Genomic DNA, 56,544 nt, shown 5'->3' on the forward strand with positions numbered 1-56,544 from the left:
TAAAAAATCATACAGGACAGTATTCAACAAATACACAGCATTCCACAACATGAGTCTTTGCGACCTGTTGGCTGAAGCAATAACCGAACAGGAAAACCATACTCCGGAAAACAGATTAAGCATATACGACAGGATAATCTCATTCAGGGATTATCTAACCAAAAATCATATAGGAAACACAATTACAGACTCAATATCTAAAATCAAGACATTTTACCATTACAACAGGGTTACAATACCCTTCATACCACCGCTGAACAATAAGTATGTTAACAAGAACGATTTGATAAGCTTTGAAGACCTGCCGACAAAGGATGAACTGAGACTTGCAATGCAGTTTGCAGACGATGAGCTGAAGATGTGGATTTTGGTCATCATATCATCGGGAGCAAGCAGGTGCGAGGCCAAATCCATGACAAACAGAACACTATTTGAAGGAACAAATGCCTATCACAAAAAGGACAATTTCCATGACGCTTTAAAGTATTTGGCCAGAAAAAACAATGTTGTCTGCACCTGTAAGCTAATCAGGCAAAAGACAGACAAACCCTACTACACTTTCCTCAATCCCGAATGCGTACAAAGGATTGCAAGGATAAAACTAAGACAAGAAGATTTTGATCTGGACGCTCCGCTTTTGAAATATAACATAAACCATGTAAACCATAAGTTTAAAAAGCTGAATGATTATCTGGGTTTCGGTGAGGTTGGAGGATATGCACGGCTGCGCCCCCATATGTTGAGGAAATTCAACTCAACCCATTTGACTCAGGGGTCATTTGAAGGTGATTTGTTGGGCATGGACAGCGTTGATCTGCTTCACGGCCGTGGCAAAAACAAGACAAGACAGGCCTATTATAAGGACAATCCAGACTTTTTAAAATTCGAGTACATCAAGGCAATGAGCAACATTTCACTTTATCGAAAGTATGACTATAAGATTATAAAAGGTAGGGTGAAGGTTATCTCAAAGCCTTTGTAATGAATAGCTGATTATTCATTTGAGAGTTTAGAATTGTAATTAATAGTGCCTGAAAATTTATAATTGTAGAGGGTGCCGTCATTAACTCTATAATTTTTATTTTTTTTAAGATTTTTTATTTAATATTATTTAAATAATTATTTTAAAAATATAAAATTAATATTAATTAATATATTACAATATTATTGCTTTTATATTATTATTAAACTATTTTAATTTGTTTTAGATTTTTTTACATTTTAATATTCTATTTTCAAATTAAAATTATATTTTGATTGCAATATTGTCATATTTTTGATAGAAATATTTATATATTTTTTAGTACAAAACAGAAAAATACCAAGGGGTTGTTATGATGAATAGAATGGTAGGTAAAATTCTAAATGAATTAAGGAGGGAAAATGGATATACTCAAGAACAAGTTTCTAGTTATTTGGGAATTACCCAAAGCAACCTTTCTAAAATAGAAAATGGTGAAAGAAACTTTAACATGACTTTACTTGATAAATTATGTTTATTATACAATTGTTCTCCTGAATATTTATTGGGGGAAGATGATTCACATGAAAAATCAAGTATAGCATTTCGCAGTGATGAAAAGGTGGATTTAAACGTAGTTGCAAAAATGAATGAAATTACAGGATATTTAAAATTACTAAGAAAACTGGATGGTGACAAGTAAACATGAATAGTGTTGCATTAGCAGAAATGTTAAGACATGACTGGGGTGTTGAAAGCTTTGCTTCAATAAATATACGCTCTATAGTCTATAATAACATAAGAAATCTAACAGTACTTTGGTTTCCAATGAAAACCAACATTAGCGGGTGTTGCTCAAAAACAAAAGATGACAAAGTGATATTCATCAATACCAATCATACCATTGGGAGGCAAAACTTCACACTGGCCCATGAATTATACCACTTGCTTTATGAAGATATTGATGACTTTATCGTTTGCGGGCTCAACAACAATAGTCAAAGTGAAATAAATGCAGATAACTTTGCATCAACCTTATTGATGCCTGATAGTGCACTATACTGGTTTAAAAATAAAAATCAGATTGAAAACTGGGCACTAGAAGATGTAATTAAATGCGAACAACATTATCAGGTCAGCCGTTCTACTATGCTAGTTCGCCTTAAAAAAATGAATTGGATTAGTCAAAACCAATTTGATGAATATGGAGTTGATATAATACGTGGAGCTGACAGATTGGGTTACGATACTAGTCTTTACAAGCCATCTCCAGAAAATCAGAAATACTCTTCAATAGGTGAGTTAATACGCCTAACAGAAAAGGCATATGAAGATGAAAAGATAACCGGTGGAAAAAGAAGGGAAATATTATTAAGGAGTTTTAGAAATGACATCATTCATAACTCAAATGAGGTGAATGACCTTGAATAAACCGGTTTTTTATGATACTGACTGTTTAGAATGTTTTTTATTTGTGGGTGCGGGACATATTCTAGAAAAGTTATTCACTAAAATTGTCATTCCAGAACAAGCCTACAATGAACTAATGGATAATAACACTCCACCAATCGTAAAAACAAATTTTAAAAAATTAAAAGACGGATTTGTAGAAATAAGAGAAATATCTTTCATGTCTCAGGAATACACTACTTTTAACTTAATTAAAAAAGGATTTTGGAGTAAAACCGGTAAATGTTGTGGTGATGGTGAATCAGCAGCAATGGCATTGGCCCACCTAAATAATGGAATAGTAGCAAGCAACAATCTAAGTGATGTGGAAGAATATATCGATAGTTTGGATAAAGAACTCATTACCAGTTCAATGATTCTATCCAAAGCATTTGAAAAGGATATTGTCAGTGAAAATACTGCAAATGGATTATGGAAAGGTATGATTAAAGAAGGTATTGATTTACCTAAAAATTCTTTCACTGAATATTATGATGAACTTTACGAAAGTGATTGTGAAAGATTTTTAAAAAGTGAACGATGAAGAACTGTTGAAATATAATACGGCTATAATTGATTTAAATGGAAGTAATCATTTAATTTGATTCTGAAGAGGAAAATTGATAATGTTTTACGTGAGTTTTCGATACTGAATTGGATAATGGGATATTAGAAAAATTTTACAATGAGGAGTATTTAGAAGTTCATCAAGAATTACCAATTAATTGGACTATTAAGTTAGGTGATATATTAATGAATTAGAATCAATATGGACAGTTAATTAAAATTTAGGGTCAACATATTCCCAAATTTCTTTAAAACTGGTTTCAACACCAAGTTTAGTATATTCCCTAACTAGAGTGTTGATGTCCCTTTCTAGAAGTTCCTTTGAAATCGGATTATCCAGCACAACAGACTGTGAAACATCAATAATGACGGGTTCCTCATTTAAATTCAAAATGTTGTAGTTGGATAAATCCCCATGAACCAGTTTCGCTTCTTTTACAAAGATCTTAAGCTGAACCAGCAGTTTATTGAAAAATTCATCCGGATTTTCAGGTGGCTGGTTTCTGACAGGTTGGGCAGGGTTTCCATTTTCATCTCCAATAAATTCAATAATCAAAACATTGTTGGAGCTTGTATGCGGTTTCGGAACATTAACTCCCGCATCATACAGTCTTGTCAGGTTTTTGAACTCCTTTGTAACCCATGAATAGATTATTTTTCTTTTATTTTTGGTTTTCACATTAAATCTCGGATCGCCTTTAAGATAATAATCCATTTTTTTAAAATCAGATGTTGCTATTCGGTAAATCTTAACTGCAACATAATCCTCTTCATCGGTAATGCCGGTTAGCACATTCGCTTCCTTGCCGGTACTTATGGCACCGTTTAAAACATCAATGTATCCCTGATTAGCTAATTTATATAATGTTTCCAGAGTCAGCTTATCGAAAATTTCATTCCCGACTTTTCTGTCGGAACTGTCCTTTTTTCTTTTTCTGGAATGCAGTTTTTCGTGAGCCTTATCCGCTTTAGCTATTTTGGAATCCATTAAAATCAAAAAAATAAGTAGTGAGACTACATTTTTAAGTAGCCTTTTCTTTCAAGCCAATTTGATTCGGTTTTTGTGTATCTCCAAATTACATCAGCTTTTTCATCGGATTGGAAATCCCATGGTTTTACAAGAATAACGTCTCCTTCACGAATCCATATACGTTTTTTCATTTTTCCTGGGATTCTGGTCATTCTTATATTTCCATCTGCACAACGGACTTTTAATTTTCCGTGTCCCATAATTTGTTCAACTACTCCAGGTATTTCGCCCTTTTTAGGGGTTCTTACTCTTCTGTACTCTTGTTGTTGATTGTTATTAGGTCTTGACAAATACTCTCCTCCAAAAATATAATACAGTTATCTCCATAAGATTAAATTATTTATATATTTATCAATATACTATATATTAATTTATTGGATTTTATACAAAGTGGTGATTATGGGAACTGAATTTTTAAAAATCAAAGAATGTGATGAAGCTATTGATATTATTCAAAACTTATTTAATGAAAATCTAAAACCACAACGTGAAGAAATTGATGTTACTGAGTCTTATGGAAGAATTTTATTTGATGACGTTTATTCCAGAATGGATTTCCCGCCTTTTGACAAGGCATTAAAAGACGGCTTTGCAATACTTGCGGAAGACAGTTTCGGTGCTTCTGAAGAGTCTCCAAATACTCTGGAGGTCATTGACTTTTTGGAAGCGGGTTCAACAACTGATAAAAAAGTCGAAAAGGGCAAATGTATTGAAATCAGTACTGGTGCGGCAATGCCAGAAGGTGCTGAAGCGGTTGTGATGGTTGAATATGCTGAAAAAGAGGATGGAAAAGTCAATCTGCTTACCACTGCCACACCTTCACAGGATGTTGCCAAAAAAGGATCAGATATTGAAGAGGGAAAGCTGATTTTAAAGAAAGGGGACTTTTTGAATCCTGGAAAAATTGGTGTTTTGCTTTCTCAGGGTTTTGAAACCATCGAAGTTTATAAAAAACCGACAGTTGGTATACTTTCATCAGGAAATGAAATCACTCTTCAAGGTGAAGACTTGCCATTTGGAAAAATCTATGATGTAAATGGTGGAATGATTAAAAACGATGCAATTTCCTGTGGTGCGGATGCAAAATTCTTAGGGGTTATGAGAGACAACTATGACGAAGTGAAGGAAAAAATTACAGACTCTCTAAAAGAAGTTGATGTCCTTCTTTGCTCAGGAGGAACATCTGCAGGTCTTGGGGATGTTCTTAAACATGTTTTGGATGAATTGGGTGAAGTTTATATTCATGGAATCTCAGTCCAGCCGGGCAAACCTACGATTGTTGGGGTCATTGACGGCAAGATTGTCATAGGACTTCCGGGAAACCCAGTGTCTGCATTGATGATATTCAACGCGTTTGTGGCAGAACCTTTAACAAAATTGGCAGGAATCGATAAGGACTTTGAACTTGAAACTGTTAAAGGTAAAATAACAAAAAGAATCCACTCTCAGGTTGGAAGGATGCAATATCAGCTTGTTAAAGTCGATGGTGAAAATGTCCAACCGATATTTAAGGATTCAGGAGCGATTTTCTCACTTTCAACTGCAGACGGTTATGTTAAAATTCCAAAATTGATCGAGTTGGTCGATGAAGGTGAAGAAGTAGAAGTTTATTTATTTAATTAAGGAAATAATTTTAAGTAAGGTGTAATTATGGATTATGAAGTTAAAGTAATTCCGGAACAAAAATTAGGAGTTATTAACTGTAAAACCCCTATTGAGGATTTGGAAATATTTCTGTCTATCCTGATGGGTTGGGTTGATGCTGAAGAGATTGAAACTGAAGGCGAACCGTTCATTGTTTATTTCTCACCAAGGCATGAGGTTAATGATGGTGATGTTGTATATGACGTAAGTATTGCCATTAAAGATGATGCTGAAGAAACCGACAGGATTCGTGTTGTTGACATGATAGAAAACAAGGTTTTGGCCGGAAAGCATTTTGGGTCAACCGACAACATTTTGGACACTTATGCAGAGTTGGTTGATGTCGCTCAAAAGAATAATTACCATATCATAGGATCTCCTAAGGAAGTTTTAATTAAAGGCATTCACAACTGTGATGATGAAAATGAATTCATAACTGAAATTCAATTGCCTATCATTGAAATGTAGGTGTTAACATGTCTAAAAAGGAAAAAATTGATTTTGATAAAGAACTTGAAAAAATTGCCCGTAAATCTAATCTGAACATTAGAAAATCAGAATATGCTTTTGAAAATCAATTGAAAAAATTGGATAAGGATATTGATAATCTCACAAATAAAAAAATAAAAGAGTTTGATAAAAATAAGGAATTGACTCTTGAGTACTTGTCCACTGAATATAAACAGGATTCAATTGACAGATATAGGGAAAAATTAAATAAGATTTAATTTTCCTTTTCTTTTTTTTTAAATCATTGGCCGACAACTCTTAAATCGTGCACTAACAATTTAGGAATGATGAATGAGCCATATTGTTTAATCTCTGAGTTTAAACCTTCTACCTTTTTCATGATTTCAAAGATATTTCCGGAAATCATGGCTTTTTCAACAGGGTCGGTTAACTCACCATTTTCTATTTTAAATGCGTTGCTTGCTTCAACTGAGAAATCTCCTGAAATAGGATTTGCAGTATGGGCACCTAAAACGCTGGTTGTCAGAACACCTTTGTCAATCTCGGATAAGTCTTTCATTTCACTGAATTTAAACTCCAGATTGCTTGGACTGATCATAGGGGTTGAAAAGTATGACCCTCTAAATCCGTTGGATGTTGTCTCAACGTTTTCCTTATTTGCAGTGTAGATGTCGTAAATGAATGAGTTTAAAACACCTTCTTTAATCAAATCGGTTTTTTGAGAAACGCTTCCTTCTCCGTCACATTTTGTAGAATACATTCCCTTTTCCAAAAGAGGATTGTCAATGATTGAAAGGGTTGGGTTGGCAATTTCCATGCCTATTTTATCCTTTAAAATGGATCTTCCACGTCTTACATTTTCACCGTCAAACGCTCCGATGAATGTTTGTAGAAGTCCTGTTGCAGCATAATAATCTAAAACTACATCATAATCATTTGTTTCAATCGGTTTGGTTTCCAATGAGTTTTTAGCCAAATCACAAACTTCATTCGCCAACTTTTCACCGTCAATGTCAAAGAATCTTGATGACTGTGAATTATATGCTGTTGCAATTTTGCCGTCTTTTTGAATGGTGACTGACAATCCTATTCCAAATCCTGTTCCTTTGTTTTCAATTGAAACGTCATTGGAATTGATGATTAATGACCTGCCTTCACTTGCACTGAAGCCGGAACCGGTCACGTCACATCCGCTATCTGTTGCAGTTGAAATTACTGTTTTTAAAACTTCAACAGATTCATCAAGGTTCAGGTCGTTGAATTTATTGTCATAGACTTTTTTGACATCCATGACTTTTCCAGTTTCTGAAAAAGCATAATTTTCATCGGTTTTATTCAGTTTTGTATTTTCAACTGCCTGATTTGCAGTTTCGACTATCTTTTCTAGGTTTGATGTAAATGCAAACCCAATCTTATTGTCTTTAATGACTCTAATTCCAAGACCCAAATCTATTTCTTCCTTTGCGAAATTCAATTCGTCCTGTTTTGAGTCCAGTTCTATGAGTTTTGTTTCATCAATGTATATTTCGTAAGCATCACAATTGTTTTCAATAGCCTTTTGGGCTTTTTCGGCTAGTTCGTATATCATATTATCACTATAGTGCAAATTTTTCAATGGCTTCTGCCACTCCATCACCATACATTTTTTCACAGGTGTATGTGCTTATCTGCTTTAATTTGTCTTCCGCATTTCCGACAGCTATTTTGTAACCGGCCTCTTTGAGGAAATCCTCATCGTTTTCGCTGTCTCCAATAGCCATTATATTTTCCATATTTATTCCGTTTCTCTCACATAAATATCTGAGTGAAGTTCCCTTATTCACTCTTTTATCGGTTACATGGAGTGCAAAACCGCTGTCATAAATTTCAAGTTCGTCAAGGTATTTAAAATCTTTCAGGGCTTCTTCCAATTCATCCCTTGAAAGAGTTTTATAAAACACAGTTTCAGTCAGCCTGTACATATTGTCATGGGAAGCATGAACGTCAAATTTCTTGCCTAATTTTTCCTTTAGGTGGGCTTCAGCAGATGTCACAAAGTCCCGTTCAACCAATGTTTCAACGGCATTGTTGTTTTCTCCTTCCTTAAAGACAACGCCTCCATTTTCACAAACGATTCCTCCGCTGCATCCGATAAGAACTTCTGCAGCATATGCGTAATTTACGACATTTCCGGTAACGATTATTGTAGGTATTCCTGCATCTTCTGCTTTTCTCAACGCTTCAATTGCAGATATGCAAATTTTTCGAGTATCATCTGTAATTGTTCCGTCTATATCTACTGCTATTGCTTCTATTGTCATGTTATCCTCTTGAATATCTGTGTGCAATGTTGCATGTTCCTTCTTTACTTACCATACATGCTCCTATTGGGTGTAGCGGATTGCATGCTTTTCTGAATAGCTTACAGTCTTCAGGTCTTGCAAGGCCTCTTAAAATTGGTCCGCAGATACATCCTTTAGGTGCTTCATTAACGTCCTTGACTTCAATGTCATATTTTTCACGAGCGTTAAAGTCTGCAAATTCGTCCTTTATTTCTAAAATTGAATTTGGTATTTTAGGAAATCCTCTCCATTCCCTTGAAGTCACATCAAACACCTGTTCTATCATATCTTGTGCAATGACGTTTCCCTCTTCCTTAACCGCTCTTTTGTATTCATTTTCAATTTTCGGTGTTTCATTGTGAATCTGTCTTAAAATCATATAAACTGACATCAATATGTCAAGCGGGTTAAATCCGGCTACTGCCTGAGGTATTCCAAAGTCTGTTGAGAAATATTCGAAAGGTTTGGTTCCGATAATTGTACAGACATGTCCTGGTTGAATCAATGCATTCAAACTGGTTTCTCCAGAGTTAATTAAAAAATCAATTGCTGGAGGAATTAATCTGTGACATGAAAGGACTGAAAAGTTTTCAGGAGGGGTGGAAAGAAGTTCTGCAGCTGTTGTAGGGGCTGTGGTTTCAAAACCTGCTGATATGAATGCAACATCGTTGTCCTCTTTTTCAGCTATTTCAATTGCTCTGTTGATACCATAAACTACTCTAACATCTCCTCCTTCTGCTTTAGCATCTGCAAGGGATCTTTCAGAACCAGGAACTCTCAACATGTCTCCGAAGGTTGTGATTGTAACTCCTCTGTCAATGAGTTCCAATGCTTCATCGATTTCACGTGATGGCACAACACAAACAGGACAACCTGGGCCTGCAATGATTTCTACTTCGTCAGGAAGCAAACTTCGTATTCCATTTTCCATTATTGTATGTTCGTGAGAACCGCATACGTGCATTATCTTAACGGGTGTAGATAATTCATTTATTTTCTCTAATAACTTTTCTGACATATTTCTCATATTCATATAAACACCGAAGATTTAATATTGTATTATAAATATATTTAGTATTGGATTAATTATATTTTATTATATTTTTAAGGGATAAATATGTTTAATAATAATATGATTTTGGTTGTTATTCCGGCGAGAGGGGGTTCAAAAGGGATTCCCCGCAAAAATTTAAGGCTTATGGATAACAAACCTTTGATTTCTTATTCGATTGGGGTGGCCAAGGTGTCCCAGTATGTTGATGATGTTGTTGTAACAACTGATGATTCTCAGATTGCATTGATTGCTGAAAAATTTGGAGCCAGTGTTGTTAGACGTTCAGAAGAATTGTCCAGTGATGATACTTTATTGGACCCGGTTATCCATGATGCTATGATTCAGAAAGAAAAATTGGCTTTGGATGAATACGATATTGTTATTACTCTGCAGCCTACGTCTCCATTAATTAAAACCGCAACTTTGGATAAGGCTATTGAGAAATTTGAAGATTTTGGTATTGACAGTGTCATTTCCGTCGTTGATGACAGGCATTTAAGCTGGGGATATGATGAAAACAATCAAAGATATTTCCCTAATTATATAGAAAGGCTTAATCGTGATGATTTACCCAAATCCTATAGGGAAACAGGTGCTATTTTAGCAACAAGAAGGTCTTTTGTTAAGGAAAATTCACGTTTGGGTTCCAATATAGATATTATTGAAATATCCCGTGAAGAAAGTGTGAATATTGAAACTTACGAAGATTGGTGGCTTGCTGAAAATTATTTAAAAAAGAAAAGAATAGCTATTGTAGTGAATGCAAATGAGGAAATTGGAACCAGTTATATTGACAGGTGTCTGGCAATCGCATCCAAGCTGGTGTTCCATGAAGTACTGTTTTTAATTGATGAACATCATCAGATGGGTGTCGATATTGTGAGCGGATGCAATTATTCTTATAGAGTTTATGAGGATTTAGGAGATTTATTCACTATTTTAAAGGAATTTGGCACTCATATAGTTATAAATGATATTCAGGACACTTCTGAGGAATACATTTCCAGTTTAAAACAGGAAGGTTATTTTGTTGTCAACTTTGAAGATTTGGGAGTGGGCGGTGATTTAGCCGATGTGGTCTTCGATGACTTGTATGAACATGATTTGGCTGAAAGAAATGTTTTCACAAGCCATAAATATTTTATTTTAAAAGATGAATTTTATTATCAGCCTGCAAAAATCATCACGAATGATGTAAAACGGGTTTTAATTACATTTGGTGAACAAGATCCTCATAATTTCACTGAAATGGTAATCCAAGCAATTTTGGCTACAAATTACGAGGGCAGGATAGATGTTGTTGTAGGTAGGGGTTATGGCAATTTGGAAGAGCTTATTTCCAGATATGAGTCCAATCCATTAATTCAGATTTATCAGAATGTTTCTAACATAAGCGAATTCATGTTCAAGTCAGATATTATCTTCACTTCTGCAAGCAAATCAATTTACGAAATTTGTTCAATAGGCATTCCGACAGTATGCCTGTGCAAGGATAGTCGTGAGGAATCTCATGCCTTTGTAACCCGCAACAACGGATTTATCAATATGGGTCTTGGAGAGTTTATAGAAAAACAGGAACTGATAGACATATTCATTAAACTTGTAAACGACTTTGAATTAAGAATGGATATGCATGAAAAGATGAGGTCCATTGATTTGAGATACGGTTTTGAGAATATGGTGTCTGTTGTAGAAGAGGAATACAGAAAATTCGAATTCAATAAAAATAATGATAATCATGTTGGTCTTCAATAAAAAACCTTTTTTAATAGCGGACATTAGTATTAATGTGTTTGAATTTGCAGACAGGGAAAAAATTTCATATATCGATTCTGCGAAATTTCTCATTGATGAAGCGAAGGCATGCGGTATAGATGCAGTGATGTTTCAGTCATATACTGCAGAAAATATTGTTTCACGAGACGCTTCAGCTTTTGAAAATTTGCCTGTTGATTCTCCCAATTTTTATTTTGATTCCATAAAAAAATACGATAAATTTGGTGTTGGAGATTATAAAACTCTTGCTGAGTACTGCAATGATATAGGCATGGTTTTTTTATCAACTCCTCATGATATGGATGCTGTTGATTATTTGGATGAATTTATGGATATCTTTCAGATTTCATCTTCTGATTTGACAAATATTCCGTTTATCAAACATGTGGCAAGTAAAAATAAACCGATATTGCTCTCAACTGGCGGAGCAACATTGCTTGAAATCAAAAATGCCATTAAACTTATAGAGGATGTTTCCACATGTGATATTGTGATAATGCATTCTATTCTATCATTTCCAACTGAATATGATGATGCAAATCTGTTGATGATTAAGGATCTGGTGCAGAATTTCCCTGATTATGAAATCGGATATTCTGACCATACAAGACCTGATGAAAACATGATGGTTTTAACAACTGCCTTCAATTATGGTGCAACTGTTCTTGAAAAACATTTCACTTTTGATAAGGAATTGGGGGGTCTGGATTCAAGTTATGCAATGGATGCTGATGATGTCATTGCTTTTAAGAGAAATGTTCTGTTTTTATCTAAAATCAGTGGTCGCAAAAACAAACAGCCATTGATTTGTGAATCATTAACATTAAGGGAAACCAGAAAATCAGTTGTTGCCAATAAAGACATTGAAAAAGGAAGCATTATCGATGAATCCGACATCACATTTAAAAGACCGGGCACCGGAATTTCCCCATCACAAGTCGGTGATGTAGTTGGAAAAGTGGCGGCAAGGGATATTTCTAAGGATTCATTAATTAGTTTTGAAATGTTAAAAAATTAAAAAAAAGAAATTAAATTTCTGAAGAACAATCTGCAGAGTAGTTGTTAATTAAAACAGCACATTTGTCAATTGTTTCAGAATCTAATTTTATTGTACTTGTCTGGATTTGATTCAATAATTCTTCAATGAATAAGTCCTCATCTGTTAAAGGCATATTTATTACAACAACCTCATTGTTTATGAATCCCACTAAAGGTTCAACAAAGCAATTCTTAATGTTGTTGTCATTGAGGAAGTTAATCAAATCTTCTCCTAAACTTAAAGCTTTTTGTTTGACTTTATTGTCTTGAGAGAATTTAGCCTGTTTGGTAGTATATCTGAATCTGCTCATGTTTCCAGTTGATGTTGGAACTTCTTCAATTTTATCTTCATCCAATTCTGTGGATCCGATTAAATTTAAATTTTCATTTTCAGATTCTAATCTAAGTTTAGGATTGTATTTCTGTGAGATGAGTGCATAAATTCCAGTTGGACCTACTACCAAGTGATTGATACTGGACTTTGAAGTAGGAGTTTTCACATTGTAAAACACATAAAATTCTTCAGGCAAACTTAACAAGTGTTCTCTGATAATTCTTGTTCTTTTTTCAGTTTCTTTTACGTCTCTGGATTTATACAGTCCATAACATATGATAATTACTCCAATAAATAAAGCAACGATTCCAACACCACTATTTATTAGCAATATTTCAATGATACTTAGAATGAAAATAACGGCTCCGACAAGAAGTATGGTGGTATTTGTATCCATATTGGTTATGTCGAAGTCATCTTTACCTAAATATCCCACTCCTGTTTCAGGTTCGGGAACACTAAGTTTTTCAATGAAACTTCCAAATGATCTTTCAGTAGGCTTGTTTTGGACATTATTTGGATAATATTCGTTCATTCCTTTGAAAAATTCATTTTTAAGATAATCTTTCAAAATATTATAATCATTTGTTTTTGGCACGGCGAATTCTCTTCCAAATTTTGATAAAACAGCTTGAGGAATTGTTGTTCTAGCAGTTCTAGAATTTTTTTCTTCTTCTTCCTTAAGTTCTTGCTCTTTTTTTTCATCTTCCGCAATTTCGAGCATGTGTTCTTCGGAGAAGAAGTTTTCTAGTCTGTTAGTAAATGACTTGAAGGAGCGGGAATTATCCTCTGTTAGTTCTTCTACAGATGTTGGTTCTTCGGATTTTGTTTCTCTTTTGAAGTTTTTAACTTCTTCACGTCTTTCTTCAAGATAATTATCCAATTCTTTATTTAAATCATCGTCTAAATATCTTAAAGAACCTCCACAACTATCACATTCATAATCAAGTATACTATCGCTGCTTTTGATTTTAAATTTCAATCCACAGTCTTCACATTGAACAATGTGGGAGTTATCATACTTGAATGAACTGATAAATGAGGAACGGGAGCTATTTTCTTCATCAGAATATTCTTCCAAGTATTCCAAGTCACCTGCACATGAAGAACACTCGAATGTAGTGATGTCATCATCATCATCGAGCTGGTATTTTGCACCACAGTTCTTACAGCATACAACTTTCATATTATCCTCTTTAATTTTAACTTATATTATTACTTTTTTATTTTTTTAATTATATATGTTTCTAATTAATCATAATTTGACTTTGCAAATTAATTTATTTTACTTGTGATTTTCAATAAGAATAGTCATTTTTCATTATTGCCTTTTAATTAATCTCCTTTATCATAATAATATAAGTGCACTTCTCCATTTTTATATAATTCAGTGTATGGGGCTCCAATTGTTTTATTGTCTTTTGAAATGAAGTATGTGACCTTATTCTTCACCATTTCGTCCGTAAAATTAGAGGCTTCCGATGCCTTTTCACAGGATGGGATCTGTTTTTTCAAATTGAATGACATGTCTCCTCCCCTGTCTGCCCAGATTGTCTTGTTCATGTAATCTGGATCGTGTTCGGCCAGCCATGCTCCGACCGCTTTCTCTTCGCTTGCTGCAGTATAGAAATTCGGATGCATTTGATTGTCGAAAGTGTGCGGCGCATTTGAAAGTGAAAAAACGCCCAAACATAATAGGATTATACAAATCAATCCAATCGGCGCAATTATTTTGATTTTTTCAAAGTGCACATTTTCCTTGAATTTTTCGAGAATCAATTCGATTGATAAAATTATGAAATATGCAATGACCGGCAGAATAGGCATGAAGTATCTGTCTACTTTAACATGGTAATATGTAATGAACAGGAAATTAACGACCATCCAGTAAAACATTATGGAATCCAAATTAAAGTCGTCCATATCTGCTTTAATCAGCAGTTTGTAAAGTGCTAACAGTGATATTGAGATGATAATTATTGAGGTAACGATTGACACGTTCAGATATGTTGCCAAAAATGCTATCAGTCCAATGACGAATATTGCCAGTTTCAGTTTTTTATCTTCTTTTTTCAATATTTCCCTGTTTTCCCTGCTGAATAATTTTTTGAGGTATAATACAATTCCTATAATCAAAATCGCAGTTAAGATATATGATACTATTGAAGGATATCCTCCAATCCAACGCATTTCACCGATTATAAATGCTCCAGGTTTCAGGGAGTATGGAACGAAGTTTTGCGCTCCAATATAGATTAGAATGTTTTTGATGTAGTAAACTACGTTATTTGGTGTGACTAGGGCATTATATGTTGAATTTGTAATGTCGCTTCCCTGAGATACGAAAAACAGTCCGATATTCAAATAGGTGTAGATTCCAACAAATGCCGCAAATACCAATGCGCCTGCACCGATTCCTCCGATTATGTCTTTTATATTTGTTTTAATGTAATCTATAGGATTGTCAACCATTAGGAATTGGATTAACATTACAGGAACCATTAATAAAACGGTATATCTTGAGAAAAATCCGAATATGATTAGCGGGAAGGCAACATAAAGGAACTTGGTGTTTTTTCTAAATGACAGTATTGTGAAATATACTGCCCAGATTGACAGGCACATTCCCGGAATATCCAGCATTCCTTTAGTAACCCATACGATAACTAATGGAAAAGTCGCCAGAACCATTGAACCTGTAAAACTCAAAACTTCATCAAATCTTAATCTCATAAGGAAATACATTCCAAGCGCTGCAAATATGTAAAATGAACTGCTCACGGCTATTATTGTAAAATCTGATATGAATCCCATTCTGAAAAATATCGAAGTTATCATAGGAATCAGCGGTGAGAGGCCTCTGGTATTTGCAAGGCCTGTATCGTAGCCTGCATAAAAGAGAGCATTATTCAAATAGAAAAACACGTCTCTTACATAATAAACTCCAGCTTTTCCATCAATATTGAGCAATAACAGTGTAATTGCAATAACGATAATCATCAATGAAGATATTGCAATCAAATCTTTTTTATGTTCTTTAAAGTTCATGTCTATCCCTCTAAAATGATCCAAATATGAATGAAACAAATGCTACCAGCATTCCTATTTTCAGATACTTTGAAGCTTTTCCGGCTGTTTGCCTGTCATGATTTCTAATGATTAATATTGCAGAGTATAAGAATAGGATTACTGCAATTGCAATAACGATTAAATAATAAAATCCGAATATGTGATTATAATATAATAATGGGCATAATGCACAGTCGATTATTATTAGAATGACTGCCAGAATGGCGGTTATTTTTTCACCATATAAAATAGGCAATGTTTTTGCACCTTCGGATTTGTCTCCTTCCATATCCTCAATGTCTTTTACAAGCTCTCGCGCGGTTGTCATTACAAATGCAAAAAATCCCAAATAGATTGATGTTAATATTATTGTGGGATTGTTTAGTGTAAATCCTCCAAACACAAAGCCGAATCCTGTCATAAATCCAACAGTCAGGTTTCCAATCAGGGGTGTTGCTTTTAATTTGCTTGCATACAAATAAAGAACAACATCTGCAATTAAAACTATGGCAAATGGGATCCAATTGTTGGTTAAAAAGCTTATAAGGAATCCACATATGGTTCCAAGTAAAAACAGCAGATATCCGTAGTTTCGCCCTGCCTTAAGGGAAATCCTTCCTGAGGGAATTGGTCTTTCGGGCTTATTGATCAAATCAATATTATAATCAAAATAGTCATTAATTACATTTCCTGCAGCAGTTTCAAAAAATACCGCAAGCATTGCAAGTATTATGGGTATCGTAAAGCTTCTGTCAATTATCGCTACTAAAACTATAGCTATTGCACCCATTAATGCATTTCCGGGTCTCAATATCTCAATATATGGATTCATTTTTTTCTCCTAACAACTAATATTTTTTCTTATATATAATTATTAGTAATTTTATTAATTATAGTTTAGTGATGTCGGGCAAAATTAAGATAATTTTATTAAGTATTATAAGCATAAATTAAATCATTAATGAATTTTATTTATTTAATTAATTAGCTGGTGTTAAATTTGAATAAGATTAAAATAGCTATTGTGGGAATAGGGAACTGTGCAAGTTCACTTATTCAAGGAATACATTATTATGATGGTAAAAACCCTGAAGATGCGATAGGACTTATGCATTGGGAAATTGGAGGATATAAACCTAGTGACATAGATGTTGTTGCAGCTTTTGATGTTGATGAAAGAAAAGTTGGAAAGACAATTGATGAGGCAATTTTTGCAAAGCCTAACTGTACAACTGTCTTCCAGGAAGACATTCCAAAATATGATGTTAAAGTAAGTATGGGTCACGTTTTGGACGGTGTTGCTGAGCACATGTCAAATTATGATGATGAATATACTTTTGTAGTTAGTGACGAAGAGCCTGTGGATGTCGTTTCTGTTTTAAAGGAAAGCGGTGCTGAAATATTGGTAAACTACTTGCCGGTAGGTTCTGAAGAGGCTGCAAGATATTACGCTCAGTGCGCTCTTGATGCTGGAATTGCATATGTAAATTGTATGCCTGTATTTATCGTAAGTGATGACGAATGGGATGCAAAATTCAGAGAAAAAGGAATTCCAATTGTTGGTGATGATATTAAAGCTCAAATCGGAGCTACTATTACTCATAGGACACTAGCTAGTTTATTTATGGATAGAGGAGTAAAATTAGATAGAACTTATCAGATCAATACTGGTGGAAATACAGACTTTTTAAATATGCTTAATCGTGAAAGGCTTGATTCTAAAAAAGAATCCAAAACAGAAGCTGTTCAGTCAGTTTTGGATGAAAGAATGGATGACAGAGACATTCACATTGGGCCAAGTGACTATGTTCCATGGCAAAACGATAACAAGTTATGCTTCCTCAGGATGGAAGGCCGCACATTCGGTGATGTTCCTATGAACATTGAACTCAGATTAAGTGTGGAGGACTCTCCAAATTCCGCAGGTTGTGTTATTGATGCAGTGAGATGCTGTAAAATTGGTTTGGAAAGAGGCATTGGCGGTCAGTTAACCTCCATATCTTCCTACACAATGAAACACCCTCCTGTTCAGTATACTGATGATGAAGCTTATGAAAATGTTGAAAAATTCATTTCCGGTGAACTGGAAAGATAACCTTTCAATTTTTTCATTTTAACTTTTTTTTAAATATTTTTTTTTCAACCTCTTTTTTTCTCGTTAAAGTTTTTTATATTAATAATTTATATAATACAAAAAACATATATTATAGTTGGATATTTTAAGATTATTTATAATTAAAAATTAAAAGAGGTGTAATAGAATGGCAAAAGTGAGATTTACAGAAACAGCACTTCGTGATGCTCACCAATCTTTGCTTGCAACTAGAATGAGAACCAGAGACATGATTCCTATTGCAGAGGAGATGGATAATGTAGGATATTTCTCTGTTGAAGCTTGGGGTGGAGCTACTTTTGATACTTGTATTAGATATTTAAACGAAGACCCATGGGAAAGATTAAGACAGTTAAAATCTGAATTCAACAAAACCCCAATCCAAATGCTTTTGAGGGGACAGAATTTAGTGGGTTACAAACACTATCCCGATGATGTGGTAACTAAATTTGTTGAAAAATCTTATGAAAATGGAGTAGACATTTTCAGAATTTTCGACGCGTTAAATGATGTAAGAAACATGGAAAAAGCAATTAAAGTAGCTAAAGATCAAGGAGCGCATGTACAGGGAACTATTAGTTACACTATAAGTCCAGTGCATACATTGGATGATTTCGTAAATCTTGCAAAAGACCTCGAAGCACTTGATTGTGATTCTGTAGCCATTAAGGATATGGCAGGATTGATAACTCCTACTGCCGCTTATGATTTGGTTTCTGCATTAAAAGAAGAAACTGATTTGCTTGTTGATTTGCACTGTCACTGTACCAGTGGTATGACTCCAATAAGCTATTATGCCGCCTGTCAGGCAGGTGTTGATATTTTGGATACTGCAATTTCACCTCTCGCTTGGGGAACAAGTCAGCCTCCTACTGAAAGTATTGTTGCTGCTCTTCAAGGAACCGAGTTTGACACAGGTCTTGACTTAAACTTATTGACTCACATTAAAAAATACTTTGAAAATATTAAAGATAAATATCATTGTATTTTGGACCCTATTTCTGAAAGTGTTGATACTGATGTATTGTTATACCAAATTCCTGGTGGAATGCTTTCAAACCTTATTTCACAGCTAAAAGAACAAGGTGCCATTGACAGATATAATGATGTTTTAGATGAAATGCCAAGGGTCAGAAAAGACATGGGATATCCTCCTCTTGTAACTCCAACAAGTCAGATTGTAGGTATTCAATCTGTAATGAATGTATTGGGTGGGGAAAGATATAAAACCGTATCAAATGAAGTAAAAGAATACATGAAAGGAATGTACGGTAAATCACCTGCTCCAGTGGATCCTGAAATATCCAAAGAAATCATTGGGGATGAAGAGGTAATCACATGCAGGCCTGCAGATTTGATTGAACCTGAATTTGACAAATTCAAGAGTGAAGGAGAAGAAAAAGGTTTCGTCAAATCTGATGAAGATGCTTTAACTTATGCATTATATCCTCAAATTGCTCCAAGATTCCTTAAAGGAGAAACTGAAGAGGAAAAAATGTGCACCCATGGTGATGATGATGACATTAATGTCGAAGAGTCCATCCCAACAGAATACACAGTTGATGTTGATGGAGACATTTTCGAAGTAACAATATTGCCTACCGGAGTGGTTGAAGGCGATGACGGCGAAGAAGTCGAATATGACCCTGACACAGTATTTTCCGCAATGCAAGGTATGGTAATCAAACTATCCGTGGAAGTTGGAGATACTGTTGAGATAGGCGATCCGATTTGTGTCATGGAAGCTATGAAAATGGAAAACAACATTGAAGCTGAAAAAGCAGGTGTTGTCACAGAAATTCTCGTGGAGCCTGGTGACGCAGTTGCTGTCGGTGAAGGATTGATGGTTATCAAACCGGAATAATCCTTTTTATTTCTTTTTTTTTAAACTATTTTTTTAAGTGATATTATGAAAGATATTTTTGATGAATGCCAGTTCGCCAATTTTAAACTCAAAAGCAGAATTGTCAGAACAGGTACCTGGGAAACAGAAACTGAAGAAGGCGGATTTTTAACTTCCGACATTTTTGACAGATATGAGAAAATTGCATCAAGCGGCACAGGTTTGATAGTCTCTGAAATATTTGCGCTTGACCACAAAGACAGATTTTTCCCATATTCAACAAACATGAACTATAAGGGGTTCATGAAAGATTATCAGACAGTTACAGGCATTGTTCATGAATATGAAGTTCCAATTTTGGGTCAGCTGGCGTTTTTCTATTATGATGATGGTGAAAACCAGAAGGTAGAGGCTAATGACATCTCCCCTGAAGGTATCAGAAAACTCCAGGCTGAGGTTATCATGGCCGCTAAAAAATTCTCATTCGCAGGTTTTGACGGAATCCAGATTAACATGGGGAATAATTTTTACCTTGCCCGTTTTATGAACCCTTATTTCAATCAGAGGGATGATAAATATGGTGGAAATACAGAAAACCGTGTAAGGATTTCATCAGAAATCATTAAAGTCATAAAAAAGACAATGGATATGCATGTAAGCTGTAGAATCAATCCGTGGGATGTAAGAAAAGGTGGTATGACTGCAGATGAAAGTATTGCCATTGCCCGTGAGCTTGAAAAGGCAGGTGCGGACAGCATTCAACTCACAGCACGTACAATATCTCAAATCTATGACAAGGGTGTAAAGCATCCATTTTTAATATATGTAGATGATTTGATTGATGCGGTTGACATTCCTGTGGTTTTAGGAGGATCATTGCGTGAAATGGCTAAAATCAATGATGTGTTGAACAATTCCAATGTTGAGTTTGTTTCAATGTCCAAACCGTTTGTGGCTCAGGCTGACTTTTTGGCCGACTGGAAAGCCAATGGTGAAGGTGTGGCAATATGTCAAAGCTGCAACAACTGTTATTCCAAAAAGACCAGTACTTGCTTTAAGTATTGATCCATTAATTTTATTTTTTCATATTTTTCGCAACTCTTATAATGCTAGTTGAATATAATATCTATCTGTTGAATTAAAGTCTGGTGAGAATATATGAATTTCAAGAAAACTTTCCTGGCCATATGCTTGATTATCTGTCTGTTTGTTGTGGCAGGCATATGTGTAAGTGCTGTAAATCAAACGGATTTTGATTCAAATTTTAATAAATCTGATTCTAAATGTGCTTCTTTCGTTATTCAGGAAGAAAATGGGACTGTTTTTGCTTTTAGACAGGATGCTCCAGCTGATGAAGATGGGGTGGTTATTCATAATGATACATTGGGCGATTTGGAAGTTATTGTGCAGGAGACTACTGACCCGGACTCTCATTTCATTCATTCGATTATCACTGAGGATGGATGGATTTTTAGCCATGGAGGGGATTCATCAAATGTTAGTGATGTTCTGACTCTAGAACGTATTGCCGGTGAAATGATTGTCTCCAAGAATATTTCATCAAATTCCCTAAGTCAGATTCAAAAAATCTTCCAAAAATATAATTATAGTCATTTTCTAATCAAGGCTCCTGATGGAATGTATGGTGTTGCGTATAGTGAAAATTACACATTGGGAACTTTAAATCAGGGAGAATTTTTAGTTGTTCCAAATGAAAATGTCGGTTTTCGTAGTGGGAATTACAGCAATTATTCAGATGATCCTGTTGATGCAATTATTGATATTTGTTCTTATGAAGATTCCGGTTGGAATAGGCGTAATATTTATACTTATGATTATAATGTGCATTATCCCTCTGATGAGCAAAAATGCGGGGTTGATGTTTATGTGACTAATGATAATGGTTACAACGTCGGTTTAAACACCTCAGAAATTGTAACCTACTGCTATTTTAACGATGAGTTCTATCCTGCATCGGAGATTCCTCAAAATCCAGACAAATTACATATCGGAAATTACACTTTTGAAAATCAATTCTCAAATCATATCTTAGAAGTTTTTAGGAACCTGAATAATGCATTGGTCAACAGCAATTCAACACATGATATGAACTGAACTGTAACTTTGTATTTTTTAATGTTTTTTACGCCTTTTCTTTGGAGCAGGAAGCTCTTCATACATAGCTTCAAACAAATCTTTTAAAAACTCTTTGTCTTCCACATTGTCAACAAGCACCATTTCTTTTGCACCTTCATAAGGCAACTCCATATCTGCATCCGGCATCATTTCCATAGCTGATTTCACTGGTTTTACAAGAAAGCGGTCATCATAAATGCCACCCACAATCTTTCCACGATAGTAGATTATGTACTCTCCCATCATGGCGCGGTGGGTTATGTCATCGAGATTTGATAACTGCTCTAAGATGTATTCCAGATATTCCTTACTTGATGTCATCGAATCACTTCCTAATCACTCATAGGTTATAATACCTTAATAATATTTCCTTTAATTTGTTGTTGTCAGGTTTTTAAAATGAGGAATATTTTCCTCACTTTGACATTGGTTATACACAAACTTAAATATATTGTTAATAACATATTATTAACTATGGCAAAAGATGATAGGAGTAGTATTAATCCCTTCACAGGAAAGTCTCATTTTGATATTGTAAATGATGACAAATTCCTTGAAGAGTCATACAACGAGTATTATAATTTGGTCAGCAGAGCACAACTTTTAGACAATACTCCTAATGGTCAAATCGTTAGAAATGTCGCTATTAAACTGATTCAGGCAGTTGAGAGGTATCTGGCTGAAATTGGCCGAAGCGATTATACTGCGGATTATTATGATTGGGATTTTCATTTGGTTGCTGATGATACTGTTAATGCTTTTTGTATGCCTGGTGGTAAGATTGTGATGTTTTCAGGTATTCTTTCTGTTGCAAACACTGAAGAGAAAGTGGCATTTATTTTAGGCCATGAAATGGCTCATGCACTTCTTGACCATACAAGAACCCGCATGAGTGCTCAAAATGCTCAAAATGCAATTACTTCCGCTGCATGGATTGGAAGTTTTGCACTTGACCTTTTTGGAATGGGTGAAATCGGTGGGCTTGCAAGAGCAGCCACAAATGCGGCAAGCATAGGCTCCCAGTATTTTTTATTGAATCCATGGGGAAGGGACCAGGAACTTGAAGCGGATAAACTGGGCATGATGATAATTCATTGGGCAGGTTATGATATTTCTTCAATTCCTGAGTTTTGGCAGTCCATGGCCGGCGGAAATCCGAATAACCATGATTTTTTCTCAACTCATCCTGCAGATTCAAAAAGAATAGCTGTCATGAACGAGCTGATTCATGAAATAGAAAATCAGAAGGATTTCCATTCATCACCTGTTTTAAGCGATGTTCCAAAACCAAAGGAAGAATTTGAGACTTCTCATTTGAATGGGATGAACAGTAAACATTGTCAAAATTGCGGCGCTCAGATGGAGAGTGACGCCAAGTTCTGTACCAGTTGCGGTGCCAAATTTGATGTGGAACTCAAATGTCCAAAATGTGGTGCTTCAATTGCTGAAGGAGATAAATTCTGTACAAATTGCGGATATGAACTTTAATGGAGGATAATATGGCTAATAAAGATAATAAAACTGAAGAAGATGAAGTCATGGAATATGATGACCTTGTTAAATTTATCAACAAATCATCTTATAGGGTGAATGTTTTAAAGGACTTGTCTGACGGGGACGTTAAGATGCCAAGAGATATTGCTGTTGACTGCAATATTCTGCCGAATCACATTTCAAATGTTTTAACCCAACTTAGGGAACTGGACCTTTTGGAATGCATTAATCCAGAATACCGGAAAGGCCGCCTTTATCGTCTCACCGATGACGGCAAGAATATTATCAAAGACTTGAAATAAATTTTCATCTTTTTCATTTTCCGAAACCTTTATATAACATCAATGTTAATATAATGTGTGTAAGTTAATAACATTTTATTAACAAAGCCACTTTTAAACTATAAAAAATTTCGGGAAGTGAAAACCATGACTGATATACCACCATCTAATGAAAATTTGGATTTGATATTTTTAATTGATAGAAGCGGATCAATGTATGGCTCTGAAGATGACACCATCGGAGGATTCAATTCATTCATTGAAAAGGAAAAAGCAAAAGAAGAAAATACCACAGTAACAACAATCCTTTTTGACCATGAATATGAAATGCTCTACAAAAGAAAACCTATTGATGATGTGGATAAACTTACAAGGGAAACATATTACGTTAGGGGATCAACCGCTCTTCTTGATGCAATCGGAAAAACAATAACAACTCTTGACAGGGAAATTAACAACAAGGCATTGTTTGTTATAATGACTGACGGCATGGAAAATTCCTCAGTTGAATTTTCAAAACCTCAAATCAGGAACATGATTGAAAATCACAAATGGGAATTCATATTCATCGGTGCGGATATCGATTCATATTCCGAAGCAAGCCGCATTGGTATCAGACAAACACATACTGCAAATTATAAAAAATCAAGAAGGGGCCTTGAAGACGCATATACCTCTGTTGAGAGGGCTTCATATTGCCTAAGAAATGACGTGTCCTTGGATGATGCAAACTGGAAGGAAGACTTGGAAAAATATGATTAACTTTCATATTCAGTCAAATCATCTACTCCAAGTTGTTTGAAGGCTCTTTTACGCCTCATACAACTTTCACAAACACCACAATGTTTGTTTCCACCTTTATAACAAGAATAACTTAATTCCATTGGAGCACCAACTTCAATTCCTAATTTCACTATTTCTTCTTTGGTCAAATCAATAGCGGGTGCTTCAATTTTAATATTATCTGGAGATCCGACATCAATCAGCTCATTAAACTTATTTAAAAACTCTTTTGAATTGTCGGGAAATGTTGCGGCCTCTTCCTTGTCCCATCCGACAATTATTGCCTCAGCACCAATGCTTTCAGCATATGATACTGCAATTGAGGTAAATACCATATTTCTTGCAGGAACCCAAACGCTACTTGCGGTTTCGCCGGATTTTTCCAAATCATCAAGATCCTCAACATTAACGTCAGGGATTTCCTCATCGGTATTCAGGCTTGAAGTACTGATTTTTGCAAGCCATGGCAGGTCAATCACTTCATGTGTCCAGTTCATTTTTGCACATATCTCTTTTGCAGCTTCTAATTCTCTTTTGAATGCCTTTTGACCATAATTGAATGTTATTGCATGGATTTGCCAGTCTTCGGCAAATGCACTTGTTGCAACGCAGCAGTCAAGACCTCCTGAGAAAACTGAAATTGCCTTTTTCATATTATCATCTCTTTGACTTTCCTTAAAGGCAATCCGCTGTCTTCAGCTATTCTTTTCAGGTCATCATATTCAGGTCTTTCGGAGATTATTTCGCCGTTAATGTAGGCTATTTTAAATGTAACCTCATAATCATTGCCGTTAATGTTAAATGTTTTTTTGACAAATTCCCGTTTTGCTATTCCTCTGTGCAGGTTTGGCGTAATTCTAATGCCCAATGTGCCGACTTCCTTGAATATCACATCAATCAGATGTTCCCTATTTTTACGGGCGGAAATTACCTTTAAAAGACTTCCCTGGCGGTTTTTCTTCATTATTATTGGGGTAATCGATACGTCGCTTGCTCCTTCATCCATGATCCTGTCAAACAGATATCCGATTTCCTCTCCGGTTAAATGGTCGATGTTTGTTTCTATAACATCAATTTCATCACTTTCGGCCATGTCGGAACTTTTTATTATTCTTAAGACGTTCGGATGATCAAAATCTTTTCTTCCGGCTCCATATGCAACCTTTTCAGGTTTGATGAGTGGGATGAACTCTTTTATCTCGTTGCAGATTTCAGCATAAATTGCACTTCCTGTCGGTGTTGCAAGTTCTGATGCAACAGGACCTCCGACCATTTTCGCATCCTTCAGGATTTCCACAACTGCCGGTGCAGGAACCGGTATTGTTCCGTGGGCAGTATTCACTCTTCCCCCTCCAACGGCTATAGGCAATCCTATGATTTTCTGTTTGTCAAGATTGAGTGAGTAGTATGCATATATTGACCCTATCACATCAGCTACCGCATCACTTGCTCCGACTTCATGAAAATGAATCTCATCCAAGCTTCTGCCATGAACCTTCGCTTCTGCTTCTCCAATTCTTTCAAATACTTTCAGTGAAGTTTCCTTAACCTTTTCATCCAAATCCAGGTTTTCAATTTTCCCGATAAATTCAGGATATTGAATTGCCGGTTTGTTTTCAATCATTTCCACATGACAAAAAGTCGAATCGATACCGTGCTTAATCACTTTTTCGAATGTAACTTCGACTTTTCCAAATTCTTTCGCTGATTTTTCCATTATTTCTTTTAACTTGTCAGGATTGGCGCCCAAATCAACTAATGCGCCAATTATCATATTTCCAGCTATTCCACTGGATTGAGGGTCAATAATAATTGTCATAATATAATTCCATTTAACATTTGTTAATATAAATTTAAATTAAATGATTAATATACTATATGTATTAATCGTCTAGGGTCATAATATGGAAAGTAAGATAAGTGTCATCAAAAAAGATTATGGAATTTGCATTAACAATCCGGATTATTTTTTAGCTTTCAGTGACTTTACGGTAAGTGACGGCATTGACATTGTTGAAAATGTCAATATCCTAAATGCAAAGGATGAATTTGTATCCACTGCCAAAAGGGCTGAAACCTTCAATCAGCTTCAGGGTTCCTATATTGCACAGGCATCTGATTCTTTGGATTATTTTGTAAATGCCTACGGTGATTTAACCATTTTTACTTTTCTATCAAATGATGTTGTAATTGAAGATTTCACAGACAAACTGAAAGTTGCCAACTCCCCAAAAGGATTTAGGGATGCAAGAATTAACATAAATCATATAATTTTCATTGACAAGACAATATCTCCAAGGGATTTGCTTAAGATATTCAAAATCGCCACAGATGCCCGAGCAAAAGTCCTGGCCAACATGGCAATACCTTTACATATCCAAAATATCTTAAACAAAAATGACTTTTTAGCAATTCTGGCAAATGTCAATGGTGACGGGAAAGTTTTAGACATCAACAACGCTTTATATGATAGAATTAACCTTGACGATTTAAAAACAAGAATCCAAGACGCAATTGAGATAAGCATTGAGGATGCATTCGAAAAGATGGATTTGACCTTCGGAATCCTGGATTATTTCGTATCGGAAGGAATACTCATCGGGGATTTGGTAGAGGCCGGACTTGAACTGGCTGAGGGCGTTGAAATAACCGATGATTTGAAAGCCAAACTTGAAGCGCAGATTCTTAAATCATTGACAGATGTCAATGTCATTGCACTTTTGGTGGCTGCAATGAGAACAGAACAGGATTTGACCGGAAAGCACATAAGGGAAGTTGACGTAGCAGAAGACCCTGATTATTTCCACACAGATGAGGTGTTGGGCTTTGCCATCGCAAATCAGATTGCAGGAACCAAAGGGGCATTTAACTTTAAAAGATACAAGCATGAAAAACCGGGAATCATTTACGGATTGCCTCCAATGCTTGATGATATTTTCGCAGGTTTGATTGCCGGCTGCATGTCAAAAATATTTGAGGAATAAACATGGAAAATGATGATTACTTTGAAGATGAGGAATTCTCACCAATCAGGTCACTTTTAGGGCTTTTGACATTCTCAACAATACTTCCAATCAATGTGTTTACGTCAATTGAGTATATGACCAAGCTCACATGGTGCTGGCCGTTTTTACATATTTTCATTGGAATTTTGGCAGCGGTCTGCGGGTATGTTTCAATTGAATTTTTACATTTGAATTCATTTTTCACAGCAGCTATCGTTTATGCGTTTTTAATGATTATTACCGGTTACAACCATCTTGACGGAGTAATGGACATGGCGGACGGGGTTATGGTCCATGGGCCTCCGGAAAAGAAAATAAGAATCATGAAAGACCCGTCAGTCGGAGCGGGAGGGGTTGCAACATTATTTTTGGTGGCTAGCCTGACAATTGCAGGCCTGTACAGCATTCTTGATTACAACTTTATTTTAGGCATCATAATTTGTGAAATGACAGCAAAAACATCCCTGCTTACAACTGCACTGCTGTCCAAGCCATTGACTCCGGGAATTGGCAGTTATTTCATGAAGGAAACAAATGTGTCAAATTATCTTGTATCTATATTGATAATTGCAGTAATTGCATTGCTTTTGGGCAATTTTGTCGGTTTGATGGGTGTCATGGGAGCCATCGTCAGCGGTTTGTTGATTGCAGTAATTGCAAGGCGTAATTTTGTTTTGGCCAATGGTGATGTATTGGGAATGAGTAATGAGGTTGGCAGGTTATTCTCTTTATTGTTCATGTCAGTTGCATTATTTTACTTATAACTAATTTTTACAACTTAAAATCAATATTGAAGTTTAACTTGCGATTATTTTATATATCAGATTAATTATACTTAGTATTGGTGAGATTGGCCATGCGCCCCTTTTCAATACATGTTTTTTACCACATAATTTTCTTGAAATTTAATTTTATTACCTCCCTAAAAATTTTTTAATGTGGCCGTCTCACCCCCTTTTTAGTAATTTTTAAATATTTTTAGAATTTAATCTTATAATTGATAGTATGAATGTTAATGTTTTAAGATTGGATCACAGATTGAAAAGGGATACTCGTATTACAACTCATGTATGTTTAACCGCCCGCGCATTTGGAGCCAGTAAAATATATCTTGCAGGAGAACGTGACAATAGGCTTATGGAGAATGTTAGGGATACTGCTTCCAGATTTGGAGGAAATTTTGAAATAGAGTACACTGAAAGTGCAATGGGTGTCATCAACAGATGGAAAGCTGACGGTGGAAAGGTGGTTCACCTGACAATGTACGGTTCACAGGCTCATGAAATTGCACCTGAAGTAAGGGAAGACGGTTCTGACATTTTAATCGTTGTCGGCGGTGCAAAAGTTCCCGGAAAAGTCTATAAGGCTGCGGACTGGAATGTTTCAGTGACAACACAACCTCACTCTGAAGTATCATCACTGGCTGTATTTCAGCACTTGCTGATGGACGGTAAGGAATTTGAGTTGGAATTTGAAAATCCGGTTCTTGAAGTCATTCCGACAGCCCACGGTAAAACAGTTAATGTTCATAATGAAAACCGTTAGGAGATAAAATCATCCAATCTCTTAATGGCCTTTAATTTTTCTTCTTTTTTTATGCGTGCCTGGTCAAGGGCATCTCTTATGGTTTCGATTGAATTGTCATAGACTTCACGGTCAACAGGATATGGAAATCCGTCCTTTCCTCCGTGTGTAAAGCTGTATTTTACAGGATCCTTCCAGCTTGCAGGCTCGCCGTAGACAAGATCTGATATTAACGCCAATGCCCTTATCTTTTTAGGCCCTATTCCCTGAAGCAATATCAGTTCCTCATAGTTTTCGGGCTGAATCTCCCATGCCTTGGTCAGGATTTCAAATTCCTTGTCTGAAATGTCCATGTCCAAAACGGGATGATGGGCAGGCATGGTGAAGTCTTCCAGAAGAAGCTGATTGTCTTTTCTTTTGAAATATTGTCTTAAATGGTTTGGATTGTCATTGATTAAATCAACACTTATTTTTTGAGCTTCCTTGCTGTCTTCGGAAGGCATGTTCAGTGTCTGGGGTGTCATCTGGTCACATGAAATTCCGCTGTGGGGGTCATTGAGCAAATCATCAACTTCGCTGCCGAGCCAGTGGTATCTTCTTGCATATTTGTTTTCTGTGTTCAGGCCCTGCTGGACAACTGCCCAGTCTCCCTTTTCAGTAACGAAAAAATTGTGCTGGTATAATGTGTATCCGTCCTGAATGCAGGAATTATCGATTTTAGCAGACAGTTTGCTTGTTTCGACAAGCTTTTCGGTTGTTTTTGTCTTCAGGTTAAACACTTCTCCTGCATGTTCAATTCCCTGTGGTGTTTTACGGGATTTGGCACCTTTTCCCCCGGTTAAATAAATTCCATGCTCTTCAGGGTCCAGTGAAGCCTTGAGAGCACCCAATGTTGTTGTTGTGGTTCCTGATGAATGCCAGTCAAAACCCAAAACACAGGAAAATGCCTGAAACCAGTATGGATTTGAGATGCGATTTAAAAATTCGTTTATGCTGTACTCTTCAATGATGACGCTGGCCAGAGCTCCGGATAAGTCGACCATTCTTGTAAACAGCCAGCTAGGCGGATGACCTCCATGTAGTGGTAGATTGACTGCACCCCTTCTTTGCATGAGTTATTATATATTTTTTATAAATAATAGTGTTTTGCCGAGAGCATTTGCAAAGTATTTTTTTCAGGATATTCTTATCCAAAATTTGAATATAGTTGAATTCATCGTTTGCAATTTCATTTAACCTATAGTTTCTCTCATTTCTTCGTTTATATGAGTGGATTTTTACATTAACGGCAGTCATCTAAATTTTAAAGTTAAATTTTTAATGGGGATATATATCTAAGCAATCAGACAGGTGTGATTTTAGAAATTCCGGCTGTTAATGTAAAAAAAAATATTATGGGAAATGTGGCAAAAAGTTTATATTGACTCTTTAAAATAATATTATCAGTAAGGAGGCAACGAGATTTGGTTAAAAAAATATTACTTTCAATATTTGTTATTTTCATTGTCATGTTTTCAATCGGTGCGATTCATGCAGATGATGTCAATGCAGTGGATTTGGATGCTGTAGGTTCCGTTGATGATGCACCAGTCAATCTTGAAGACAGCATTATATTGAATGACATTAACGATGATTCATCGGCAGAAAATGTCAAAAATCAGACTCAAATACTCCCTCAAAAGACAGACATATATTATAAGGGACCATATGAAGTTGTCTTAAGCGAGTTAAGTTCAAACGCCACAATACCTGACAAAAACGTTAATGTTGTCATAAACAATGTAAAGTACGCCAATACGACTAATGATAAAGGCATTGCACTCATCAACTTGAATTTAAACCCTGGAACATACACTGCCACTGCAGCTTTCGAGGGTGATGACGCATATGCCTCATCCAATGTGACTTCACAAATCACAGTACTGCCTTCAATCAAGGCTTCAAACATTACCAAATATTACAAAGGCAGCCAAAAATATACTGCAACATTCTTTGACGCTCAAGGTAATGTTTTAAAAAGCAAAGAGGTTACAATAGCTGTAAACGGAAAATCATACACTAAAAAAACCGACAGCAAAGGAATTGCCAGTTTGTCATTAGGATTCAAGCCGGGCAATTATCAAATCACTGCAAGAAATCCCGTCACAGGATATACTTTGACAACAGGTTTAAAGGTTTTATCAACAGTTTCTGCATCTGACCTTAAGAAAGTAAAGGGGGACAGCAGAAAATTCACCGCCAAGTTTTTAAAAAGCAATGGAAAGGCGATGACCTATCAGAAAGTCAAAATCAAAATCAACTCCAAGACATATAAATATAAAACAAATTCAAAAGGCAAAGTGAAGCTATCTTTCAACAGCTTTAAAAAAGGCACATACAAGGTGATCTGTTATAACAAAGATGGTTTGTCAAAAACCAATACTGTTAAGGTCTATAATAAGGCAAACACAAAATTAACCGTTAATGTTGCTAATGAGTATACTATACTTCCAAATGGCAACAAGAATGTAAAAATCAAGTTTTCAACAAGTCTTGGTGGGGATTCAAATGCAGGAAAGGCCATCAAAATCAAAATCAATGACCAGACATATTACAGAAACACTGATAAAAATGGATTATTTGACTTTAACCTGCCAGTTACTGAAGGCATTTTCACAATTGAATACAGTCATGCAGGGGATAAGTTTTTCAGGCCCTCTGTGGTGACAACTCATGTCACTGTGCTTAAAACCAATGACACCCAGCTTGCGGTCAAGGGTTTGAAGTCTTTCGGCTATGGTGCAGGCAGTTTATTCAAGGTTATTTTCAAGGCAGGCAATGTTCCTTTAGCTAAAAAGACAGTTACTTTTGCCATTGGTAGTGAAACTTACCTTTCAACAACAGACAACAGTGGAATTGCATCAATTCCTATTAATTTAAATGTTGGCAATTATACTGTTAATTATGCCGCATCTGCAGACTCCATGGTGAAGGCAGCTTCAGGATCATGCGATATTGATGTTTTTGTGAGAAGCCCATCCAAACTTACCTGGAAATGCGGTAATGTGTATAATGATGATTTACAATCTTTTGCTGTTTTATTGGTAAATTCCAATGGAACACCTATTTCCGGCGGAAAAGTGCAATTGACAATAGATGGCAGAACCTACACTGCCAAATCTGCATCAAACGGATATGCAGTCCTGAAAACATCCGTGCCTTTGGGTAAATATAAAATTTCAGTCAAATATATCGGAGGCAATGATTATCTTCCGGTTTCCATATCCAAAAATATCAATGTCAAAACTTCCAAATTCGGTGCAGGACTCAACGTGAAAGATGAGGGATATTATTCAAGCGCTTACCTTCGCTCATCAAGTCACTGCCAGGTTAACAACCCTAAAATTAAATCATTGGTAAAATCATTGACCAGTGGTCTGACAGATGATATTGACAAGGTAAAGGCAATATTCAACTATGTAAGGGACAATATCGTATATGATTATTATTATGACACCAAACATGGTGCAGTAGGCACATTGAATGCTAAAAGCGGTAATTGCGTTGACCAGGCACATCTGTTGATTTCAATGTATCGAACAGCCGGCTTTAAGGCAAGATATGTTCATGGAAACTGCTTCTTCGGCGTGCACTGGTACGGTCACGTATGGACTCAGGTTTTGGTTGGAAATACATGGATTGTCGGGGATCCGATAGACTATGTAAATTCATTGGGTAAAATAAAAAATTGGAATCCGAATACCTACAAATTGCACAGCAGGTATGTAAGTCTCCCATTCTAATTTTATTTTTTTAAACTACATCTATTTTTTACATTAACATTGCCGGTAAACAAAACTTTAATAAATGATGGTTACTATATTTATTAATGTTATATTTATTAACAAATTATTTAATCAAAATTATAAAGGAGCTAATATTATGGCTATAGATAACGGAGATTTTGTTAGAGTAAACTTTACTGGTAAAGTAAAAGAAACTGATGAAGTATTTGATACTACTTATGATGAAATTGCACAAGAAGCAGGAATTTTCGATGAAAACAAAACCTACAAAGCAATTCCTATTGTTGTTGGTGGAAACCACTTATTGCCTGCAATCGAAGAAGCAATTATTGGTTTAGAAGAAGGGGACACCAAACATGTTGAAGTCGATTCAGCAAATGCGTTTGGACAAAGAGACCCTAAATTGGTTCAATTAGTGCCTATGAAAGAATTCAAAAAACAAGGTATGACTCCTTTCCCAGGTATGAGAATCCAATCCGAAGGTACTGCAGGTAAAGTCTTAACTGTAAACGGTGGAAGAGTAAAAGTTGACTTCAACCACGAATTAGCAGGTAAAGACTTAATCTACGATGTTGAAGTAACTGAAATCATCGCTGATGAAGAAGAAAAAATCAAAAGTATGATTGAATTACACTACTCCAATCCTAATGTCGACATCGATAAAACTGAAATCGACATTGTTGACGGTGTTGCAAACATCAAATTGGATGAAATGGCTAAATTCGATCAAAAATCCTATATGGACATTACCTTTGCAAGATTCAGAATAGCTAAAGACATCTGGGACAACATCGAAGGCATTAACAAAGTCAACTTTGTAGATGAATTCGAGAAAAAAGAAGAATCTGAAGAAGACGCTGAAGAAGAATAGTTAATTTTTAACTTTTCTTTTTAACTTTTTTTTAGAGTTATTTCATTAACTCAAAACTTTTTTTTTTTAAATTAAATCTTAAAAATTATATGCTATGTTCAACATATATCCTACCATAAAATTTAGGGGGAATAATGTTGGGCAAATTGAAGGATATAAGTCTCAGTAATTGGATATTAATTGGGATGATTTTAGGTTTACTCACAGGAATAATATTGAATTTCTTCGTACCCGATTCATTTTTTAAAAATATCATACTTGTGGATAATATTTTTTATCTTGGTGGGAGCTTATTCATTAAACTGATGAGAATGCTGGTTGTGCCTCTTGTTTTCTGTTCCATTGTTGTTGGGGCAGCATCTATTTCAGATATCAGAAAAATAGGTTCAATCGGTGGGAGAACAATAGGTATTTACCTTATAACAACTGCACTGGCCGTTACTCTTGCTTTGGCTATTGGTATGTTAATCAAACCGGGTGCAGGCTTGAATATGGTGGCAGCCGCACAGTCATCAAATGTCACTCTCAACCAGACAATGACTGATACAGTTCTGAATATGGTTCCTGACAATCCACTCAATGCCCTGTCAAACGGAGACATGATTCCCGTAATTATATTTGGTCTGCTCATTGGGATAATATTGGCCAAATTGAAGGAAGAAACTCAAATAGTCAGCGACTTTTTCTCTCAGGGAAACCGAATCATGATGGAAATGACTTCAATTGTAATGAAATTTGCTCCAATAGGTATTTTCTGTTTGATGGCAAGGACATTCGCAGGCCTTGGCTTTGAGGGTCTGCTTCCGTTAGGCAAATATATCATCTGTGTATTGATAGGTCTGGCTATTCAGGCATTTGTAGTTTATCCGGCACTGCTTGTCATATTTACAAGGCTAAATCCTCTTAAATTCTTCAAAAAGTTCTTTTCTGTTATGTTTTTCGCATTTTCCTCATCAACATCAAATGCTACAATTCCTCTGAACTTGGAAAAACTGTCAGAATTGGGAGTTTCAAAGGATGTTTCTTCATTTACAATTCCTCTGGGAGCTACCATTAACATGGACGGTACCGCAATTATGCAGGGTGTTGCAGTAATGTTTGCAGCTCAGGCATATGGTATGGATTTGGGTGTAACTGCTCTTTTAACAGTAATATTCACTGCGGTAATGGCTTCAATCGGTACTGCAGGTGTTCCGTCAGTAGGTCTTATCACATTGACAATGGTGTTCAATTCTGTAGGTCTGCCGGTTCAGGCGATTGGTATCATTTTCGGAATAGATCATATTCTTGACATGTTCAGAACTGCTGTAAATGTTACCGGTGATGCAATATGTACTCTGATTGTTTCATTTAAAAACAAGTCTCTGGATGTTGATGTATTTAATGGTAATAAAAAGATGGATCCGGCAAATACTGTTTTGTTGGACGATTTGGATATAATTTAAACAATTATATCTTTATTTTATTTTTTTCCCGTCATGGATGGCAACGATTCCAGGGATTTTTTCCACTTCCAGCTTGAACATCGCTTCCATGCCCTCATTTTCAAACAGAACACATTCCTTTTTCAGGACCTTGTTTGTAAGAAGTGCTGCAACCGGAGGGGTTATGACAAATATGGAGTTGTTTTCATTTAGTTTTTCAGCTGTCTCGTCACTCAACATTCCTTTCCCGATATGGACTTTGACGCCGGCTTCGCTTAATTTAGGTATTGTGGATTCGATTTCAACTTTGCTGCTTGTTGTCGGAGCTATTCCTGCATCGCTGAAGGCAGTATGCATTATTGCAATTCCATTCAAATCAAATGGAACCTTGTTTTCCTCAATCAGTCTGACCAGTTGCGGCAAAGCAGCATCACGACCAGTATAGATTGTTCCTGAAATTGAAATCTGGTCTCCAACATTGACATTGGCCAAATCTTCATCGGTTATGGGTGTTGTCAAGTGTTTCATAATATAACTTGGTTTCATTTTTATATTAATAATTTATCATGATTCATTAAAATATTGGAATATTGTGCCTAAATCAGGTAAATATGAGTCATTCTGTTGCATTCATCAGTTCAATAGGGATTACCTCATTCGTCATCAGACGATATTCATTCGAAAAACAAGGTCTTGAATGCACCTGTGAAAAATCTCATTATTGCCAATCCCATATGCCCTATTGAAAATGTTGCTTCTTCCATAATATGGTCTAATATTTGCCAGTTATTCAAATCGGGTTAAGTTTTTTGTTTGACTATAATATTTTTTTTTATTTTTTAGTAAATTTCTTTTAATTTTCATGATTTTTCATAAGATATTTAAAGGTACATCAACATAAATATATAACATTCTATATTTATTTATCATAGAATTTTTAGGAGATTTTAAAATTGATAATTATTGATGAAAATTTGTGTAAAGGATGTCATCTTTGCCTATTCATGTGTTATAAGAATGTATATGCAATATCTCCTGAGCTCAACGATAAAGGAGTACAATTGCCTTTCGTTAAGTTTGAAGAGAGATGTACCAAATGCGGTACATGTGAAGTGGCATGTCCTGACCAGGCAATAACTGTTGATTTGCCGGAAAATTGGTGGATGAAAGAGGACAATGATGTTAACTTCAATCCTAATTTCACAAAGGGGAAAAAGTAGGTGTTAGAATGTCTGAAGAATTATTTATTCAAGGAAATGAAGCATGTGCTAAAGGAGCGATAGCTGCAGGCTGCAGATTTTTTGCAGGTTATCCGATTACTCCATCAACTGAAATTGCGGAAACTTTAGCTCGTGAATTACCAAAAGTCGGGGGTTCTTTTGTTCAAATGGAAGATGAAATCGCTTCCATGGGAGCGATTATTGGCGCTTCATGGGGAGGAACAAAATCAATGACTGCTACTTCAGGGCCTGGTTTATCATTGATGCAGGAAAATATCGGATATGCATTTATTACTGAAACACCTCTTGTTATTGCTGATGTTCAAAGAGGTTCTCCTTCAACTGCTCAACCGACAATGGGAGCTCAAGGAGACATGATGCAGGCTCGCTGGGGTTCACATGGAGATTATGAACCGATTGCATTGGCTCCTGCAAGTGTTGAGGAATTTTTCTATTTCACAATCAAAGCTTTTAATTTGGCTGAACAATACAGAGTGCCTGTATTTTTAATGGCTGATGAAACTATGGGTCACATGAGAGAAAAGATGGTCATCGATGAAGATAAAATCGAGATTGTTCCTAGGAAAAGGCCTGAATTGACTGATGATTATTTGCCTTTCAAGCATGTTGAAGACGGAACCACTCCAATGCCTGCATTCGGAGACGGCTTCAAGGTACATATTACAGGATTGACTCACGATGAAAGAGGTTATCCTGACACCAACAATCCTGAAACCCACAATAAGCTTGTTACAAGGTTATGTAATAAAATTTTAAACAACAGAAATGAAATCTCTTCAGTATTCACCCAATTCTGTGATGATGCTGACACTGTTGTAATTTCGTATGGATCTCCTATTAGGGCTGTAATTGAAGCAGTGCTTAAAGTAAGAAAAGAAGGTAGAAAAGTAGGTTATATCAAGGTTGATACTCCTTGGCCGTTCCCTAATGAACAGGTGCTTGAACTGACCGAAGGCGCTAAGAATGTCATCGTCGTCGAAATGAACTTGGGTCAGATGTATTATGAAGTTGATAGACTGTTAAAACAGCAGAATAATGTTCATTTATTGGGTAAGATCGGAGGTATGCTACCTACTCCTGATGAGATAATTTCTAAAATCAAAGAAGTGGAGGATAAATAATGGCTGAAGAAAAAACCAACAGATTTCTTCCGTACTTAAGGGAAGACAGATTGCCTCATATTTTTTGTCCTGGCTGTGGAAACGGAGCGGTAATGAACGCTTTTTTAGCAGCTATGGAAAAGGCTGAAATGGATTTTGACAATATGACTTTGGTTTCCGGAATCGGATGTTCTTCAAGAATTCCGGGTTATCTGAAATGTGATTCCCTTCACACCACTCACGGACGTGCATTGTCATTTGCTACCGGTTTGAAAATAGCAAATAAGGATTTGGACGTTGTTGTATTCAGTGGTGACGGTGATGCGGCTTCCATTGGAGGAAACCATCTAATTCACGCAGCCAGAAGAAACCTTAACATTACAATGATTTGTATCAACAACAATATCTACGGTATGACAGGAGGTCAGGTAAGTCCTACATCTCCAAAAGGTATTGTTGCAACCACTGCACCTTATGGAAACTATGACACTCCATTCAAATTGGCCGAACTCGTTGCCGGTGCTGGTGCAAGTTACTCAGCCAGATGGACCACAGTTGAAATGGAAAATTTGGTTTTATCAATTAAGACTGCATTAAAAAATCCTGGATTTTCATTTGTTGAAGTTGTTACTTTATGTCCAACTTACTTTGGCCGTAAAAACAAACTTAAAACCCCTACAGCAATGGCTGCAGTGATGAAAGCAAACACTGTTTACAAATCCGCTGCAGATAGGATGAGCGAAAAAGAATTGAAGGACAAAGTTGTTGTTGGTGAATTCGCCAATAAACAAAGGGAAGAATTAAGTGAAGTGCTCGATAAGTTCAGTATAGACACTTACGGTAAGAAAACTCTTATCAATTCAGCATATGAAACAGATTTTTAGGTGATCAATATGAGAAAAGAAATTAGAATATGTGGATTTGGAGGTCAAGGAATCATTCTTGCAGGAATCATTTTAGGTAAGGCTGCAAGTTTGTTTGATGAAAATGAAGCTGTTCAAACTCAATCTTATGGTCCTGAAGCTCGTGGAGGGGCTTCAAAATGTGAAGTCGTCATCGACAATAAACTAATTGAATATCCAAAAGTCCTGAGTCCTGATATTTTGGTTGCAATGTCCAATGAGGCGCTGCTGAAATACATCGGTGATTTGAAGGACAACGGAACTTTAATTGTCGATCCTGGAACAACCGACATTAACGAAGTCAGGGACTTTATTGATGAACATAATATTGATGTTTATGAAGCTCCGGCTACAATGACTGCAATCAATGATATCGGTCTTAAAATTGTTGCAAACATTGTTATGGTGGGAGCTATTACAAAAATTACTAAAGTAATATCTAAAGATGCTGCCATGAAGGCTATTGAAGCTAGTGTTCCTAAAGGAACTGAAGAAAAGAACATTAAAGCTTTTGAAGCGGGATATGCTTTAGCGGAATAGGTGTTATAATGAGATTTTTTGAAAACGTAGCAAAGGAAATTTTTAACAAGGAAGGCATTCCAATTCTAGAGGGACACGTTGCAAACTATCCTGAAGAAGCAATGGCAATATCTTCAGAGATGGGTGTGCCTGTTGTTGTTAAAGCACAAGTTTTAACCGGTGGAAGAGGTAAGGCCGGTGGTGTAAAATTCGCAAACAACCCTGGTGAAGCACTTAAAGTTTCTGAAGAAATTTTAGGAATGGAAATTAAAGGCGAAAAAGTAAAACACCTGCTGATTGAAGAAAAGGCTGAAATATTAAATGAATTTTTCGTAACTGTATCAGTGGACAGGGGCGCCAGAAGGCCTGTAATTCTTGCAAGTAAAGAAGGTGGGGTTGAAATTGAAAACTTAGCTAAGACAAACCCTGAAAAAATCATTAAATATTATCCAAATCCTTTACTTGACTTTTTACCATATGAAGCACGTGAAATTGCACGTAAAATGGGTGTTTCTTCCGAATTGATTTCTCCGATTGGGGATATAATCTGGAAATTATACAAGGTATTTAGAAAATATGATGCGGATACAGCTGAAATAAACCCTCTCGTATTGACTCCGGATGGAGTAATAGCTGCCGACGCCAAATTGGTCGTTGAAAATGATTCCCTGTTCAGACATCAGGACCTTGTTGAAAAGCTCCACTATAAACAGAAAGCTGTGGACTTCGTTCAACTCGATGGGGATATTGCAGTAATCGGTAACGGTGCAGGTTTGACATTAACAGCTATGGACATGATTAAACTCAATGGAGGAGAACCGGCCACTTTCCTCGATATCGGTGGTGGAGCTTCAGAGCATATCATTGACCAGGCGTTAAGCATAGTGTTGAACTATGACAGAGTCAAAGTTGTATTTTTAAATGTTTTAGGAGGTATCACCAAAGCGGATGACGTTGCACGTGGTGTAATCAAGGCTTTGGAAGGTGCTGAACGTAAAGTTCCTATTGTAATCAGACTGACAGGTACCAATGAGGAAGAAGGTCAGAAAATTTTAAATGAAGCCGGAATTCCATTTGAAGTATCAATGGAAAAGGCCGCCAAAAAGGCTGTTGAACTCTGCGAAGAAATTAAAGCTGAGGGCAAATAAATGAAATTTTTTGCCGTTAACGGTTCCCCAAGGCCAAAATGCAATACTGCGCAGCTTCTGGACAAATCCCTTGAAGGCGTAAAATCAGTTTTTCCTGAAGCTCATGTTGAAAGGATTAATCTCTATGATTTTCCTTTTCACGGATGCAGAAGTTGCTTTGCATGCAAGAGAGTCAACGGTAAACATTATGGCAGATGCGTTCAGAATGATGATTTAAAACCTATTCTTGATGAACTCGTTCAGGCCGATGGTATTATTTTGGGTTCACCTATTTACTTAAGTGATGTTACAGGAAACATGAGATGCTTTTTGGAGCGTTTCGTGTTCCCGTTTGTTGCCTACAGCAAAACTGAAACTGTCGAACACAAAAAGATGCCGCTGGCATACATATACACTATGAATGCTTCCGAAGAGATTTCATATCAAATCGGATATCATGACCTTCATGACCATTTTGAAATGGGATTAAGCAGAACATTCAGTGAAATTGAGCATCTCTATGTCTATGAGACCTACCAGTTCAGGGATTATTCAAAATACGTTAGTGATGCTTTTGATGAAAAAGAGAGAAAGGAAATTCGTAAAAACCAATTTCCAAAAGATTTAGAAAGTGCATTTGAACTTGGAAGAAAAATTGCTATTCGAGCAGAACAACACGACTGATTTCAGATTCATTTACTATTTCTTTACCGCACTCTTTTCCTATTTTTTTTGCAAATTCTTTAACCTCATCGAATGTCGGCATATTATCCAAAGTCAGACGTTCACGTGATGAGCCAACGCACATATATGCCTTGACCTCTACATAGTCAGGGTCTGCTTTTCTTATTAGTTTTGCGTATTCTTCAGCCTGTTCCATATTTCTTCCGCGAACGCAGGTATTTCTTATACATGTACGTGAGTTAAAACTGGCTAATGTTTCAAGTGATTCGTTTAAATTACTCCAAGCATCATTTATTCTGGGTCTGCACACTTCATCAAATATTTTCTTTGAAGGTGCATCCAAGGAAAGGTACAGTTGATAGGGATCGTTTTCAAGGTTTCGCAATCTGTCGACACACTGGCCGTTGCTCACTACGAATGTTGTGAAATCACGTCTGTTGAACTCGCCTATCAGCTCATCGATTTTCGGATAGAGTGTAGGTTCTCCTGCAAGCGAAATCGCCGCATTGGTTGGATTTTTCACCTCTTCCAGTTTCTTTCTGTTTGCCTTGTCATTTCCAAAAAATCCGCATAATAGGTTGGCCTGAGCTTTGATTGCATCATCGATGATGGTTTTTGGATCATCGTATTCCTCATCCTCCCAACTGGTTTGGGTATATGTCAGGTCTCTCCAGCAAAATTCACATTCCTGCTGGCAGTTTGGAACTGCAGGGGACATCTGAAGACATCGGTGTGATTTGATTCCGTAGAATTTTTCCTTGTAGCAAACTCCCTTGTCTACAATACTCTGTCTTGTCCAGTGGCAGACTTTAACGGCTGCGTGTCCATGTGTTCCAACGAATCTGTATCCGCTTTTTTCAAGTTTTTCAATTTGGTTTTTTGTAAATGACATAAAATCACATTTATTTTTCGTTTTTGTAGTATATACATTTTTACAAGGGCACTTTAAATTTACAAGTTATGAACAATATTTATTTTTACTCATTAAATCTATTTATATGTTTAATTATAATAGATATTATTATGAGATTATGGAATAAACAACAAGAAAAATTATTTTTTATCAATTCAAAAAGCTTTGCTTCAAAAGAGCAGCTTTTCTATAGGACCGATGACGGAAGGTATTTGGCTTACTTTCCAAAAAGGTATAAGGGTGGAAAAACCACTCTCCAGGCCAGAAATTCCCTTATTGGAAACTATACTGAAAAATGGGTCAGCGATTTGTTCCGTGCACTGATTGAAGATGAAAACCTCCATATAGTCCAGCAGGCCAGAATTCCTTCTGTTGGAATCACATCAAAATCTCCGGCCGACATTGCAGTTGCAACTGCTGATAAAAAAATTTTAAAAGCCTCGGAAGTAAAACTAATATGTGAGGTCAAAATGTCTCTTGTGTGGAACTGGCAGTACGAACCCGAATTCGGCAGTCTGAAGGAAGTCGGTGATTTCAGAACCCATCAGGGAAAGCCGAGTTTCACACGTTCGGACTCAATCTTAAAGGCTATCGGCAAATGTGTTGATATAAGGGTTTCAAATTTCGAATCAACAAAAATTCCAATAATCGTTTTAGGCAATGCTCCTTTATCAAACGGATTTTCCAAAAAGGCGGATTGCCTAAAGCATGCAGGTTTAATTCAGGGGTTCTGGTCTTTAAATCCATTCCCTCTCAATCACGGCAATACACGAAAATCCACTCCTAAAAAAGGATTTTACAGATTTGACAACACCTCGGAGTTAAAAATACATTTAAATCAATTGTTCAATCAGGACCTGAACTTCTTTTCAGGAATGGAAAGTCCAAAAACTTTAGGAAAATTGATTGAAATAGCTGACGAAGAGGAAACCTATGAAAACAAGGGATTGAAATTTTTAAATCTATTAAAGAGGGATTAATGTGGTTAGAAAAACTCAAACATCTTCATTCGGTTCTGTTTTAAGGGAATCCCACAGCTCAAAAAAGTTTTACAGTTCAAAATTATTTGAAGAGTTCAGGATTCCAAAAAATGTCGAATACAGGCAGGTTGAAATTCCAAAAAATGATTTGAATAAACTTTACTGCAAGTCCAGCGAAAATATGGATGAGATTCCAGACGACAGCATTCATCTGATGATCACCTCTCCCCCATATAACGTCGGAAAGGAATATGACAACGATTTGACACTGGATGAGTATCTGGAACTGCTGACGGAGGTCTTTGGCCAGACCTACAGAAAGCTGGTTACCGGAGGCAGGGCATGCATAAACATTGCCAACATAGGAAGAAAGCCTTATATTCCTCTGCATGCAATGATTATTGAAATAATGCTGGATTTGGGATTTCTGATGAGAGGTGAAATAATTTGGGATAAATCTGCCAGTGCGGGAGGTTCATGTGCCTGGGGAAGCTGGATGTCTGCTTCAAATCCTGTATTGAGGGATTACCATGAATACATTCTGGTATTCTCCAAGGAGTCATATTCCAAAAACAGGTCTCAGGAAAGAAAGGACACAATCGAAAGGGACGAGTTTATTCAGTGGACAAAAAGCATCTGGACATTTCCTGCAGTAAACGCCAAAAAAATAGGTCATCCTGCTCCGTTCCCGATTGAACTGCCTCACAGGCTAATCAATCTCTACAGCTATGAGGGGGATGTTGTTCTGGACCCGTTCTGCGGAAGCGGAACCACATGCATTGCTGCACTTCAAAATAACAGAAACTATATTGCATATGATATCAATGAGGAATATGTCAAATTATCTCAAAAACGGATAAATAATCATAAGTTTATTTAATAATGTTTTCCAAATATAATTGTAATAAAGATATTTGTGGGATATTATGGATACACCAATAGTGATATTGAATTATAAAACCTATTTAGAATCAAGTGGTATAAAGGCTTTAGAACTTGCACACGATTTGGAAAGTGCTGCTAACGAATCCGGAATTACTATGGTTGCAGCCCCTCAGGCAGCAGACATTTACAGGATAAGTCAGGAAGCTTCACTTCCGATTTTTGCTCAGCACATTGATGCGGTCTCCCCTGGAGGTCACACAGGTTCTAATCTGATAGATACTTTGATTGAAGCGGGCATCAGCGGTTCATTGATAAATCATTCAGAACAAAGGATGAAACTGGCAGACATTGACGAGGTTGTAAAGTTATGCAGGCAAAATGAAATAGAATCCTGCGTATGCTCCAACAATATAGAAACTTCAAAGGCTGTCGCAACTCTTGCTCCTACTGCAGTTGCTGTCGAACCTCCTGAACTGATTGGTACAGGAATACCTGTATCCCAGGCACAACCTGAAGTTGTTGAAGATACAGTCAAGGAAGTAAAGGCCATCAACAAGAAGGTTAAGGTATTGTGCGGTGCCGGAATCACTACCGGTGATGATATGAAAGCGGCAATGGATTTGGGAGCTGATGGAGTATTGCTCGCATCAGGAATCATTAAGGCGGAAAGTCCAAAAGATGCATTACTTGATTTGGTAAGCAAATTATAACTCAAGAGTGAGGAAAATGGCTGAATTTAATACAATTGATGATTTTGACATTGAAAACAAAACAGTTCTCGTTAGAGTGGACATTAACGCCCCTGTTGATCCGAGTTCAGGATTCATATTGGACGATACAAGATTGAAGTTACATGCAAGAACCATTAAAGAATTATCAAATAAGGGAGCTAAGGTTGTAATTCTTGCTCATCAAAGCCGTCCCGGCAAAAAGGATTTCACAACTTTATCCCAGCATGCAGATGCACTTTCCGACATTTTAAATATCAGAGTTAAATATATAGATTCCTTATTCTCAAATGCTGCTAAAGAAGCTATCCATAATCTTAAACCCCATGAAATTTTATTGCTTGAAAATGCACGTTTCTTTTCAGAGGAATCTCTTTCAAGAACTCCGGAAGAACAGTCTAAAACATTGCTTGTAAGACATCTCTCTCCTTATATTGATTATTTTGTAAATGACGCATTTGCAGCTGCTCACAGGTCTCAGGCATCTCTTGTCGGTTTTACTGTAAATACTCCTTCTGCTGCAGGCCGTATAATGGAAGAGGAATTGACAGTTATTCAGTCTGCACTGGACAACGTTGAGCATCCATGTGTATTCCTGCTTGGTGGAATGAAACCTGAAGATTCCATTGAGGTTATGGAAAATGTATTGAGCAACGGTACAGCGGATTCTATTTTGACAACAGGTATTGTTGGAAATATTGTTTTATGGGCTGCGGGTGTTGATATCGGTCAGGTAAATAAGGACTTCATAGCAGGCAGAGGATATGAAGACATGGTCGAAAAGGCCAGGGAACTGATAGAAAGATTTGGCGATAAGGTCAAATATCCTCTTGATGTGGCCTGTGAAATTGATGGCGAACGTGTTGACATTGACAATGATAAGATTCCTAATGAGGCTATTTTTGACATAGGTGTTAAAACCATTGCATTTTATGCAAAAGAAATCAGGGAAGCTAAATACATATTTGCCAATGGTCCTGCCGGAGTATTTGAAGACCCTAAGTTTGCTATGGGTACTGAAGACTTAATTAATGCAATGGCAAATTCTACTGGTTTTTCATTAATCGGTGGTGGTCATATTGCAGCCGCTACTGCTGGTCTTGGATTGGAAGATCAAATGAGTCATTTAAGCAGTGGTGGAGGTGCTTGTATCAGCATGCTTGCAGGTAAAAAACTTGCTGCTGTAGAGGCACTTAAAAACAGTAAAAAATAATAATTTTTTACTTTAATTTTCTTTTTTTTAAAAAAATAAAGATTAGCTATTAAATATCTTTAATAGCTCTTGTGATGATTTTTTAGGATTTTCGGAACTCATGATTGCACTGACAACAGACAATCCTTTAATTCCGGTGCCCGCCAGTTCATGGGCATTTTCGAGAGTGATTCCTCCGATTGCCACTACTGGAATGTCAATCGAATCTACAATTTCTTTCAACTCTTCTTTTGAAACTTTTTCAGCATCTTTTTTGGTTGTAGAGGGAAATACTGCTCCGGTTCCAATATAATCCGCGCCATCTTCCTGCGCTTTTTTTGCTTCATCAACTGTTGTGGCTGACACTCCCAATATTTTATCGTCTCCAATCAGGCGTCTTGTGACATCACAGGGCATGTCTGATTGTCCGACATGCACCCCATCTGCATCGATGGCCAGTGCAATATCAACTCTGTCATTAACAATCAGCGGAACATTATATTTTGTTGTAATCTCTTTTACTTTCAGCGCCAAATTGTAAAAGTCAAGTGTATCGGCTGTTTTTTCTCTGATTTGGACAACAGTAGTTCCGCCTTTTATTGCCTCTTCTATTGTGTTTAAAAATTTCTCCACATCATCGCTGTTATCGGTAACGAGATATAGAGACAGGTCTATGCTATTCATAATATCTTGATGTTTGATTCGTTGATTAAGCTTTCAGCAGTAGTTTTGTATAAATAATCGATTAGGTATGCTCTAAATGAACCGGTTCCTTCATCATTCGCATCAACTTTTGCTCTTGCCTTTTCACCGGCAATATTCATTGCCAAAATTGCAACCAATGAACCTTCGAATGGTGTTGATCCTCCAACGCAGCTTCCAACTATTGTAGATAACATGCAGCCGCTTCCGGTAATCAATGGCATCATGTCATCTCCGTTGTCAATTGCGACTGTGGTTTTTCCGTCACTTAAAATGTCTATAGGTCCGCTTGCAAGAATTGTTGTGTTCAATTTAGCTGCAAGTTCTCTTATAATTTCTCCGTTTGCAGCAAGATTTTCTTGTGTGATTATATCATCAATATTAACGTCCACTCCTTTGGCGGTGTTGTTTTCATCAATCAATCCTGTTAATTTTGCTATTGCTTTTATTTCACTGATGTTTCCGCGAATTGTTGCGATATCACTGTTTTCAATCAGGTAAAGGGTTGTGTCATTTCTTAGTTTGCTTACTCCTACTCCAACAGGATCTAATATGATTGGGGTATTAGTTTTTGTTGCGATTTTTGCAGCTAATTTCATGGATTCTATCTGCAATTTGGTTAATGTTCCAATATTTATTACTAATGCATTTGCTATTGTGACAATTTCTTCCATTTCGTCAGCATCTTCTGCCATGAGAGGGGATCCTCCAATTGCAAGAGAGGCGTTTGCACAATCGTTGATTGTCACTCTATTTGTTATGCAATGAGTTAAAGGATTTTTTTCTTGAATATTTTTTAAAGTTTCTTCAATTTTTCCTAAAATTTCTGATTCATTATTTATCATGATTATTAATTATAAATTATTTGATATTTATATTTTTATGCAATTTATCTGATTTATAGTAAAGTATTTAAATAACTATAAACATAATTTGTAGTGTTCTACAAATTTTCATATAATGCCTCGGTGGCTCAGTCTGGTAGAGCGCGAGACTTGTAATCTCGTGGTCGCGGGTTCAATTCCCGTCCGGGGCTTTTAATTTATATTGAAATTTGTATTTTTCAATGATTTTAGTATAATTATAGTAAAGTTTATATAGGATTATAATTATATTATAATTAGTATGTTATCTACATGCATATTGTATGTGGGTCCGTAGGGTAGCTTGGTCGATCCTTTGGGCTTTGGGAGCCTGAGACTCCGGTTCAAATCCGGGCGGACCCATCTTTACCCGCCTTAGCTCAATTTGGCAGAGCGTTGGACTGTAGATCCAAATGTTGCTGGTTCAAGTCCGGCAGGCGGGATTTCAATCTATTTATCTGAATTCATATGTAATTTTTGGAAAATATCCAATTTTTCCGAAACATTTATATATGATGAAGATTATAGTAATTGATAGTGTATTATTTTACATGTACTATTAAATGTGAGTTGCCCTGGTGGTGTAGGGGCTATCATGTGGGCCTGTCGAGCCCGCGACTCGGGTTCAAATCCCGGCCAGGGCGCTTCAAGTTATAATAGTATATATGTCTCATAGGCCTGTAGCTCAGTCTGGCAGAGCGCTTGGCTTTTAACCAAGCGGCCGCGGGTTCAATTCCCGTCAGGCCTGTTTCTAATTTTATATTTTAACTTTATAATCTTGTACCTGAACATAAACTTATTATGTCAGATTCAGAAATTGATGAAGAATTTGAAAATGTTGATTATGATATAAATCGTCTTCCTAAAATTTTAATAAATGATCCAATGGTTTTTAATATCATTTTAAAATTTGAAATTACTGATTTAGATTCTGTAAAACATTTTTTAAAGTTAACTAAATTATTATCTCGAGAAAAAGAAAAAACTAATAAGGAAAAGGACAGTATTAGTAAATTAATTGCTGAAGAAGAAACTAAATTAAAATTAATGCAGCTCTTTACTGATACATATAATTTTTTATTAGATTTTGAATTAGAAGATGAAGAATCTGCTGAATTGTTTTTAAAACTCAACAATTTGATTTCTAGAGATATTATCAAAGCATTGTTTTTTGATAATAAAAAACCTAAACTTGATGAAATTGTTGTGTTAAGAGATGCATTCGGCAATTTAGATAAAAGTTTAGCTGAAAAAGTTACAGAAGCTAATAAGTTGGTTTCTGATGACTTCGACGATTCAGATTTACAGATATATAATATTATAAAAATTACCCGTGATAGTGAAACTGCAGGTAAATTTGTAACTTACAGGATTGTTGAAGATTATTAAAAGTTAATATGATTTTAGAATTGGTGAAATTTAATATAGTATAATTTCTGTATTTTTTTCTTTTTTAGAAATTCATTATAATAAATTTGAACTTAGTTTGAGAGGAATTATCTTAAATTGGAGATAGTTATGAGTAAATTAAGAATAATGATTAAATGAATTAGTTATTAGGTTTATCCTAGTTTTTATTATTTTTTATTTATTTATTATTTTTATTGCGTTACGTAATGCTGGAGGATGTCCATGACAGAGAATAACTGGAAATTAGTTGATGCATTTTTTGATAAGTATGATTTGGTAGATCACCACATTAAGTCATACAACGATTTTGTAAATAATAGGATTCAAAATATTATTGATATTACTGAACCTATTACTTTAGATGACGGAAAATACACTTTAAAAACTGGTAAAGTACGTATTGAAAAACCATCTAACAAAGAAGCTGATGGATCTAGCAGTGAAATCGATCCAACTGAAGCAAGGCTTAGGAACTTAAATTATTCTGCAGACATGTACCTTGAAATGGCATTAAATGAAGACGGGGAAGAAAATCCCTTAGAGGAAGTGTATATCGGGGAATTACCTGTAATGCTCAAATCCGACATTTGCCATCTTAATGGTCTCACTCCTGAAGAATTAATTGAAAAGCATGAAGACCCTCAGGATTTAGGAGGTTACTTCATTGTGAACGGTTCCGAAAGGGCTGTTGTTACTATGGAAGAAATCGCTCCAAACAAAATCATTCTTGAACGTTTGGGCAACATTGAAGACAGACATGCTAAGGCTGTTGTCACTTCAATTAAAAGTGGTTTCAGAGCTAGAATTACTTTGGAATATAAAAAACCACGTAAAAATGGTGTATTTTTAAGAATTTCATTCCCATATCTTCCTGGAGAAATTCCATTGGTTATCTTATTGAGAGCACTTGGTTTAGCTACAGATCAAGAAATTATTGAAGCAATTTCCGATGACAATAATTTCCAAATGATGATAGCGGACGACATTCAGGTTTCACTTGAAGCATTGAAGCTTGACCAAAATGAAATGGATGGAATGACTCTTGAAGAAAGAAGAAGATACTTGCAGGTTGCAGCTATCAAATACATAGGAAACAGGGTAGCTAAAAACATGCCTAAAGATTATCGTTTAAAACGTGCTGTTGATGTAGTCAACCGTTATTTATTACCTCATATGGGTACTGAACAGGAAAAAGCTCGTGATAAAGCTATTTATTTGGCTGAAATGACTGAAATGTTACTTGAAGTTATTGAAGGTAAAAGGGAACCTCACGATAAGGACCACTATACCAACAAAAGGCTCAGGGTTTCCGGCGACTTAATGGAAGACTTGTTCAGAGTAGCTTTCACAAATTTAACCAGAGATATGAGTTATCAACTTGAAAGAAGTCTTTCCCGTGGTAAGGAACTTTCCATCAAGCAGGCTGTCCGTAGTGATGTTTTAACTGAAAACATCAAGCACGCTATTGCTACCGGTAATTGGGTAGGTGGAAGAGCTGGTGTAAGTCAGCTGCTGGACAGGACAAGTTACATGGGTACTCTTTCTCACTTGAGACGTGTCGTATCTCCATTGACAAGAAGCCAACCTCACTTTGAAGCAAGAGATTTGCACCCAACACAATTCGGTAAAATCTGTCCGAACGAAACTCCGGAAGGACCTAACTGTGGTTTGGTTAAAAACTTGGCTTTGATGTGTAATATTTCAGAAGGTTCAGATCAGCAAGAGATTAAAGATGTTATTGAAAGCATGGGTGTAGAATTAATTTAGAGGGGTGAAAGTTTGGTCGATAGTAGTTTTATAAAAGCAATATTATATTTCGGATTTGATGAATCCTTTTCACTTAACACCTGTAGGGACATTGAAAAATGGGTAACCGAACAGGTAGATTCTGAAAGTGATGAAAAGGATGCCTTAAATAAATTTAACAGTCATTTTTCCAAAATTGAAGAATATTTCCAGGAAAATGAGTTATCTGAAGATTATGAAATCAATGTGGCTGAAGTTTTAGAAGGGTCCACTGAAAAATCCAGTGAAAAGCTCGTCAGCGATTTTCCTGAAATCGACTGTGAAAAATTCGGCATTTCTGGAGATTTAGATGTAGTTGATGTCGATGACGACAAATCCAAAAAAGATGATGAGGATTATTCATTTATTTACACTCCTCCTGTTTACAAACGTAAACAAGACAATGCAGGATCCACTAAAATTTATATCAACGGTGAACTTTTAGGATACTGTGAAAATCCTGTTGAATTCACCCAGGAAATGAGGGAGAAAAGAAGAAAAGGTGAAATATCCCATGAAATGAACATTACCTATTATGAAGATAATAATGAAATTTACATATTCGATGACCCTGGTAGGGCAAGAAGACCATTAATCATCGTTAAGGAAGGAGTTCCTCTCTTAAAAGAAGAACACCTAAACAAAGTAGCCAACGGCAAATTGAAATGGGATGATTTGATAAACAATGGGCTCATTGAATATCTGGATGCCGAAGAAGAAGAGAACTCATACATTGCCATGACCCTGGCTGATTTGAATGAGGAACACACTCATTTGGAAATCGACCCTGCAACAATGCTCGGTATCTGTGCAGGTATTATTCCATTTTCAGACCACAACTCCTCTCCAAGGAACACCATGGAAGCAGGTATGACAAAACAGGCTTTAGGATTATATGTCTCTAACTATGCATTACGTACAGACACAAGGGCTCACCTCTTGCATCATCCTCAAACTCCAATCGTAAAAACACGTATTATTGATTCAACTAATTATGATTTAAGACCTTCCGGTCAAAACTTTGTTGTAGCGCTGATGTCCTATGAAGGATACAACATGGAAGACGCAATGGTTATCAACAAAGGTTCCCTTGAAAGAGGTTTGGCAAGATCCTCTTTCTTCAGAGCTTATGACACTTCAGAAAAAAGATATGCCGGGGGTCAAGTGGACAAATTTGAAGTTCCTGACAAGAACATTAAAGGTTACAGGTCTGAAGAGGCATACAGAAACCTCGATGAAGATGGTGTCGTAAATCCTGAATCTGAAGTGGAATCCGGTGACGTATTGATAGGTAAAACTTCACCTCCAAGATTCCTTGAAGAAGATTTCGGAACCGTTGCAGACAGAAGAAGGGAAACTTCCGTAACTGTAAGACACGGTGAAAAAGGTATTGTCGATGCAGTGCTCTTATCCGAAACCGTTGAAGGTTCAAGATTAGCTAAAATCAGAGTAAGGGACACCAGACAACCTGAATTTGGTGATAAATTCGCATCAAGACACGGTCAGAAAGGGGTTGTCGGTTTAATATTGTCACCTGAAGATATTCCTTTCACAGAATTCGGTGTTGTTCCTGATTTGATAGTTAACCCTCACGCGATTCCGTCCAGGATGTCCATCGGTCAGGTATTGGAAATGGTTGCCGGTAAGGCAGGTTGTCTTGAAGGGGAACGTGTGGATGCAACTCCGTTCAACCAGACCCTTGAAGATGAAATCAAACAGAAATTACTTGATCACGGATTTGAATCAGCAGGATGCGAATCCTTATACAGCGGTGTAACCGGTGAAAGAATCGATGCTGAAATCTTCGTTGGAGTGGCATATTATCAGAAATTACATCACATGACTACAGATAAAGTTTACGCTCGTTCCAGAGGTCCTGTACAAGTGCTTACACGTCAACCTACTGAAGGTAGAGCACGTGAAGGTGGTTTAAGATTTGGAGAAATGGAAAGAGACTGTCTTATTGCGCACGGTGCAGCTTTAACCTTAAAAGAAAGGCTTTTGGATGAGTCTGACAAATACGAAGCTATCGTTTGTGAAGACTGCGGTATGTTAGCCGTATATGACAGGAACAAAAACAAGAAATACTGTCCGATCTGTGGAGATGTAGAGACTTATCCTGTAGAAATTTCATACGCATTTAAATTATTATTAGACGAACTTAAGAGTTTATGTATTTTCCCTAAATTAGTTTTAGGAGACAAAGCATAATTAACATTTATTAAAGGAGCCAATACATGTCACATTATATTAAAAAAATTCAACAAATTAACTTTGGTTTAATGTCTCCTGAGGATATCCGTAAGATGTCAGTTGTCACTGTCGAATATCCTGATACTTATGGGGATGATGGTTTTCCTATTGAAAAAGGTTTAATGGACCCTCGTTTAGGTATTATTGACCCTAGTTTAGTATGTAGAACTTGTGGTTTCAAAGGTGGGGATTGTCAAGGTCACTTTGGTAGTATTGAACTTGCAAGACCTGTTATTCATGTAGGTTTTGGTGATATAATCCACAAAATCTTACGTTCCACCTGTAATGAATGTGGTCGTATCCTTTTAGAAGATGAACAGATAGAATACTTCGAAAAGAAAATTCGCGAATCAGTAAACAACAAGGAAAGCATCAACGCTATCTTGAAGGATGTTTACAAAGCGGCAAAAATCGAATTGAAAACAATGCCTGAAGAAGGCGAGGAAATCGACCCTAAATACTGCTGCCCACACTGTGGCGCACCTCAGGAAGCCATCAGTTTAGACAAACCTGTTACCATTCGTCAAGGCGATTACAAATTAACCCCTTCAGAAGTAAGGGAAAGACTCGAAAGAATCACTGATGAAGACGCTTTCATTTTGGGAGTAAACTCTGAAGTTGCAAGACCTGAATGGTTAGTACTGACCGTACTTCCTGTTCCTCCTGTAACCGTAAGGCCTTCCATTACTTTGGATACTGGTGAAAGGTCAGAGGATGACCTTACACACAAGCTTGTTGATATCTTAAGAATCAATCAACGTCTGCTTGAAAACATGGAAGCAGGAGCTCCACAATTAATCGTTGAAGACTTATGGGAGCTATTACAATATCACGTTACTACTTACTTCGATAACGAAGCATCAGGTGTTCCTCCTGCAAGACACAGGTCAGGAAGACCTCTCAAAACCTTAACCCAAAGGTTAAAAGGTAAGGAAGGACGTTTCAGATCAAACCTTTCCGGTAAACGTGTAAACTTCTCCGCACGTACAGTAATCTCACCTGACCCTAACATCAGTATCAACGAGGTCGGTGTACCTGAAATGATTGCAAAAGAAGTTACCGTACCTGTATACGTCAATGAATGGAACATTGATGAAATCAGAACCTTCATCGAAAACGGTCCTGACGTTCACCCTGGTGCTAACTATGTTATTTCAAATGAAGGCAGAACCAAAAGAAGGGTTACTGAAGAAACCAAGGAGTTCATTTTAGAACAACTGGAACCTGGATTCATCGTAGAAAGACACTTGAAAGATGGAGACATGGTTTTATTCAACAGGCAACCTTCCCTTCACAGAATGAGTATGATGGCTCACGAAGTAAGGGTATTACCTTATAAAACTTTCAGACTTAACTTATGTGTATGTCCTCCGTACAACGCTGACTTTGACGGAGACGAAATGAACATGCACGTTTTCCAGACTGACGAATCACGTGCAGAAGCAAAATCATTAATGCGTGTTCAGGAACACATCTTATCTCCAAGGTTCGGTGGACCTATTATCGGTGCTATTCACGACCACATTTCAGGAGCATACCTGCTCACAAGAGATGGTGTGGAATTCACTGAAGAGGAAGCTTTACAAATCATACGTAAATCTCACTTGGCTATTCCACCATTCAAATCCAACCAATGGGTTTTAAAATATGACCCTGATTTTGATGAAGATTCATTCATCTACAAGGACAAAGGAGATAAATGGACTGGAAAAGAGTTATTCTCATTATTATTACCTAATGACTTGAACTTATCCTACAGTGCTGAGATTTCAAAATGTCCTGTGGTATATCCTGAAGAGGATGCAACCGTTGTAATCAAAAACGGTATCCTTACCCAAGGGGTAATAGATGAATCCGCATACGGATCATTTTCAGGAAAAATCCTGGATAAAATCGTTAAGGAATACGGCCCTGGAAGAGCTAAGGAATTCTTAGACAGATCCACTGACCTTGCAATCTGTGGAATCATGAAAACCGGAATTACCACATCCTTAAATGATGAGGAAATTCCTCAGGAAGCTCAAGACCGTATTAACGAGCACTTGGATAAAAAGATGGAAGAAGTAGATATGCTTGTTCAATCTTATGAAGAAGGATATCTCCAAGCTTTACCGGGCAGAAGTCTTGAAGAGACTTTAGAGATGAAAATCATGCAGGTTCTCGGGGAAGCTAGGGACATGTCCGGTAGTATTGCAGAAAACTACCTTACCATGGGTAAACAATATCCTGAAGACCCATATGACCACGTAATGGCTGTAGAAAACCACTCTGTAGTAATGGCACGTACCGGTGCTAGGGCATCCATGTTGAACCTTACTCAGATTACTGCTTGTGTAGGACAACAGGCGGTTAGGGGTGGACGTATCGAAAGGGGATACCTCAACAGAACCTTACCTCACTTCAAAAAAGGTGAGTTAGGGGCTAAAGCGAAAGGATTTGTACACTCAAGTTACAAATCAGGTCTTGACCCAATCGAGTTCTTCTTCCACGCAATGGGTGGAAGAGAAGGTCTTGTAGATACTGCGATTCGTACAGCACAATCCGGTTACATGCAAAGAAGACTTGTAAATGCGCTTCAGGACTTGCAGGTTAAACCTTCCGGACTTGTTACAGACAACCAAGGTAATGTTATTCAAACCATGTTCGGTGAAGATGGTGTTGACCCTGCAAAATCCGACTTCGGTAAACCTGCAGACTTGAATAAACTCATTGATGAAATCAGGATTAAGACTGATGCTAAGTAGGTGTAACTATGGAAGATGTTATAATTAAAATTAAAGAGGTTATTGCTCAAATTAATGAAGAAGAAAATCTTGATATAGCTTTTCCAGATAGTTATATCGAAGATTTGGCTAAAGCATATATTAACAGAGATTTAACTGATGATGAATTAACCGAGCTTATTCGTAAGCTCAAGGCTGCCTATGACCGAGCTCATGTTGAAGCTGGTGAGGCTGTTGGAACTGTAGCTGCACAATCTGTTGGTGAACCTGGTACTCAGATGACCATGCGTACTTTTCACTACGCAGGGGTAACTGAGTTAAACGTAACATTAGGTCTTCCAAGACTTATTGAGATTGTTGACGCTAGAAAAGACATTGCTACTCCAACCATGGACATTTACTTTACTGAGGAAAGACGCAATGATGAAGAGTTTGTCAGAACTTTAGCTAACCAGATTGGTAAAAGTACTATAAACGATGTTCTTTCCGACTTTAACTTAAACTATGGTACCATGGAAGTGGAAGCAGTTTTAGATAACAAGAAAATTGAAGAGAAAAGACTTGACCGTGATGAAATTAATGCTATTATTGAAAAAACTTTCAAGAAAGCTACAATTAACAATAATCACATTATCGTTCCTTCACAAAAATCAGACAAATCAGATTCAAAGTTCGAAATTCGTGAACTTCGTCTTTTGGCTGATAAGGTTCGTGATTTGCAAATCAGTGGTATAAAAGGTATCGGTAAAGTTATTATCCGTAAGGATGATAGGGAATGGATTATCCATACCGAAGGATCCAACCTTAAAGAAATTCTTGATATGGAAGGTATTGACCCTGTAAGAACTACCACCAACAATATTCACGAAATCGGTGAAGTGCTGGGTATTGAAGCGGCTCGTCAGTCAATTATTAACGAAGCTCAAAATACCCTTTCAGAACAAGGTCTTAGTGTTGATGTAAGACATATCATGTTAGTTGCTGATATCATGACTTCTGAAGGTGTTGTGAAATCCATCGGAAGACACGGTATTAGTGGTGAAAAATCAAGTGTATTAGCTCGTGCAGCTTTTGAAGAAACTGGTAAACATTTACTTAACGCAAGTATTCGTGGTGAAGTAGATGATTTAACAGGTATCATCGAAAATATTATTATTGGACAACCAATACCTCTTGGTACCGGTTCAGTCGGTGTCAAAATGGATTATAAAAAAGAATAGGAGGCTAGATGATGGACGTAGATAGAGGAATCAGAGTAGCTGTAGATACTGGAGATGTAACTTTAGGCTCTGAAAAATCAATTCAATCTTTAAAATTAGGAAAAGGCCAACTCGTAGTTGTTGCTGCCAACGCTCCTAAAGATATTCTTGAAGATGTTGAATATTATGCAAATCTTTCCGAAATTCCATCCTTAGTATATGATGGAACTAGTGTAGATTTGGGTTCTGTTTGTGGTAAACCTTTCACTGTTGCTACATTAATCGTAAACGATCCAGGAGATTCTACTATATTAGACGATTTGAGGTAGATTTAAGTGTCTATTAAATTTAGTGCAAATGAAATT

54 protein-coding genes and 5 tRNA genes are annotated in these 56,544 nt (G+C 36.5%); 43 read left to right on the forward strand and 16 right to left on the reverse strand.

Annotated elements, in window-relative coordinates; all coding sequences use genetic code 11:
* The 4 genes from QZU83_RS05200 to QZU83_RS05215 all read left to right on the forward strand — a co-directional run.
* A partial coding sequence (locus QZU83_RS05200) for a hypothetical protein (RefSeq protein ID WP_295610236.1) occupies positions 1-982 on the forward strand: 982 nt, incomplete at its 5' end.
* A gap of 355 nt (positions 983-1,337) precedes the next feature.
* On the forward strand, positions 1,338-1,664 hold the full coding sequence (locus QZU83_RS05205) for a helix-turn-helix domain-containing protein (RefSeq protein WP_295610316.1): 327 nt from the start codon (positions 1,338-1,340) through the stop codon (positions 1,662-1,664).
* Between the two features lie 2 nt (positions 1,665-1,666).
* Entirely contained in the window at positions 1,667-2,392 is a 726-nt protein-coding gene (locus QZU83_RS05210; RefSeq protein WP_295610237.1) for an ImmA/IrrE family metallo-endopeptidase, read from the forward strand.
* On the forward strand, positions 2,385-2,954 hold the full coding sequence (locus QZU83_RS05215) for a hypothetical protein (protein ID WP_366925379.1): 570 nt from the start codon (positions 2,385-2,387) through the stop codon (positions 2,952-2,954). Before QZU83_RS05210 ends, QZU83_RS05215 begins: the two co-directional genes overlap by 8 nt.
* Positions 2,955-3,191: 237 nt before the next feature.
* Here QZU83_RS05215 and QZU83_RS05220 read toward each other — a convergent pair whose 3' ends face one another.
* Both QZU83_RS05220 and eif1A read right to left on the reverse strand, forming a co-directional pair.
* Positions 3,192-3,965: a serine protein kinase RIO gene (locus tag QZU83_RS05220; protein ID WP_295610241.1), complete on the reverse strand. Its 774-nt coding sequence runs from the start codon at positions 3,963-3,965 to the stop codon at positions 3,192-3,194.
* 26 nt (positions 3,966-3,991) lie between these two features.
* Positions 3,992-4,297, reverse strand: coding sequence for a translation initiation factor eIF-1A (gene eif1A, locus QZU83_RS05225; protein ID WP_292801700.1), 306 nt, complete (start codon positions 4,295-4,297; stop codon positions 3,992-3,994).
* 109 nt (positions 4,298-4,406) lie between these two features.
* Between eif1A and glp the strand changes: the two genes are divergently transcribed.
* The 3 genes from glp to QZU83_RS05240 are packed head-to-tail and all read left to right on the forward strand — an operon-like array spanning position 4,407 to position 6,379.
* Entirely contained in the window at positions 4,407-5,630 is a 1,224-nt protein-coding gene (gene glp / locus QZU83_RS05230; RefSeq protein ID WP_295610242.1) for a gephyrin-like molybdotransferase Glp, read from the forward strand.
* A 27-nt stretch (positions 5,631-5,657) separates the two neighbouring features.
* Entirely contained in the window at positions 5,658-6,119 is a 462-nt protein-coding gene (locus QZU83_RS05235) for a GyrI-like domain-containing protein (RefSeq protein ID WP_295610244.1), read from the forward strand.
* 8 nt (positions 6,120-6,127) lie between these two features.
* Complete coding sequence (locus tag QZU83_RS05240) at positions 6,128-6,379, forward strand: hypothetical protein (protein WP_295610245.1); 252 nt, start codon at positions 6,128-6,130, stop codon at positions 6,377-6,379.
* Positions 6,380-6,402: 23 nt separating this feature from the next.
* Here the strand turns inward: QZU83_RS05240 and QZU83_RS05245 are convergent, their stop codons facing one another.
* From QZU83_RS05245 to hypD, 3 genes are read right to left on the reverse strand one after another with little or no spacing between them, the layout of a single operon-like run.
* Entirely contained in the window at positions 6,403-7,710 is a 1,308-nt protein-coding gene (locus tag QZU83_RS05245; protein ID WP_295610247.1) for a TldD/PmbA family protein, read from the reverse strand.
* A gap of 7 nt (positions 7,711-7,717) precedes the next feature.
* Positions 7,718-8,422, reverse strand: coding sequence for a phosphoglycolate phosphatase (locus QZU83_RS05250; RefSeq protein ID WP_295610249.1), 705 nt, complete (start codon positions 8,420-8,422; stop codon positions 7,718-7,720).
* 1 nt (position 8,423) lies between these two features.
* Positions 8,424-9,470: a hydrogenase formation protein HypD gene (gene hypD / locus QZU83_RS05255; RefSeq protein WP_295610317.1), complete on the reverse strand. Its 1,047-nt coding sequence runs from the start codon at positions 9,468-9,470 to the stop codon at positions 8,424-8,426.
* Positions 9,471-9,560: 90 nt separating this feature from the next.
* Between hypD and QZU83_RS05260 the strand changes: the two genes are divergently transcribed.
* Positions 9,561-11,252, forward strand: a complete 1,692-nt coding sequence (locus QZU83_RS05260; RefSeq protein ID WP_295610251.1) for a cytidylyltransferase domain-containing protein — start codon at positions 9,561-9,563, stop codon at positions 11,250-11,252.
* Complete coding sequence (locus QZU83_RS05265; RefSeq protein ID WP_295610252.1) at positions 11,236-12,291, forward strand: N-acetylneuraminate synthase family protein; 1,056 nt, start codon at positions 11,236-11,238, stop codon at positions 12,289-12,291. The genes QZU83_RS05260 and QZU83_RS05265 overlap by 17 nt, the downstream gene beginning before the upstream one ends.
* 10 nt (positions 12,292-12,301) lie before the next feature.
* On the opposite strand, the gene QZU83_RS05270 is transcribed toward QZU83_RS05265, so the two are convergent.
* The 3 genes from QZU83_RS05270 to QZU83_RS05280 form a co-directional block, all read right to left on the reverse strand.
* Complete coding sequence (locus QZU83_RS05270) at positions 12,302-13,831, reverse strand: NERD domain-containing protein (RefSeq protein WP_295610254.1); 1,530 nt, start codon at positions 13,829-13,831, stop codon at positions 12,302-12,304.
* Positions 13,832-13,980: 149 nt separating this feature from the next.
* Positions 13,981-15,693, reverse strand: a complete 1,713-nt coding sequence (locus QZU83_RS05275; protein WP_295610255.1) for a glycosyltransferase family 39 protein — start codon at positions 15,691-15,693, stop codon at positions 13,981-13,983.
* A 10-nt stretch (positions 15,694-15,703) separates the two neighbouring features.
* A complete protein-coding gene (locus QZU83_RS05280) occupies positions 15,704-16,546 on the reverse strand; it encodes a UbiA family prenyltransferase (RefSeq protein WP_295610257.1) in 843 nt (280 codons plus the stop codon).
* Between the two features lie 168 nt (positions 16,547-16,714).
* Between QZU83_RS05280 and QZU83_RS05285 the strand changes: the two genes are divergently transcribed.
* The 4 genes from QZU83_RS05285 to QZU83_RS05300 all read left to right on the forward strand — a co-directional run bounded on the left by QZU83_RS05285 (position 16,715) and on the right by QZU83_RS05300 (position 21,785).
* A complete protein-coding gene (locus QZU83_RS05285) occupies positions 16,715-17,809 on the forward strand; it encodes an inositol-3-phosphate synthase (RefSeq protein WP_295610258.1) in 1,095 nt (364 codons plus the stop codon).
* A gap of 166 nt (positions 17,810-17,975) precedes the next feature.
* Complete coding sequence (oadA, locus tag QZU83_RS05290) at positions 17,976-19,691, forward strand: sodium-extruding oxaloacetate decarboxylase subunit alpha (RefSeq protein ID WP_295610260.1); 1,716 nt, start codon at positions 17,976-17,978, stop codon at positions 19,689-19,691.
* Between the two features lie 45 nt (positions 19,692-19,736).
* Entirely contained in the window at positions 19,737-20,735 is a 999-nt protein-coding gene (locus tag QZU83_RS05295) for an NADH-dependent flavin oxidoreductase (RefSeq protein WP_295610262.1), read from the forward strand.
* A gap of 93 nt (positions 20,736-20,828) precedes the next feature.
* A complete protein-coding gene (locus tag QZU83_RS05300) occupies positions 20,829-21,785 on the forward strand; it encodes a hypothetical protein (RefSeq protein WP_295610263.1) in 957 nt (318 codons plus the stop codon).
* 18 nt (positions 21,786-21,803) lie between these two features.
* Here QZU83_RS05300 and QZU83_RS05305 read toward each other — a convergent pair whose 3' ends face one another.
* Positions 21,804-22,127 (reverse strand): TfoX/Sxy family protein, encoded by a 324-nt coding sequence (locus QZU83_RS05305; protein WP_295610265.1) that lies wholly within the window; start codon positions 22,125-22,127, stop codon positions 21,804-21,806.
* A gap of 153 nt (positions 22,128-22,280) precedes the next feature.
* Between QZU83_RS05305 and QZU83_RS05310 the strand changes: the two genes are divergently transcribed.
* From QZU83_RS05310 to QZU83_RS05320, 3 genes are all read left to right on the forward strand, one after another.
* Entirely contained in the window at positions 22,281-23,294 is a 1,014-nt protein-coding gene (locus QZU83_RS05310; protein WP_295610267.1) for a M48 family metallopeptidase, read from the forward strand.
* Positions 23,295-23,305: 11 nt separating this feature from the next.
* Positions 23,306-23,602 carry a transcriptional regulator gene (locus QZU83_RS05315; RefSeq protein WP_295610268.1) on the forward strand — a complete coding sequence of 99 codons (297 nt, stop codon included), beginning with the start codon at positions 23,306-23,308 and terminating at the stop codon, positions 23,600-23,602.
* A 126-nt stretch (positions 23,603-23,728) separates the two neighbouring features.
* The gene (locus QZU83_RS05320; RefSeq protein ID WP_295610270.1) at positions 23,729-24,343 is read left to right on the forward strand and encodes a vWA domain-containing protein; all 615 of its coding nucleotides are present in this window, start codon (positions 23,729-23,731) and stop codon (positions 24,341-24,343) included.
* On the opposite strand, the gene queC is transcribed toward QZU83_RS05320, so the two are convergent.
* Together queC and larC are read right to left on the reverse strand one after the other, a co-directional pair.
* Positions 24,340-25,017 (reverse strand): 7-cyano-7-deazaguanine synthase QueC, encoded by a 678-nt coding sequence (queC, locus tag QZU83_RS05325; protein ID WP_295610271.1) that lies wholly within the window; start codon positions 25,015-25,017, stop codon positions 24,340-24,342. The genes QZU83_RS05320 and queC overlap by 4 nt on opposite strands.
* Positions 25,014-26,183, reverse strand: coding sequence for a nickel pincer cofactor biosynthesis protein LarC (gene larC / locus QZU83_RS05330; RefSeq protein ID WP_295610273.1), 1,170 nt, complete (start codon positions 26,181-26,183; stop codon positions 25,014-25,016). Before larC ends, queC begins: the two co-directional genes overlap by 4 nt.
* 85 nt (positions 26,184-26,268) lie before the next feature.
* Here larC and QZU83_RS05335 point away from each other — a divergent pair, with 85 nt between their 5' ends.
* The 3 genes from QZU83_RS05335 (at position 26,269) to QZU83_RS05345 (ending at position 28,914) form a co-directional block, all read left to right on the forward strand.
* Entirely contained in the window at positions 26,269-27,348 is a 1,080-nt protein-coding gene (locus tag QZU83_RS05335) for a phosphatidylglycerophosphatase A (protein WP_295610274.1), read from the forward strand.
* Between the two features lie 2 nt (positions 27,349-27,350).
* On the forward strand, positions 27,351-28,133 hold the full coding sequence (gene cobS / locus QZU83_RS05340; RefSeq protein ID WP_295610276.1) for an adenosylcobinamide-GDP ribazoletransferase: 783 nt from the start codon (positions 27,351-27,353) through the stop codon (positions 28,131-28,133).
* 241 nt (positions 28,134-28,374) lie between these two features.
* Positions 28,375-28,914 (forward strand): tRNA (cytidine(56)-2'-O)-methyltransferase, encoded by a 540-nt coding sequence (locus QZU83_RS05345; RefSeq protein ID WP_295610277.1) that lies wholly within the window; start codon positions 28,375-28,377, stop codon positions 28,912-28,914.
* On the opposite strand, the gene QZU83_RS05350 is transcribed toward QZU83_RS05345, so the two are convergent.
* On the reverse strand, positions 28,911-30,005 hold the full coding sequence (locus tag QZU83_RS05350) for a DUF763 domain-containing protein (protein WP_295610279.1): 1,095 nt from the start codon (positions 30,003-30,005) through the stop codon (positions 28,911-28,913). The two genes, QZU83_RS05345 and QZU83_RS05350, sit on opposite strands and share 4 nt — an antisense overlap.
* 351 nt (positions 30,006-30,356) lie before the next feature.
* On the opposite strand from QZU83_RS05350, the gene QZU83_RS05355 reads away from it, so the two are divergent.
* From QZU83_RS05355 to QZU83_RS05365, 3 genes are all read left to right on the forward strand, one after another.
* A complete protein-coding gene (locus QZU83_RS05355) occupies positions 30,357-32,675 on the forward strand; it encodes a transglutaminase domain-containing protein (RefSeq protein WP_295610280.1) in 2,319 nt (772 codons plus the stop codon).
* A 139-nt stretch (positions 32,676-32,814) separates the two neighbouring features.
* Positions 32,815-33,549, forward strand: a complete 735-nt coding sequence (locus QZU83_RS05360; RefSeq protein ID WP_295610282.1) for a peptidylprolyl isomerase — start codon at positions 32,815-32,817, stop codon at positions 33,547-33,549.
* 134 nt (positions 33,550-33,683) lie between these two features.
* The gene (locus tag QZU83_RS05365; RefSeq protein ID WP_295610284.1) at positions 33,684-34,994 is read left to right on the forward strand and encodes a dicarboxylate/amino acid:cation symporter; all 1,311 of its coding nucleotides are present in this window, start codon (positions 33,684-33,686) and stop codon (positions 34,992-34,994) included.
* Between the two features lie 12 nt (positions 34,995-35,006).
* Here QZU83_RS05365 and QZU83_RS05370 read toward each other — a convergent pair whose 3' ends face one another.
* A complete protein-coding gene (locus QZU83_RS05370; protein WP_295610319.1) occupies positions 35,007-35,501 on the reverse strand; it encodes a fumarate hydratase C-terminal domain-containing protein in 495 nt (164 codons plus the stop codon).
* A 425-nt stretch (positions 35,502-35,926) separates the two neighbouring features.
* On the opposite strand from QZU83_RS05370, the gene QZU83_RS05375 reads away from it, so the two are divergent.
* From QZU83_RS05375 to QZU83_RS05400, 6 genes are read left to right on the forward strand one after another with little or no spacing between them, the layout of a single operon-like run.
* Positions 35,927-36,193: a ferredoxin family protein gene (locus QZU83_RS05375; RefSeq protein ID WP_295610285.1), complete on the forward strand. Its 267-nt coding sequence runs from the start codon at positions 35,927-35,929 to the stop codon at positions 36,191-36,193.
* 8 nt (positions 36,194-36,201) lie between these two features.
* Complete coding sequence (locus tag QZU83_RS05380; protein WP_295610286.1) at positions 36,202-37,335, forward strand: 2-oxoacid:acceptor oxidoreductase subunit alpha; 1,134 nt, start codon at positions 36,202-36,204, stop codon at positions 37,333-37,335.
* Entirely contained in the window at positions 37,335-38,198 is an 864-nt protein-coding gene (locus QZU83_RS05385) for a 2-oxoacid:ferredoxin oxidoreductase subunit beta (protein ID WP_295610288.1), read from the forward strand. Before QZU83_RS05380 ends, QZU83_RS05385 begins: the two co-directional genes overlap by 1 nt.
* A gap of 9 nt (positions 38,199-38,207) precedes the next feature.
* On the forward strand, positions 38,208-38,756 hold the full coding sequence (locus tag QZU83_RS05390) for a 2-oxoacid:ferredoxin oxidoreductase subunit gamma (RefSeq protein WP_295610289.1): 549 nt from the start codon (positions 38,208-38,210) through the stop codon (positions 38,754-38,756).
* An 8-nt stretch (positions 38,757-38,764) separates the two neighbouring features.
* Complete coding sequence (sucC, locus tag QZU83_RS05395; RefSeq protein ID WP_295610290.1) at positions 38,765-39,883, forward strand: ADP-forming succinate--CoA ligase subunit beta; 1,119 nt, start codon at positions 38,765-38,767, stop codon at positions 39,881-39,883.
* Positions 39,884-40,546 (forward strand): flavodoxin family protein, encoded by a 663-nt coding sequence (locus QZU83_RS05400; RefSeq protein ID WP_295610292.1) that lies wholly within the window; start codon positions 39,884-39,886, stop codon positions 40,544-40,546.
* On the opposite strand, the gene twy1 is transcribed toward QZU83_RS05400, so the two are convergent.
* Entirely contained in the window at positions 40,521-41,438 is a 918-nt protein-coding gene (gene twy1 / locus QZU83_RS05405; RefSeq protein ID WP_295610294.1) for a 4-demethylwyosine synthase TYW1, read from the reverse strand. The two genes, QZU83_RS05400 and twy1, sit on opposite strands and share 26 nt — an antisense overlap.
* Before the next feature lie 131 nt (positions 41,439-41,569).
* Here twy1 and QZU83_RS05410 point away from each other — a divergent pair, with 131 nt between their 5' ends.
* Genes QZU83_RS05410 through QZU83_RS05425 form a run of 4 tightly spaced genes read left to right on the forward strand, consistent with a single transcriptional unit; the run spans position 41,570 to position 45,265 of the window.
* Complete coding sequence (locus QZU83_RS05410) at positions 41,570-42,439, forward strand: hypothetical protein (RefSeq protein WP_295610296.1); 870 nt, start codon at positions 41,570-41,572, stop codon at positions 42,437-42,439.
* 1 nt (position 42,440) lies between these two features.
* Complete coding sequence (locus tag QZU83_RS05415; protein WP_295610298.1) at positions 42,441-43,319, forward strand: site-specific DNA-methyltransferase; 879 nt, start codon at positions 42,441-42,443, stop codon at positions 43,317-43,319.
* Between the two features lie 46 nt (positions 43,320-43,365).
* Entirely contained in the window at positions 43,366-44,034 is a 669-nt protein-coding gene (gene tpiA, locus QZU83_RS05420; RefSeq protein ID WP_295610299.1) for a triose-phosphate isomerase, read from the forward strand.
* Positions 44,035-44,050: 16 nt separating this feature from the next.
* Positions 44,051-45,265 (forward strand): phosphoglycerate kinase, encoded by a 1,215-nt coding sequence (locus tag QZU83_RS05425; RefSeq protein WP_295610301.1) that lies wholly within the window; start codon positions 44,051-44,053, stop codon positions 45,263-45,265.
* A 42-nt stretch (positions 45,266-45,307) separates the two neighbouring features.
* Here QZU83_RS05425 and thiE read toward each other — a convergent pair whose 3' ends face one another.
* Both thiE and thiM read right to left on the reverse strand, forming a co-directional pair.
* Entirely contained in the window at positions 45,308-45,928 is a 621-nt protein-coding gene (thiE, locus tag QZU83_RS05430; protein WP_295610303.1) for a thiamine phosphate synthase, read from the reverse strand.
* Positions 45,925-46,791, reverse strand: a complete 867-nt coding sequence (thiM, locus tag QZU83_RS05435) for a hydroxyethylthiazole kinase (RefSeq protein WP_295610305.1) — start codon at positions 46,789-46,791, stop codon at positions 45,925-45,927. Before thiM ends, thiE begins: the two co-directional genes overlap by 4 nt.
* Positions 46,792-46,908: 117 nt before the next feature.
* Here thiM and QZU83_RS05440 point away from each other — a divergent pair.
* From QZU83_RS05440 to QZU83_RS05490, 11 genes are all read left to right on the forward strand, one after another.
* A tRNA-Thr gene (locus QZU83_RS05440) sits at positions 46,909-46,982 on the forward strand.
* A 115-nt stretch (positions 46,983-47,097) separates the two neighbouring features.
* Positions 47,098-47,172: transfer RNA gene (locus tag QZU83_RS05445), tRNA-Pro, on the forward strand.
* Between the two features lie 6 nt (positions 47,173-47,178).
* Positions 47,179-47,252 (forward strand) — tRNA-Tyr (locus QZU83_RS05450).
* A gap of 129 nt (positions 47,253-47,381) precedes the next feature.
* Positions 47,382-47,453, forward strand: a tRNA-Asp gene (locus QZU83_RS05455).
* A 30-nt stretch (positions 47,454-47,483) separates the two neighbouring features.
* Positions 47,484-47,557, forward strand: a tRNA-Lys gene (locus tag QZU83_RS05460).
* A gap of 53 nt (positions 47,558-47,610) precedes the next feature.
* Positions 47,611-48,198, forward strand: a complete 588-nt coding sequence (locus tag QZU83_RS05465) for a DNA-directed RNA polymerase subunit RpoH/Rpb5 C-terminal domain-containing protein (protein ID WP_295610307.1) — start codon at positions 47,611-47,613, stop codon at positions 48,196-48,198.
* Between the two features lie 243 nt (positions 48,199-48,441).
* Complete coding sequence (locus tag QZU83_RS05470; protein ID WP_295610309.1) at positions 48,442-49,986, forward strand: DNA-directed RNA polymerase subunit B''; 1,545 nt, start codon at positions 48,442-48,444, stop codon at positions 49,984-49,986.
* Positions 49,987-50,370: 384 nt separating this feature from the next.
* Positions 50,371-52,215, forward strand: a complete 1,845-nt coding sequence (rpoB, locus tag QZU83_RS05475; RefSeq protein WP_295610320.1) for a DNA-directed RNA polymerase subunit B — start codon at positions 50,371-50,373, stop codon at positions 52,213-52,215.
* Positions 52,216-52,241: 26 nt separating this feature from the next.
* Entirely contained in the window at positions 52,242-55,001 is a 2,760-nt protein-coding gene (locus QZU83_RS05480; protein ID WP_295610311.1) for a DNA-directed RNA polymerase subunit A', read from the forward strand.
* A gap of 8 nt (positions 55,002-55,009) precedes the next feature.
* Positions 55,010-56,200, forward strand: coding sequence for a DNA-directed RNA polymerase subunit A'' (rpoA2, locus tag QZU83_RS05485; RefSeq protein ID WP_295610312.1), 1,191 nt, complete (start codon positions 55,010-55,012; stop codon positions 56,198-56,200).
* An 8-nt stretch (positions 56,201-56,208) separates the two neighbouring features.
* Positions 56,209-56,508: a 50S ribosomal protein L30e gene (locus QZU83_RS05490; RefSeq protein WP_295610314.1), complete on the forward strand. Its 300-nt coding sequence runs from the start codon at positions 56,209-56,211 to the stop codon at positions 56,506-56,508.
* The last annotated feature ends 36 nt before the right edge of the window (positions 56,509-56,544 follow it).

This window comes from uncultured Methanobrevibacter sp., assembly GCF_902771435.1.
Classification (GTDB): Archaea; Methanobacteriota; Methanobacteria; order Methanobacteriales; family Methanobacteriaceae; genus Methanocatella.

Excerpts from the sequence above, each read along its gene's own strand:
- QZU83_RS05205 (WP_295610316.1), top strand. The coding sequence starts at position 1,338 with ATGAATAGAATGGTAGGTAAAATTCTAAATGAATTAAGGAGGGAAAAT.
- QZU83_RS05210 (WP_295610237.1), top strand. The coding sequence starts at position 1,667 with ATGAATAGTGTTGCATTAGCAGAAATGTTAAGACATGACTGGGGTGTT.
- QZU83_RS05220 (WP_295610241.1), bottom strand. The coding sequence starts at position 3,965 with ATGGATTCCAAAATAGCTAAAGCGGATAAGGCTCACGAAAAACTGCAT.
- glp (WP_295610242.1), top strand. The coding sequence starts at position 4,407 with ATGGGAACTGAATTTTTAAAAATCAAAGAATGTGATGAAGCTATTGAT.
- QZU83_RS05235 (WP_295610244.1), top strand. The coding sequence starts at position 5,658 with ATGGATTATGAAGTTAAAGTAATTCCGGAACAAAAATTAGGAGTTATT.
- QZU83_RS05240 (WP_295610245.1), top strand. The coding sequence starts at position 6,128 with ATGTCTAAAAAGGAAAAAATTGATTTTGATAAAGAACTTGAAAAAATT.
- QZU83_RS05245 (WP_295610247.1), bottom strand. The coding sequence starts at position 7,710 with ATGATATACGAACTAGCCGAAAAAGCCCAAAAGGCTATTGAAAACAAT.
- QZU83_RS05250 (WP_295610249.1), bottom strand. The coding sequence starts at position 8,422 with ATGACAATAGAAGCAATAGCAGTAGATATAGACGGAACAATTACAGAT.
- hypD (WP_295610317.1), bottom strand. The coding sequence starts at position 9,470 with ATGAGAAATATGTCAGAAAAGTTATTAGAGAAAATAAATGAATTATCT.
- QZU83_RS05260 (WP_295610251.1), top strand. The coding sequence starts at position 9,561 with ATGTTTAATAATAATATGATTTTGGTTGTTATTCCGGCGAGAGGGGGT.
- QZU83_RS05265 (WP_295610252.1), top strand. The coding sequence starts at position 11,236 with ATGTTGGTCTTCAATAAAAAACCTTTTTTAATAGCGGACATTAGTATT.
- QZU83_RS05270 (WP_295610254.1), bottom strand. The coding sequence starts at position 13,831 with ATGAAAGTTGTATGCTGTAAGAACTGTGGTGCAAAATACCAGCTCGAT.
- QZU83_RS05275 (WP_295610255.1), bottom strand. The coding sequence starts at position 15,693 with ATGAACTTTAAAGAACATAAAAAAGATTTGATTGCAATATCTTCATTG.
- QZU83_RS05280 (WP_295610257.1), bottom strand. The coding sequence starts at position 16,546 with ATGAATCCATATATTGAGATATTGAGACCCGGAAATGCATTAATGGGT.
- oadA (WP_295610260.1), top strand. The coding sequence starts at position 17,976 with ATGGCAAAAGTGAGATTTACAGAAACAGCACTTCGTGATGCTCACCAA.
- QZU83_RS05295 (WP_295610262.1), top strand. The coding sequence starts at position 19,737 with ATGAAAGATATTTTTGATGAATGCCAGTTCGCCAATTTTAAACTCAAA.
- QZU83_RS05300 (WP_295610263.1), top strand. The coding sequence starts at position 20,829 with ATGAATTTCAAGAAAACTTTCCTGGCCATATGCTTGATTATCTGTCTG.
- QZU83_RS05305 (WP_295610265.1), bottom strand. The coding sequence starts at position 22,127 with ATGACATCAAGTAAGGAATATCTGGAATACATCTTAGAGCAGTTATCA.
- QZU83_RS05310 (WP_295610267.1), top strand. The coding sequence starts at position 22,281 with ATGGCAAAAGATGATAGGAGTAGTATTAATCCCTTCACAGGAAAGTCT.
- QZU83_RS05315 (WP_295610268.1), top strand. The coding sequence starts at position 23,306 with ATGGCTAATAAAGATAATAAAACTGAAGAAGATGAAGTCATGGAATAT.
- QZU83_RS05320 (WP_295610270.1), top strand. The coding sequence starts at position 23,729 with ATGACTGATATACCACCATCTAATGAAAATTTGGATTTGATATTTTTA.
- queC (WP_295610271.1), bottom strand. The coding sequence starts at position 25,017 with ATGAAAAAGGCAATTTCAGTTTTCTCAGGAGGTCTTGACTGCTGCGTT.
- larC (WP_295610273.1), bottom strand. The coding sequence starts at position 26,183 with ATGACAATTATTATTGACCCTCAATCCAGTGGAATAGCTGGAAATATG.
- QZU83_RS05335 (WP_295610274.1), top strand. The coding sequence starts at position 26,269 with ATGGAAAGTAAGATAAGTGTCATCAAAAAAGATTATGGAATTTGCATT.
- cobS (WP_295610276.1), top strand. The coding sequence starts at position 27,351 with ATGGAAAATGATGATTACTTTGAAGATGAGGAATTCTCACCAATCAGG.
- QZU83_RS05345 (WP_295610277.1), top strand. The coding sequence starts at position 28,375 with ATGAATGTTAATGTTTTAAGATTGGATCACAGATTGAAAAGGGATACT.
- QZU83_RS05350 (WP_295610279.1), bottom strand. The coding sequence starts at position 30,005 with ATGCAAAGAAGGGGTGCAGTCAATCTACCACTACATGGAGGTCATCCG.
- QZU83_RS05360 (WP_295610282.1), top strand. The coding sequence starts at position 32,815 with ATGGCTATAGATAACGGAGATTTTGTTAGAGTAAACTTTACTGGTAAA.
- QZU83_RS05365 (WP_295610284.1), top strand. The coding sequence starts at position 33,684 with ATGTTGGGCAAATTGAAGGATATAAGTCTCAGTAATTGGATATTAATT.
- QZU83_RS05370 (WP_295610319.1), bottom strand. The coding sequence starts at position 35,501 with ATGAAACACTTGACAACACCCATAACCGATGAAGATTTGGCCAATGTC.
- QZU83_RS05380 (WP_295610286.1), top strand. The coding sequence starts at position 36,202 with ATGTCTGAAGAATTATTTATTCAAGGAAATGAAGCATGTGCTAAAGGA.
- QZU83_RS05385 (WP_295610288.1), top strand. The coding sequence starts at position 37,335 with ATGGCTGAAGAAAAAACCAACAGATTTCTTCCGTACTTAAGGGAAGAC.
- QZU83_RS05390 (WP_295610289.1), top strand. The coding sequence starts at position 38,208 with ATGAGAAAAGAAATTAGAATATGTGGATTTGGAGGTCAAGGAATCATT.
- sucC (WP_295610290.1), top strand. The coding sequence starts at position 38,765 with ATGAGATTTTTTGAAAACGTAGCAAAGGAAATTTTTAACAAGGAAGGC.
- QZU83_RS05400 (WP_295610292.1), top strand. The coding sequence starts at position 39,884 with ATGAAATTTTTTGCCGTTAACGGTTCCCCAAGGCCAAAATGCAATACT.
- twy1 (WP_295610294.1), bottom strand. The coding sequence starts at position 41,438 with ATGTCATTTACAAAAAACCAAATTGAAAAACTTGAAAAAAGCGGATAC.
- QZU83_RS05410 (WP_295610296.1), top strand. The coding sequence starts at position 41,570 with ATGAGATTATGGAATAAACAACAAGAAAAATTATTTTTTATCAATTCA.
- tpiA (WP_295610299.1), top strand. The coding sequence starts at position 43,366 with ATGGATACACCAATAGTGATATTGAATTATAAAACCTATTTAGAATCA.
- QZU83_RS05425 (WP_295610301.1), top strand. The coding sequence starts at position 44,051 with ATGGCTGAATTTAATACAATTGATGATTTTGACATTGAAAACAAAACA.
- thiE (WP_295610303.1), bottom strand. The coding sequence starts at position 45,928 with ATGAATAGCATAGACCTGTCTCTATATCTCGTTACCGATAACAGCGAT.
- thiM (WP_295610305.1), bottom strand. The coding sequence starts at position 46,791 with ATGATAAATAATGAATCAGAAATTTTAGGAAAAATTGAAGAAACTTTA.
- QZU83_RS05465 (WP_295610307.1), top strand. The coding sequence starts at position 47,611 with ATGTCAGATTCAGAAATTGATGAAGAATTTGAAAATGTTGATTATGAT.
- QZU83_RS05470 (WP_295610309.1), top strand. The coding sequence starts at position 48,442 with ATGACAGAGAATAACTGGAAATTAGTTGATGCATTTTTTGATAAGTAT.
- QZU83_RS05480 (WP_295610311.1), top strand. The coding sequence starts at position 52,242 with ATGTCACATTATATTAAAAAAATTCAACAAATTAACTTTGGTTTAATG.
- rpoA2 (WP_295610312.1), top strand. The coding sequence starts at position 55,010 with ATGGAAGATGTTATAATTAAAATTAAAGAGGTTATTGCTCAAATTAAT.
- QZU83_RS05490 (WP_295610314.1), top strand. The coding sequence starts at position 56,209 with ATGATGGACGTAGATAGAGGAATCAGAGTAGCTGTAGATACTGGAGAT.